This window comes from Delftia sp. GW456-R20 (genome assembly GCF_001622915.1).
GTDB lineage: Bacteria > Pseudomonadota > Gammaproteobacteria > Burkholderiales > Burkholderiaceae_C > Comamonas > Comamonas acidovorans.
The window spans coordinates 164,594-219,001 of record NZ_LWCN01000003.1; the positions used below are offsets into that span (position 1 = coordinate 164,594).

General features: G+C 67.1%; 57 protein-coding genes and 1 tRNA gene (1 of these 58 running past the window's edge). 27 read left to right on the forward strand and 31 right to left on the reverse strand.

Translation table 11 applies throughout. From position 1 onward, the window contains the following. The 3 genes in view from A4F85_RS02045 to A4F85_RS02055 are tightly spaced (each overlapping or abutting the next) and all read right to left on the reverse strand, a layout consistent with a single transcriptional unit that may run on beyond the window. Positions 1–652, reverse strand: partial view of a helix-turn-helix domain-containing protein gene (locus tag A4F85_RS02045; protein ID WP_063325494.1) — the 5' portion only. 182 nt of this gene lie to the left of the window's left edge; the window shows 652 of its 834 coding nt (coding positions 1–652); its start codon is at positions 650–652; its stop codon lies beyond the left edge, outside the window. After that, positions 649–1,365 (reverse strand): phage antirepressor KilAC domain-containing protein, encoded by a 717-nt coding sequence (locus tag A4F85_RS02050; RefSeq protein ID WP_063325495.1) that lies wholly within the window; start codon positions 1,363–1,365, stop codon positions 649–651. Before A4F85_RS02050 ends, A4F85_RS02045 begins: the two co-directional genes overlap by 4 nt. Beyond that, positions 1,362–1,790, reverse strand: coding sequence for a hypothetical protein (locus A4F85_RS02055; protein ID WP_063325496.1), 429 nt, complete (start codon positions 1,788–1,790; stop codon positions 1,362–1,364). Before A4F85_RS02055 ends, A4F85_RS02050 begins: the two co-directional genes overlap by 4 nt. Positions 1,791–1,887: 97 nt before the next feature. Here A4F85_RS02055 and A4F85_RS02060 point away from each other — a divergent pair, with 97 nt between their 5' ends. Then, positions 1,888–2,100, forward strand: a complete 213-nt coding sequence (locus A4F85_RS02060) for a hypothetical protein (protein ID WP_063325497.1) — start codon at positions 1,888–1,890, stop codon at positions 2,098–2,100. Positions 2,101–2,402: 302 nt separating this feature from the next. On the opposite strand, the gene A4F85_RS29200 is transcribed toward A4F85_RS02060, so the two are convergent. Continuing rightward, positions 2,403–2,654, reverse strand: a complete 252-nt coding sequence (locus A4F85_RS29200) for a transcriptional regulator (RefSeq protein ID WP_082848089.1) — start codon at positions 2,652–2,654, stop codon at positions 2,403–2,405. Here A4F85_RS29200 and A4F85_RS30965 point away from each other — a divergent pair. Beyond that, positions 2,580–3,473, forward strand: a complete 894-nt coding sequence (locus A4F85_RS30965) for a LexA family transcriptional regulator (RefSeq protein ID WP_231890419.1) — start codon at positions 2,580–2,582, stop codon at positions 3,471–3,473. The two genes, A4F85_RS29200 and A4F85_RS30965, sit on opposite strands and share 75 nt — an antisense overlap. A 1,093-nt stretch (positions 3,474–4,566) precedes the next feature. Here the strand turns inward: A4F85_RS30965 and A4F85_RS30205 are convergent. Beyond that, on the reverse strand, positions 4,567–5,508 hold the full coding sequence (locus A4F85_RS30205; RefSeq protein WP_156516913.1) for a hypothetical protein: 942 nt from the start codon (positions 5,506–5,508) through the stop codon (positions 4,567–4,569). 208 nt (positions 5,509–5,716) lie between these two features. On the opposite strand from A4F85_RS30205, the gene A4F85_RS30210 reads away from it, so the two are divergent. The 7 genes from A4F85_RS30210 (at position 5,717) to A4F85_RS02100 (ending at position 9,060) form a co-directional block, all read left to right on the forward strand. Continuing rightward, positions 5,717–5,914 (forward strand): hypothetical protein, encoded by a 198-nt coding sequence (locus A4F85_RS30210; RefSeq protein ID WP_156516914.1) that lies wholly within the window; start codon positions 5,717–5,719, stop codon positions 5,912–5,914. Next, positions 5,902–6,213, forward strand: a complete 312-nt coding sequence (locus tag A4F85_RS02075) for a hypothetical protein (RefSeq protein WP_063325500.1) — start codon at positions 5,902–5,904, stop codon at positions 6,211–6,213. The genes A4F85_RS30210 and A4F85_RS02075 overlap by 13 nt, the downstream gene beginning before the upstream one ends. 105 nt (positions 6,214–6,318) lie before the next feature. Then, positions 6,319–6,627: a hypothetical protein gene (locus A4F85_RS02080; RefSeq protein WP_063325501.1), complete on the forward strand. Its 309-nt coding sequence runs from the start codon at positions 6,319–6,321 to the stop codon at positions 6,625–6,627. 72 nt (positions 6,628–6,699) lie between these two features. Beyond that, positions 6,700–7,224 carry a hypothetical protein gene (locus tag A4F85_RS02085; protein ID WP_063325502.1) on the forward strand — a complete coding sequence of 175 codons (525 nt, stop codon included), beginning with the start codon at positions 6,700–6,702 and terminating at the stop codon, positions 7,222–7,224. A gap of 84 nt (positions 7,225–7,308) precedes the next feature. Then, the gene (locus tag A4F85_RS02090) at positions 7,309–7,743 is read left to right on the forward strand and encodes a hypothetical protein (protein ID WP_063325503.1); all 435 of its coding nucleotides are present in this window, start codon (positions 7,309–7,311) and stop codon (positions 7,741–7,743) included. 84 nt (positions 7,744–7,827) lie between these two features. Beyond that, positions 7,828–8,703 (forward strand): DUF2303 family protein, encoded by an 876-nt coding sequence (locus A4F85_RS02095; RefSeq protein ID WP_063325504.1) that lies wholly within the window; start codon positions 7,828–7,830, stop codon positions 8,701–8,703. A 63-nt stretch (positions 8,704–8,766) separates the two neighbouring features. Further along, on the forward strand, positions 8,767–9,060 hold the full coding sequence (locus tag A4F85_RS02100; protein WP_063325505.1) for an H-NS histone family protein: 294 nt from the start codon (positions 8,767–8,769) through the stop codon (positions 9,058–9,060). Between the two features lie 316 nt (positions 9,061–9,376). Here A4F85_RS02100 and A4F85_RS02105 read toward each other — a convergent pair whose 3' ends face one another. Both A4F85_RS02105 and A4F85_RS02110 read right to left on the reverse strand, forming a co-directional pair. Then, a complete protein-coding gene (locus tag A4F85_RS02105) occupies positions 9,377–10,129 on the reverse strand; it encodes a hypothetical protein (RefSeq protein ID WP_063325506.1) in 753 nt (250 codons plus the stop codon). 206 nt (positions 10,130–10,335) lie between these two features. Continuing rightward, positions 10,336–10,620: a hypothetical protein gene (locus A4F85_RS02110; protein WP_156516915.1), complete on the reverse strand. Its 285-nt coding sequence runs from the start codon at positions 10,618–10,620 to the stop codon at positions 10,336–10,338. A gap of 83 nt (positions 10,621–10,703) precedes the next feature. Between A4F85_RS02110 and A4F85_RS02115 the strand changes: the two genes are divergently transcribed. Continuing rightward, positions 10,704–11,660: a phosphoadenosine phosphosulfate reductase domain-containing protein gene (locus A4F85_RS02115; protein ID WP_063325508.1), complete on the forward strand. Its 957-nt coding sequence runs from the start codon at positions 10,704–10,706 to the stop codon at positions 11,658–11,660. 4 nt (positions 11,661–11,664) lie between these two features. Here the strand turns inward: A4F85_RS02115 and A4F85_RS02120 are convergent, their stop codons facing one another. Beyond that, entirely contained in the window at positions 11,665–12,672 is a 1,008-nt protein-coding gene (locus A4F85_RS02120) for an HNH endonuclease (protein WP_231890420.1), read from the reverse strand. 248 nt (positions 12,673–12,920) lie between these two features. On the opposite strand from A4F85_RS02120, the gene A4F85_RS02125 reads away from it, so the two are divergent. Next, positions 12,921–13,235 (forward strand): helix-turn-helix transcriptional regulator, encoded by a 315-nt coding sequence (locus A4F85_RS02125; RefSeq protein ID WP_082848091.1) that lies wholly within the window; start codon positions 12,921–12,923, stop codon positions 13,233–13,235. On the opposite strand, the gene A4F85_RS02130 is transcribed toward A4F85_RS02125, so the two are convergent. Continuing rightward, positions 13,232–14,515: a tyrosine-type recombinase/integrase gene (locus tag A4F85_RS02130; RefSeq protein ID WP_082848092.1), complete on the reverse strand. Its 1,284-nt coding sequence runs from the start codon at positions 14,513–14,515 to the stop codon at positions 13,232–13,234. The two genes, A4F85_RS02125 and A4F85_RS02130, sit on opposite strands and share 4 nt — an antisense overlap. Positions 14,516–14,721: 206 nt before the next feature. Between A4F85_RS02130 and A4F85_RS02135 the strand changes: the two genes are divergently transcribed. From A4F85_RS02135 to A4F85_RS02165, 7 genes are all read left to right on the forward strand, one after another. Continuing rightward, a tRNA-Gly gene (locus A4F85_RS02135) sits at positions 14,722–14,795 on the forward strand. 210 nt (positions 14,796–15,005) lie between these two features. Continuing rightward, complete coding sequence (locus tag A4F85_RS02140) at positions 15,006–15,269, forward strand: hypothetical protein (RefSeq protein ID WP_063325931.1); 264 nt, start codon at positions 15,006–15,008, stop codon at positions 15,267–15,269. A gap of 42 nt (positions 15,270–15,311) precedes the next feature. Continuing rightward, positions 15,312–15,932, forward strand: coding sequence for an RNA polymerase sigma factor (locus tag A4F85_RS02145; protein ID WP_063325511.1), 621 nt, complete (start codon positions 15,312–15,314; stop codon positions 15,930–15,932). Beyond that, positions 15,929–16,456, forward strand: a complete 528-nt coding sequence (locus A4F85_RS02150; protein WP_063325512.1) for a hypothetical protein — start codon at positions 15,929–15,931, stop codon at positions 16,454–16,456. Before A4F85_RS02145 ends, A4F85_RS02150 begins: the two co-directional genes overlap by 4 nt. 2 nt (positions 16,457–16,458) lie before the next feature. Continuing rightward, complete coding sequence (locus A4F85_RS02155; RefSeq protein ID WP_442856588.1) at positions 16,459–17,016, forward strand: periplasmic heavy metal sensor; 558 nt, start codon at positions 16,459–16,461, stop codon at positions 17,014–17,016. 57 nt (positions 17,017–17,073) lie between these two features. Next, positions 17,074–18,444, forward strand: a complete 1,371-nt coding sequence (locus A4F85_RS02160) for a DUF1800 domain-containing protein (protein WP_063325514.1) — start codon at positions 17,074–17,076, stop codon at positions 18,442–18,444. A gap of 5 nt (positions 18,445–18,449) precedes the next feature. Further along, the gene (locus tag A4F85_RS02165; RefSeq protein ID WP_063325932.1) at positions 18,450–19,673 is read left to right on the forward strand and encodes a DUF1501 domain-containing protein; all 1,224 of its coding nucleotides are present in this window, start codon (positions 18,450–18,452) and stop codon (positions 19,671–19,673) included. Positions 19,674–19,794: 121 nt separating this feature from the next. On the opposite strand, the gene A4F85_RS02170 is transcribed toward A4F85_RS02165, so the two are convergent. Beyond that, positions 19,795–20,124, reverse strand: a complete 330-nt coding sequence (locus A4F85_RS02170) for a hypothetical protein (RefSeq protein ID WP_063325515.1) — start codon at positions 20,122–20,124, stop codon at positions 19,795–19,797. 181 nt (positions 20,125–20,305) lie between these two features. Between A4F85_RS02170 and A4F85_RS02175 the strand changes: the two genes are divergently transcribed. After that, a complete protein-coding gene (locus A4F85_RS02175; protein WP_063325516.1) occupies positions 20,306–20,779 on the forward strand; it encodes a hypothetical protein in 474 nt (157 codons plus the stop codon). A 23-nt stretch (positions 20,780–20,802) separates the two neighbouring features. After that, on the forward strand, positions 20,803–21,561 hold the full coding sequence (locus A4F85_RS02180) for a hypothetical protein (protein WP_156516916.1): 759 nt from the start codon (positions 20,803–20,805) through the stop codon (positions 21,559–21,561). 91 nt (positions 21,562–21,652) lie between these two features. Here A4F85_RS02180 and A4F85_RS02185 read toward each other — a convergent pair whose 3' ends face one another. Next, positions 21,653–22,633, reverse strand: coding sequence for a hypothetical protein (locus tag A4F85_RS02185; protein WP_063325518.1), 981 nt, complete (start codon positions 22,631–22,633; stop codon positions 21,653–21,655). Between the two features lie 38 nt (positions 22,634–22,671). After that, entirely contained in the window at positions 22,672–22,998 is a 327-nt protein-coding gene (locus A4F85_RS02190; RefSeq protein ID WP_225971107.1) for a hypothetical protein, read from the reverse strand. Positions 22,999–23,098: 100 nt separating this feature from the next. Between A4F85_RS02190 and A4F85_RS02195 the strand changes: the two genes are divergently transcribed. Further along, complete coding sequence (locus A4F85_RS02195) at positions 23,099–24,280, forward strand: hypothetical protein (protein WP_082848093.1); 1,182 nt, start codon at positions 23,099–23,101, stop codon at positions 24,278–24,280. A 20-nt stretch (positions 24,281–24,300) separates the two neighbouring features. Then, positions 24,301–25,128 (forward strand): isocitrate lyase/PEP mutase family protein, encoded by an 828-nt coding sequence (locus tag A4F85_RS02200; RefSeq protein WP_063325519.1) that lies wholly within the window; start codon positions 24,301–24,303, stop codon positions 25,126–25,128. On the opposite strand, the gene A4F85_RS02205 is transcribed toward A4F85_RS02200, so the two are convergent. The 8 genes from A4F85_RS02205 to A4F85_RS02240 all read right to left on the reverse strand — a co-directional run bounded on the left by A4F85_RS02205 (position 25,113) and on the right by A4F85_RS02240 (position 40,835). Next, positions 25,113–25,427: a hypothetical protein gene (locus tag A4F85_RS02205; RefSeq protein ID WP_063325520.1), complete on the reverse strand. Its 315-nt coding sequence runs from the start codon at positions 25,425–25,427 to the stop codon at positions 25,113–25,115. The two genes, A4F85_RS02200 and A4F85_RS02205, sit on opposite strands and share 16 nt — an antisense overlap. Continuing rightward, positions 25,424–27,112 (reverse strand): SWIM zinc finger family protein, encoded by a 1,689-nt coding sequence (locus tag A4F85_RS02210; RefSeq protein WP_063325521.1) that lies wholly within the window; start codon positions 27,110–27,112, stop codon positions 25,424–25,426. The genes A4F85_RS02205 and A4F85_RS02210 overlap by 4 nt, the downstream gene beginning before the upstream one ends. After that, on the reverse strand, positions 27,109–28,299 hold the full coding sequence (locus tag A4F85_RS02215) for a VWA domain-containing protein (protein ID WP_063325522.1): 1,191 nt from the start codon (positions 28,297–28,299) through the stop codon (positions 27,109–27,111). The genes A4F85_RS02210 and A4F85_RS02215 overlap by 4 nt, the downstream gene beginning before the upstream one ends. A 47-nt stretch (positions 28,300–28,346) precedes the next feature. After that, positions 28,347–30,761, reverse strand: coding sequence for a DUF5682 family protein (locus A4F85_RS02220; RefSeq protein WP_063325934.1), 2,415 nt, complete (start codon positions 30,759–30,761; stop codon positions 28,347–28,349). Next, a complete protein-coding gene (locus tag A4F85_RS02225; protein WP_063325523.1) occupies positions 30,751–31,875 on the reverse strand; it encodes an ATP-binding protein in 1,125 nt (374 codons plus the stop codon). The genes A4F85_RS02220 and A4F85_RS02225 overlap by 11 nt, the downstream gene beginning before the upstream one ends. Next, positions 31,875–34,802 (reverse strand): DUF4132 domain-containing protein, encoded by a 2,928-nt coding sequence (locus A4F85_RS02230; protein WP_063325524.1) that lies wholly within the window; start codon positions 34,800–34,802, stop codon positions 31,875–31,877. The genes A4F85_RS02225 and A4F85_RS02230 overlap by 1 nt, the downstream gene beginning before the upstream one ends. A 23-nt stretch (positions 34,803–34,825) precedes the next feature. Further along, entirely contained in the window at positions 34,826–37,822 is a 2,997-nt protein-coding gene (locus A4F85_RS02235; protein ID WP_063325525.1) for a DUF4132 domain-containing protein, read from the reverse strand. Between the two features lie 70 nt (positions 37,823–37,892). Continuing rightward, the gene (locus A4F85_RS02240; RefSeq protein WP_063325526.1) at positions 37,893–40,835 is read right to left on the reverse strand and encodes a DUF4132 domain-containing protein; all 2,943 of its coding nucleotides are present in this window, start codon (positions 40,833–40,835) and stop codon (positions 37,893–37,895) included. Between the two features lie 392 nt (positions 40,836–41,227). On the opposite strand from A4F85_RS02240, the gene A4F85_RS02245 reads away from it, so the two are divergent. Further along, complete coding sequence (locus tag A4F85_RS02245; RefSeq protein WP_063325527.1) at positions 41,228–41,944, forward strand: alanyl-tRNA editing protein; 717 nt, start codon at positions 41,228–41,230, stop codon at positions 41,942–41,944. Between the two features lie 28 nt (positions 41,945–41,972). Here A4F85_RS02245 and A4F85_RS02250 read toward each other — a convergent pair whose 3' ends face one another. Then, positions 41,973–42,263, reverse strand: a complete 291-nt coding sequence (locus A4F85_RS02250; RefSeq protein WP_043821386.1) for a hypothetical protein — start codon at positions 42,261–42,263, stop codon at positions 41,973–41,975. 328 nt (positions 42,264–42,591) lie between these two features. Here A4F85_RS02250 and azu point away from each other — a divergent pair, with 328 nt between their 5' ends. Then, entirely contained in the window at positions 42,592–43,050 is a 459-nt protein-coding gene (gene azu / locus A4F85_RS02255; protein ID WP_012206029.1) for an azurin, read from the forward strand. 135 nt (positions 43,051–43,185) lie between these two features. On the opposite strand, the gene A4F85_RS02260 is transcribed toward azu, so the two are convergent. From A4F85_RS02260 to A4F85_RS02270, 3 genes are all read right to left on the reverse strand, one after another. Next, a complete protein-coding gene (locus A4F85_RS02260; RefSeq protein ID WP_063325935.1) occupies positions 43,186–43,695 on the reverse strand; it encodes a hypothetical protein in 510 nt (169 codons plus the stop codon). Beyond that, positions 43,682–45,019, reverse strand: coding sequence for a hemolysin family protein (locus tag A4F85_RS02265; protein WP_034394633.1), 1,338 nt, complete (start codon positions 45,017–45,019; stop codon positions 43,682–43,684). Before A4F85_RS02265 ends, A4F85_RS02260 begins: the two co-directional genes overlap by 14 nt. A 180-nt stretch (positions 45,020–45,199) precedes the next feature. Then, a complete protein-coding gene (locus A4F85_RS02270; protein WP_063325528.1) occupies positions 45,200–45,562 on the reverse strand; it encodes a hypothetical protein in 363 nt (120 codons plus the stop codon). A 133-nt stretch (positions 45,563–45,695) separates the two neighbouring features. Between A4F85_RS02270 and A4F85_RS02275 the strand changes: the two genes are divergently transcribed. The 3 genes from A4F85_RS02275 to A4F85_RS02285 all read left to right on the forward strand — a co-directional run bounded on the left by A4F85_RS02275 (position 45,696) and on the right by A4F85_RS02285 (position 48,073). Further along, a complete protein-coding gene (locus tag A4F85_RS02275) occupies positions 45,696–46,202 on the forward strand; it encodes a hypothetical protein (RefSeq protein ID WP_012206033.1) in 507 nt (168 codons plus the stop codon). A gap of 227 nt (positions 46,203–46,429) precedes the next feature. Continuing rightward, positions 46,430–47,038, forward strand: a complete 609-nt coding sequence (locus A4F85_RS02280) for a cysteine hydrolase family protein (RefSeq protein ID WP_082848094.1) — start codon at positions 46,430–46,432, stop codon at positions 47,036–47,038. A 147-nt stretch (positions 47,039–47,185) separates the two neighbouring features. Next, positions 47,186–48,073, forward strand: coding sequence for a class I SAM-dependent methyltransferase (locus tag A4F85_RS02285; RefSeq protein WP_063325530.1), 888 nt, complete (start codon positions 47,186–47,188; stop codon positions 48,071–48,073). A 67-nt stretch (positions 48,074–48,140) separates the two neighbouring features. Here A4F85_RS02285 and A4F85_RS02290 read toward each other — a convergent pair whose 3' ends face one another. From A4F85_RS02290 to A4F85_RS02320, 7 genes are all read right to left on the reverse strand, one after another. Next, on the reverse strand, positions 48,141–48,788 hold the full coding sequence (locus tag A4F85_RS02290) for a nitroreductase family protein (RefSeq protein WP_063325531.1): 648 nt from the start codon (positions 48,786–48,788) through the stop codon (positions 48,141–48,143). Next, positions 48,785–49,288 carry a ferric iron uptake transcriptional regulator gene (fur, locus tag A4F85_RS02295; RefSeq protein ID WP_012206037.1) on the reverse strand — a complete coding sequence of 168 codons (504 nt, stop codon included), beginning with the start codon at positions 49,286–49,288 and terminating at the stop codon, positions 48,785–48,787. The genes A4F85_RS02290 and fur overlap by 4 nt, the downstream gene beginning before the upstream one ends. After that, positions 49,285–49,890: a DUF2325 domain-containing protein gene (locus tag A4F85_RS02300; protein WP_063325936.1), complete on the reverse strand. Its 606-nt coding sequence runs from the start codon at positions 49,888–49,890 to the stop codon at positions 49,285–49,287. Before A4F85_RS02300 ends, fur begins: the two co-directional genes overlap by 4 nt. A 303-nt stretch (positions 49,891–50,193) precedes the next feature. Then, positions 50,194–51,225, reverse strand: a complete 1,032-nt coding sequence (locus tag A4F85_RS02305) for a c-type cytochrome (RefSeq protein WP_063325532.1) — start codon at positions 51,223–51,225, stop codon at positions 50,194–50,196. A gap of 17 nt (positions 51,226–51,242) precedes the next feature. After that, a complete protein-coding gene (locus tag A4F85_RS02310; protein WP_063325533.1) occupies positions 51,243–52,004 on the reverse strand; it encodes a c-type cytochrome in 762 nt (253 codons plus the stop codon). A gap of 168 nt (positions 52,005–52,172) precedes the next feature. Next, on the reverse strand, positions 52,173–53,717 hold the full coding sequence (locus A4F85_RS02315) for an ATP-binding protein (protein WP_063325534.1): 1,545 nt from the start codon (positions 53,715–53,717) through the stop codon (positions 52,173–52,175). Continuing rightward, positions 53,714–54,376 (reverse strand): response regulator, encoded by a 663-nt coding sequence (locus tag A4F85_RS02320; protein WP_012206042.1) that lies wholly within the window; start codon positions 54,374–54,376, stop codon positions 53,714–53,716. Before A4F85_RS02320 ends, A4F85_RS02315 begins: the two co-directional genes overlap by 4 nt. Positions 54,377–54,408 lie beyond the last annotated feature (32 nt).

The following is a 54,408-nucleotide window of genomic DNA, read 5'->3' on the forward strand; positions in this document are numbered from 1 at the left end:
CCTCGTTGACCGCCATCCGCAGAACCGTTTCCGACACCGGCGCGTTCTTGCCGTTTCGCAGCGTCAGCCAATCGGTCCAGGTCTGCTCGGTCACGCCGTCAGGGCGAATGATGGCGTTCGCAGCCGTGCGCGCGCCTTTCCCTTTTCCTTGTTTATTCTTTGTAGGTTCTTTGTAGGTTATGGCGGCAGGATTTGCCGGGGTCCCCGGCAGATCTTGCCGGGGGGTGTTGCAGATATTGCCGGGGTCCCCGGCAGAATCTGCCGGGGTTTGAGGGGGCGGCAAATCCTGCCGGGGTGCAGAATCTGCCGGGGGTTCCGGCGCGCAGGAGCGCATGATCATCTGGTCGTATTCGGTCAAGCGCGGGCGCTTGGACAGGCATTCATATACCGCCGCGCGCAGCACCTTCAGATTGATCTGGTACTCGGAGCTCCAGCCAGTGCGCTGAATGCGCTGCACCAGCCCCTGCTCTTCCATGGCGGCCACGTGGCCACGCACAGCGCGGACCGACAAACCGCACTTGTCTGCCAAGGTCTGGATGGACGGGAAGCAGTTGCCCGCGTCGTTGGCGTTGTCGCACAGGGCCAGGAACACCAGGCGTGGGCCTGACTGCAGTTCCGTGCGCCATGCGAGGGTCGTGTAGTCGGAACTCATGCTTGCGCACCCTCCTGCGCCAGGCGGGCCTGGTGCTGGCCCCACAGGCCGGCTACCCAGTTCACGCCCTTGGGGGTGAACTTCGTGGCGTTGAAGGCATGCTCGTTGACCTGGGCCACGCCCGTCTTCACGACAAAGCGGCCGGCATCGATGTGGCACTGGTGCGCAGTCCACTCGCCACCCAGGCGGTACATGATCTTTTCTTCCTGCAGCCAGGCCCGGAATGCGTGCTCGTTCGCGCCCAGCAGCTTGGCCACCTGACGGAAGCCCTTCGCGCCGTTGGCGGCCACGTAGCGGTCCACGTATTCGGCCTTGGGCGCGGCCAGGGCCAGGGCGGCCTGCTGCTGCTCGATCTGCTCGGCCTGTTCAGCGGCCAGGCGCAGCGCCTGAGACATCGTGCGCGGCACGGCTGGAGCGGCCTGGGCCTCCAACTCCTGCCACCGCTTCACCACCTTCATGCGCGCCACGGCGTCGTAGCCCAGCAGCAGGGTCAGGCAGGTGTCGCGGTCCAGTTCGTACTGCGAGTAGCGCTGGCCGTTGGCGCCCGCGTAAGTCGTTGTTTCGCAAACAGGATTCAAATTTGAAGCCTGCAGGTCGTCCAGCATCGTACGGATGTCGCGCATCACGTTGCCGTGGTCGCGGCCCGTCAGCTCGGCGATTTCGCGGCTGCTCATGGTCAGCACGGCGGCGGAAATTGCAGTGATCGCGTTCATTGCCCGGGCCCCCAGAATTTCCGGGCCGGAAATGGGCCTGTCAAATGCTCCCGCAGGTCCATAGCATCAGCGTCATGCAACGCTTTTTCCGCAACCATCAACGTGTAAGTCTTCTCGTGGACCAGCAGGTAAATGCAGTCCCGCTGGCAGGCCGACGCGTTCTGTTTGCGCATGGCCGCACGACGCCTGAAAAGCTCCGCAGTGCCACTGTCAACCCACGTCTTCATGCAGGTGTCCAGAGCGCCATTGGGGCCAGCGATACCGCGGGCAAACATCACGTCGCCACCTTCAGCCTCGTCCAACCGGGCCTGGACATGGGCCAGAACACGCTCCGCTTCCTCGGGGGCCAGCCCCTTCAGCGCCTTGAGGATTCGATCTGCCGCGTCAATTTCCGCGCGGCTCAGTACTTGGGGGGCGTCACGCATGCGGACTCACTCCTCGGCTTGTTTTTTGAAAGGGGTGCCCGCCACCTCCCGGAGCAGAATGGGAGTTCCTACACAACCATTCCCGAGAGGGGCGGACATGAAACAAGAACTGATCGGGCCCACAGCAACTCTTGCTGGAGCGATGCTCTCGAAGATCGAGTTGGAGTACAGCGACTTCACGCGGGGCATCGTTGCCAAGACGTTCGAAGACGCTTACTACGCACTGCTGGAAGGCATTCAGCGCGTGGACACTGCAGAAGAAGCCCGGCGTGCGGGGCAGGCACAACACCCCACCCAAGACGGAAGCTGACGCGTACCGGCAACCTTCCCAGACGTGCGTCCTGCTGCGCTGCAGGGTCACAAAGAACGCCGACCCTCGGCACCAACGCTTCCCCGAAAACCTATTGCTCGTCGGCTGGGCCTCGACCAAGCGGTACGGCTTACACATGGCCCAGCTCCGCGGCTGGCAGTTGCAGTGCAGCCATCGTTTTCCGCATGGCCGCGTGGAGGTTCAGGCTGGCCTTGTGCCAAGCCTCCATAAGGCGTTCCTGGCGGGAGCGGTACAGGCGCTTCTGGTGCGGCAGCGGGCCCGACCGCTTGGACTTGCGGGGGCTATGCATGGCCTGGCTCCTGGGCGGCGGACTGGGCAAGCTCAGGCCAGATGTCCTGCCAGTCGTTGGGGCGCAGGTCTCGTCGCGAGACAGCTCCTTGCGTAGCCAACTCGATAGCTACTGCCGATTTCTCTGGAACAACGCGCTTCCCTGAGGCCCAACGGGACACATCAGGCCGGTGCGCGCCGATCTGATCAGCCAGATCGCCGATCGACCCACGCCCCTTTTTGGAGATGTACTCATGGAGGTTCATGAGCAAATTATTAGCGATACGCTACATACCGTCAATAGCGCCTCGCGCTTTGCCAAAAGTAGCGTTTTGCTAAACCATCGCCCGATGGACCCGATCGAAGTGACCCGCCGCCGCCGCCTTGCCATCCTTGTCGATGAAGCAGGATCTCAGGCCGCACTTGCTGAAAAAATAGGTAAGGCTCCTGCTCAGATCAGCCAGTGGATACGCGCGTTGCCAGATTCAAAAACAGGGAAGCCGCGTTCAATGAGTAAGGAGGCTGCACGCGAAGTCGAGGCGCGCGTAGGAAGACCTTCCGGATGGATGGACCAGCCAATTTCGCAAGATGCAGCGATGGTAGAGATGGCTGCTGCATCCCACCCCTCCATACCGTTCTGGCATGCGCCCGATGCCGTTCGCGTCCCCCTTTTGGCGAACTGTGCCAGCATGGGACCAGGCGAGGTGCTGCTTGAATCTGACGTGATCGTTGGAGACTTAGCCTTGTCCCCACATTGGATCAATCAACATATTCGCCCTCAGAACCCGAGCGAGCTTCGGTTTATTCATGCCTATGGAGACAGCATGGCGCCAACGTTCACTGACGGTGATGTCCTCCTAGTTGATACTGGCCCAGGCGCGAAAGACCCGCATACACGCGAAGGCGTATATGTGCTCCAGGCAGGCGAAAAAAACTATGTCAAACGAGTAAGCCCCACGTTTGATGGAAAGCTGCAAGTCACAAGCGACAATCCAAGCTCGAAAATAGTCCAGATACTGAACGGAGATCATCAGGTCACCGTCGTTGGACGCGTGGTTTGGGCCTGGAATGGCCGGCGCCTTTGAGTTCATATTTTTATGGAGAGGTAGTTCATGACCCCTCAAGACACGGGACAGCGCAACAGAGTATGGTCTTTTGCTTTTCAAGTGCTCGCTTTCTGTATCGGTTGGGGAGCCGCGCTGGATAGTGATCACCCCTTCGGGGCTTTCATTTTGAACTGGGCCCTCTGGGCTTTGGTATTTTGGTTTGTTGGACTACTTTTATCGAAAAGTGCCAAAGGCCGACCGAGCGGAGAAGGACCCGGATCTGGTAGCGCGGGCGGCGGGGGTTGAACTCCAGCATCGAAGATGCCTCCTTCTGAACCGCACAGCCTCTACACCCCTGCCCACCCCCTGCCCGCCCTGAGCGGGATTTTTTTTGCCCGCGCGACACGCCTAGTGAGCGGGAAATCAGGACATCGCCGCGGAAGAGGCACTCTTTGAAGTTCGCTTCGCGTGACACTCCCGACTTCCTCCTCTGTACAGACACAACCACCTCCGCGCGACCTCCACACCATCTGTATGCGAAAAATTAGCGATGCGCTATTGACCAAAATAGTAGCGATGCGCTAATCTTCACCTAACAACTCAGCAACCGCACATGCGGACAGGCAGGGAAGTTGGGCACCACGGCATCGACCGGGCAAGCCCCGGTCTTTCACAAGTTGCACGCCGATGTTGCTTGCCCCACCCGAGGGGCATTCGTCCGGCGCAATGGCGCTCCTGGGCATGGGCCAGGTCAGCGTGCCGCGTCTCCGCGCGGTTGCCAGTCCGTCAAAGCACGGTTCACGGCATAGGGAAGGAACTGCGGGCGGGATGCCCTGTAGAGAGTAGGCGGGAGGCTGTGAAGGGTGCGCGCCAGCGCATCTGGAGCCGACGATGGAACACCGCCCTGGCATTCCGGTGACGAACGCAGTGAGATGACACCACGGAGCAAAAAAACGGTGCGGCATGTTAATGCCGCGCAGCTGCTACCAGATGCAGCACGCCCTCCCCGAGCGCATCGGGGCGAAACAAAAAAGGCCTCCCACGAGGCCTTTTTTGTTTCCGCCACACCACCGCAGGCTATTTCCGCGTGAGAACACCTTTGGGGCACAGCTGTAGCGGCTGGTTGTGACTATTAATAATCAGTGTAGAGATGGATGCCTGCGAATCGACTCGTGTACCAGCCTGCACCTCGCTGGAGAAATGGGGTGCTGAGGTTGCCGATTTCCGAAGAAATTTGCAAACCAGTTACTTCATAGTTACCAGCATCCAGGTCAAGATGGGTTTGTGAATTACCATTTTTTGAGTTCATAGCATTGATAGCCGCTGACAATTGAGCCTTGGAAATGCACATGCCATACCATTTCAAATTTTCACCTTTCGAGCCATTAACGGAGTGACTAAATGGCATCAACGAGAGGAAATTACTACTCTCCGCGTATGCAGTCCCAACATAGTACCCAGATATACCCTCGTCATAAAAAGCACTCTCATCCATATTGAGATTTGGCCATCGGCTATCCCAGCTCTTTATGCTGTAGTGGAATTGTCGCCCATTTTTATCCATGAGCCATAGCGCTACCCCATTGTAAAATACCGCCCCCTCATTGTAGCTATCTACAACGGTTTCCGAATGCTCCAAACACATCTTTGGATTTGAACCAAACTGACCTGCCCACGGCTTTTTGTTAATTTGGTGTCCCCAGCCCATGTAGTACCACCCCATAGGAGACGGAGTGGGCAAACTATATGAATGAAGATGCAAAGTCACTTGAGCACCCTGTTTCTGAACCGATGTCGAACCATAACCATTTGGATTGATTGAAGCTTGAAAATCACTCAGGGGATTCGGTGTATTTAAGTGTGAAAAATCACCAACATTCCAATTAGAATGTCTCTGCAGAGTGCCACCAAAACTGTATGTATAAATCCCATCCGCACCACCCGCAACGTCATTTGCCACCACCACATCTTTAAGATTATTATTCTTTGGTTCAACCCAAAAGTGTTGTGCAGCATTGACGCTCAATACTGGAACTGCCAGTGTCACGATAGATACCAATTTAGAAAGAATCATAAATACTCCCATAGTATTAAATAAATGACTCTATTCCGTTCGGAAAAGAGTATTTGTAGTCTATAGCATTCTTTCAAAGCCGTATTCGAAAATAGTCTTCAACTCCACAAGCTTCTTCGCTCGCGGCCTTCGTCTTTAGCGGGGCTGCTCTCGCGGCATTTGGCCCGCCCTGCAGTGATGTGGGGCGGGCACTTTTTGGGAGTCCACCATGACCACCAGATTCCACCGACTTCGCGGCGAACGCAATGTAGCTGCTTATGAACCGCGCTCTCTTGCCGAATGGAAAGAAGAAGAGCGCCAATTGGCCGAAGCTGCAGCCCAGCGCCGACAGCAACAAGCAGCAACCTCACCGAATCCGCCTCATGGCGGATTTGTCGTTTCAGGAGAGCCGAAATGCAGCGAGTGATCCCCACCGAACTTTTCAACCCCGACCCCGATGCGCGCTTCCTCCGCGAGGCCTCGCGCCCTGGCCCTGTGGCCGAGCCGGGCCCGGCGCCCACGCCCGGCAGCTGGCTGCTGCTGTGCCTTGTCCTGCTGGTGGCCATCGTGCTCAGCGCCTGCGCGGATGCCGGCGCGGCCCAGGACCCCGTGGCCAGCGCAGCGGAAGTGCAGCGTGCCCACAGCGCTGCACAGGCGTGCCCGCCCAGTCACGCAGTCGTGTGGACCGGCCCGCAATCCATGGAATGCCTGCGCGAGCTGCCATGAGCAAATTTTTCGGCTTTTTCCTCTGGTCGGCCTACTCGGCCTTCTGCATTGCTGCTGCGGTCGCCATGTCCGGAGCACCCCTTTTCTGACCTGGAGCACCAGCTCATGAGCCACACGGAAACCACCTGCCAGGCAGGCCCGCAGACCATCCCCAGCATCGGGCCGAACGGCCACGCGCACGCCATGGCCCATGTGGCGGTGCCGATCCTCGACATCCTGAACGGCTACAGCGAACACAGCGGCAACGCCGGTGCCCTCCACGGCGGGCTGTACGCCATGGGCTGTGCCCTCGCCACTGCCGGCGTGGAGTTGAGCACCCAGGTTGCCGACGCGAGCGGCCCGCTGGCGGCGCTGTTCGACGGCTACGAAACGATGCGCCAGGCCCTGGCCGTCACCGACGAACCTGCAGCCTGACACCCCCCTGTTTCATCCACCGGCCCGCCACGCGCGGGCTTTTTCTTGTCCCCTTCCACCGAAAGCAAAAGCATGCATAGCCACCGCAGTCCCCTGAACAGTCTTCTCGCCCTGGCCCTCCTGGGCGCCGTGCTGGAGCGCCAGCGTACCGAGCTGACCTCGCGCAGCCCGTCCAGCGGCACCTCGCCCACGACGCCCACCTCGCCCACGGGTGATGCCGCTCAGCAAGCCCCCGAACAGCTCGGCGTGGGTGCTCTGCTGGGCGAGATTTTGGGGGTCAAGCCCCCGGCTGCGGCGCCGGATGCCCAGGGCCAGCAGGCCAATGGCTGCGGCGGTTGCAGCGGCTGCCAGGAGGGGCAGGCTGTAGAAATGGTCGTTCCAATCCCTTCGCACATCGCGGATGCGGCGGGCATGAACATTCCTGGCTTCGACCCGAACAGTCCTTCGGGCCGGGTCATCACCCTGCTGGCCGCCGCACAGGCTCAGGTGCTGGGCCAGTGCGAATCCAACCCGATTGGCCTGGAAGTGAATCGCTACAAGCACGCCAGCGCCTGCATCGGCGTTGCCATCGGAATGATGGGCCAACAGGCACTGTGACCGCGCAGTTTGACCAAGCCGAGGGCCAGCAAATCTAAGCCCGCCCGCTACAGAGCACATTTTTTTGTCCCCAAGGAATAAGGCATGTCCTCCACCATTCCCACCCCCGCCAAAGGCCCCAACCCCGGCTCTGGCACTGCGCCGGCCACCTCCAGCCCCACACCGGGCCAGGTGGCGGCCAACAGTTCCGCGTCCTCCCTGGTGAACGATCCCACCGAGGTGCTGGGAGAGTTCGACGGCGGCCAGTTCATGCTGATGCTCTCCCGTGCTCTGGGCTCCGTGAGCGCCGCTGTCGTGGACAACGAGCGCAAGGGAAAGATCACCATCGAGCTGGACATCAGCAAGATCAAGAAGACCCACCAGGTCACGATCAAGCACGCCATGAAGTTCTCGCGCCCAACCCTCGACGGCGAGGCCAGCGAGAAGGTATCCCGCGAGACCGTGATGCACGTCGGCAAGTTCGGCAAGCTGACCGTGATGCCCGAGGCCCAAATGGACCTCATCCCCCGAGGCGCGTAGCCGCCTCCCCTGTCGCTTTTCCCGCTTCCTGCTCGCCGCTCCAGAAGCCGCGGGCTTTTTTTTCGCCCAAACCGAGGACTTTTCATGTTCGATCAATCCGCAATCCAGCAGCTGACCCAGGCCGAAGCCACAGCACAAAGCAACGAGTCCGTGCAGCACGCGCTGACTGCCGGCCAGCCGGTCGTGGCCCTGCACGACGAATTCAACCTCACCAGCCTGGAGTCCTATCTGCCGCTGCGCCGCCGCGCTCGCAACAGCATGAGCACCTCCTACGTCGAGGACTTCGCCCGCTACGTGCGTCAGCACCGCGAGAACGGTTGCACGATCTATGTGAATGCCGAGGGCATGGCCGCGAAGGCCGTCCTGAACCAGGGCACTCCAGCCGCGCCCGGCCATGGCGACAACACGGCCCTGTTGAAACTCAAGGCCACCGCCCTATACACCTCGCTGCGCAACCTGGTCAGCCAGAACCGGGGCCAGAAAGCCCTGGCCGAATGGCTGGAAGAGTGGCGCGACCTGGTGCAACCCTTGGACAAGGATCTGGCGGACCTCAACATCGGCCATGTCGTCGCCGGCATCCGCAGCGTCAGCATCGAGCAGATCAACAACTCCACGACCTCCGTGGAAGCGCTGTCTGCCGAGCGCTCGGAAATGGAAAGCGTGTCTGCCAAGACCAACCGCGCTGACGCCGTGCTGCCGGCATACCTCAGGCTGACCACCAAACCCTACAAGGAGCTGGCCGAGCGCACGTTCTACGTCCGCGTGTCGATCCTCACATCCCAGCGCGAACCCACCTTCTCCCTGGGCATCCTGGGGCTGGAGCTGCACGAGGAGCAGATGGCCGAGGAATTCGCCCACGTCGTGCGCGCCAGCTTCGCGCCGGTGGCCGATGGCGATGGCGTGGTCCCTGACCAGCAAATCCCCGACGTGCTGATTGGCGCCTTCTCGGTCAACAGCTGATCACCAGGTGGCCCACCCGGGCCACCCCTTCGGCTCCCGCAGCTCATCTCAAGGAATACCGACATGACAACCTACAAAGACCTGCTCGCACAAAAAGCTCAACTCGAATCCCAGATTGCCCAGGCCCAGGCCGAGCACAAAGCCGAGGGCATCGCCCAGGCCCGCGCGCTGATCGCAGAGCACGGCCTGACCGCTGCCGATGTCTTCCCCCAGGGCAAGGCTAAGGGCAGCGTGGGCGCCCCGAAGTACCGCGACCCCGCCACCGGCGCGACGTGGACCGGCCGGGGCAAGCCGCCGAACTGGATCAAGGACAAAGACCGCGCGGAATTTCTTATCCCGGAAAAAGCAGGCGCTTAAACGTCAAACTCGCTCAACCTACAGCGAATGCGATCTTGAGTAGCGCTGTCCTCAGGATTATCGACTTCGATAACCAACAGGTGATAGGGAAATTCGATCCCGACAGGTGATGAAACTGGAGGAGCAACCGCAGGTGCCTCAAATATGGGCACTCCAATTGCTTCTCCGGGTTTTGCAAGCACCACCATGCTCGCGTGCCAGACATGCATAGCCTGTAGCTCAGGTTCGCGTATCCGAAGGTCCATGATGAGATCTCCAAAAAAGCTTGGCTGAATCACCACCGGCCCCCAAGCATGTAATCCTGGGGGCCGGCGAACTACGGAATCAGTACATCAAGCGAAGGATTACTTATGTTCCTTGCCAGTTGTTCCTTGTTGACCAGAGGCTGAACCGGAACCACCGCTCTTGTCGCTGCCGCGTTGAGCGTCGCGCTCTGTGCGCCACTTGTTGAACTCGTCAGAGAACTTTTTGTAGCGATCGTTTCGCCAGTTGCGGTAATCCTCATCCAAGGCGTCAACTTGTTCCTGACGCCACTGATGATAGTCAGGGTCGAACGGTTCACTTGTCCGGCCCTGACGTACATATTGCTGGTCAGAATTGCCGTAATTGCTTCCACCCGCTCCACGATCCCAGCCTTGAGTATCTCGGCCAAAGTCACTGCGTTCATGGCCGCCCCATCCGCCTTGCTGCGAATGGCGCGAGTAGCCTTGATCTTGTCGAGAACGACCATAGCCTTGGTCGCCGTATCCGCTACCGCCGCCGTATCCGAACTCCCGACGACCGGGCGCTGGCCCGTATCCGCCGCCGTAGCCACCTTGCTGCTCGCCTTGGTACCCCTGATAGGCGGACTGCTGCCCGCCAGGGTAGCCCCTTTCGGGGTATCCACCGCCTTGCTGACTACCTGAGTAGCCGCTGCGATTTCCTTCCCACTGGCCCTCATCGCGCCACTGGTCCTGCCCGCGTCCTGCGTAGGAGCGGCGGCTTTCGTCAAACTGATCGCGTCGGCCGTTTCCGTCGCCAGAGTCCTGCTGCTGTTGACGGTTCTGACCTTGTCGGCCGTGGTCTTCATGCTGTGCCATTGCTGGTTCCTTTCATGAGCTTTGACTTCAGGCTCGGAAATTCAAGCCTGCCAACTCTCTGAGCAATCAGCATTCCTACCCAACATCCAAGAAACATAACCTCACATTTCTTTAAACGCGAAACATTTGCCCCCGCATCCCTTTCTGTTTGTGCTTTGAAACTCAGGACCACACAGCGCGCATGGGACACCTGTCCTTACACGTCAAGCAACGAAATCTGGGGAGCCAGTCCTGCTGCCAACTTCAACGAAGCGATACCGTGGATCTGCTCCCAATTCTTTTTATAGGAATCAAGGCAGCCGGCACGAAGACCAGCATCTCCGCCTGCCAGCCTGTCGAGTGCATCCCCAGAGATGGTGCCGCTGTAACGCCCATCTTCTACCCAGAAGTTAAACGATACCTGCCGGAGATCCATTTTGTATTCGGCATCAGGGTCGCACCGGTCCATCTCTGCTCCTTTTTTGTAGAGCCCTAATTTCACCATAAGCCTCCGACCACGGAGGCAATCCCGAAGCCGCCCGGCCCTGCCGCGAGCGGCTTTTTTTGGCCCAAAGGAATCCCCCCATGGCGACAAAGCACGTCATTTCTGTGAGCGGCGGCAAAGACAGTACAGCCGTGCTGCTGCTCGCCCTGGAGCGCTGCCCGCCCGGCAGTGTCGTCCCGATCTTCTGCGACACCGGTAACGAGCACCAGGCTGTCTATGACTACTTGGCCTATTTGGAGCAGGCCCTGGGCGTGACCATCCACCGGCTGCGCGCGGACTTCAGCCGCCAGCTGCTGGCCAAGCGCATGTTTATCGCCCGTGACGTGCGCACGGGGCGCGACAAGGCCGGCCGCCGCCTGCGCTGGTCGAACAAGGCCAAGCGCCGTGCCCTGGCCGTGATGCACCCGAGCGGCAACCCGTTCCTCGATCTGTGCATGTGGAAGGGCCGTTTCCCGTCTCGCATGGCCCAGTTCTGCACCGAGGAATTGAAGCGCAACTTGGCCGTAGGCTTCCAGATGGATCTGATGGACGCCGGCTATTGCGTCATCAGTTGGCAGGGCGTGCGCCGCGACGAATCCCAGCGCCGCCGCAATGCCAAGAAGGCCGAGCGCGTGGCACCGCGGCTGCGCATCTTCCGGCCCATCGTGGACTGGACAGCCGCCCAGGTGTTCGAGCTGGCCGCCTCCCGGCGCGTGCAGCCGAATCCCCTCTATCTGCAGGGCATGGGCCGCGTCGGCTGCATGCCCTGCATCAACTGCGGCAAAGACGAGCTGCGCCAGATCGCCGTACGTTGGCCCGAGCACATCGAACGCATCGCCGTATGGGAGCGAATCGTCAGCGCGTGCTCGAAACGAGGTGGATCAACCTTCATGACAGACGCCCACCTCGGGCAGGACCGGCGCCAGGTCTTCGCAGATCTGCACATCTGGTCACGCATCGAGTGGGCCAAGACCACGCGCGGAGGCCGGCAGTATGACTTGCTGGCCGGCCTCGACGAACCGACCGCATGTGCATCGGCCTACGGCCTGTGCGAGTAGCTGTTCAGTGAGGATGCTTCGTTATCCTGGCCCGATGGAGTGCCAAATATGCCTTCTGCTGGGCACGGAAGGGGCCGACATTCATTTGTGGATCCAACCCCCAGGCAATCATTGCCTTCACCACCCATGCCCCAGCAGGGATGATCTGCCCCTCATCCGTAAAGCTGATTAGGTGGCGATCGAATAGGCGATCCACATGGGGCGACAGCAGCAACCCATTGTGTCCATCCAGCCGCTCGTCGTTCGTGGATTCCTTCCAGGGCTTGATGTGGCTGGCCACCAGCAGCCGTGGGTCTGAAACCCCAGTGAGGCGGCAGCGCTTTTCAATCTGCATGAGGTTGGTGCGATAGATGCCCTGGCCACGGCGCGCTTTCACCAACTGCTCGATCTCTGTGGATGAAAGCGTGGGCGATGCGCTGAGCTCCTGCTGAACCTGGTCTTCCTCCAGTTCCACGAGCTGCTCATCGTGTAACTCCAGCGCTGCGTCATTGGCCTTGCCTGCCAGGTCCAGGATCTTCTCGCCCAGTGCCTGAGACACCGATGCAAGGTACACCCCCTGGTTGCCATCTCCGCTGGCACGGATAGGCGAGTACTTCTCCGGGAGATCACCGGCCAACATACCCATGTGGTGCTTAGGCCGAACCGGGCTTTCGAGCAGTTCCCACGCAACAGGCACCAGCCAACCATCTGCGTGCCATGCGTCGCCGGCCTTGCCGAAATCTTCGGGCTTGCCCTCGTCTCGGTATCCGGACGTGGCCACGCCAATCGCTTTGACCTGGCCATCTGCATACGAAATCACCGTGTCGCCTTTCTTCACCAGGCGCAGGTTTTCATAGGTCTGGTTGTACCCGCCGTTGGCCTTGCGCTGGGGGCTCCAGATGTACCCGCCTTCGATCTCGGAATTGAAAGTCTGTTTGTGATTGACCCACCAATACGCCATTGCCCTCTCCTTTTCGGCAGAGAGGGTAAGCCATTTGCCCCGCCGTCGCCCGCGAAAGCGGACCTTTTCCATATTTGCCCTCATGACCTTTACTCGAACTCCACCCGGCGAGCTGCTTCAACACGCCGCTCACGTCATCAACGGCCTGGGCACACCTAAGTCGCCCAAGTGATAAAGGAGATTTGAATGGCCAGCAAGAAACCCAAGCACTGGCGCGACAAGCGCGCGCCGCTCCCCGACAACGACGAACCACCCACCTGGCCCGCACCCGCGGGCCTTTTCACGCCTGGCACCAACCGCAGGCAATCGAGGAGCACGCCATGACCAAAAAAGAAAAAATCGAAGCTGCCAGCGGCGGGGACGCGCTGGCCATCGTGACGATGCGCCCCATCTCGATCAGCCTTCAGGAGGCAGCGCGGGCGGTGGATCTGTCCGAGTCGCAGATACAAAAGCTGGTGCAGACCGGCGATTTCCCCAGGCCTCGGCAGCTCAGTGCGCGCCGCGTGGGCTTCATCGTTGCAGAGGTGGAGGCCTGGGTGATGTCGCGGCCACCATCCGAGTGCCTGCCGGCGCCAGACAGCGGCTACGGCCGCGCAGGGAAACCTGGCAAGTCCGCCTCACCACCTCCTGGCTAAGCGGGCAGGCCCTCAAGCTTGCGCACGGTCTCGTACAGCCTCTGCACCCAGACCTGCTTCTGGGCGTCGAAGGTGTGGAGGTTGTAGCTGGCCACCATGACCCCGGGTTTGTGGCCGATGATGGCCTCACCCACATCCTCCGGGCAATCAATGGCGCTGAGCAGCGTGCGCGCCGTGCGCCGCAACGCATGGGGTGACCAATCCACCACAGGGCAGATCAGCCCTTCACCCGCTCGCCGCTTGGCCTTGGCGGACTCCGGCATCAACGAATAGACGTAACTGGAGAACGTGTTGCGGTGGTACGGCCGGAACTTCCCACCCCGGCCCGTGAAGAACAGCCATCCCTCCCAGGCGCCGGACACGCGGCGCTGCACGATCTCCAGCGCCTCACCGAACAGCGGAACGCGGTGGTCCACAGTGTCTGCATCCCGTTCCATCTTGAGCAGGTGGGCGGGGAACGTGATCCACCAGCCATCCTCCTCCTGCGACACGTACTCAGTGCGCAAGGCAAAAATCTCAACACCCCGCATGCCGGTGTAGAGGTAAAGCAGCAGCCCATCCAACGCGCTCTGCGACATATTGGCCCGGGCCCATGGAAGGAGCTTGCGCAGCTCCGCCTGAGACAGCACCCGGCGCCGAAACCCCACATGCTCCCCCCCGACGATTTTCCCCTTTGAACGCAGTTGGCCCTTGAGAAGGCTACGCCACCAGTTCGGCGCCGCGCCATCGATCTTCCCTGCATCGAGCCCCCAATCCCACGCCTGCCCCAGCAGTGCCCGTAGCTTCTTGGCTGCCGCAGGAAGGTCTCGCCGCTTGTCGAGCACGTCGTAGGCTTGGGCGCGGGTCACGTCACGCGGCGCTGTCCTCGCAAGCTCCGGCTCCTCATCCAGCATTCGCTCCAAAGCGCTCCAAGCCCGGGCCGCGCCCTCGGCTTGACGCAGCCCCGCCAGGTGATCGCGGAAGCCTTCCAGCAGCGCACGCACGGTTGTCGCCACTGCTGGGCCGTTCTTGGCCATGGTTGCTTGGCGACGCGCTGCAACTGGATCAACTCCAGCACTGCGGCCATCGCGCTTTTCTCCCCAAGCCGAAACGGCTTCAGCCAGCGACATCTCCGGCCAATGGCCGAGCCTGACCTGCTTCATGAGGCCAGCAGAATCCTTGTAGCGATAGGTCCAGGTCTTGCGCGATTGGGACGCGACCAATCGCAATCCATCACACCCCTGGACTAGCAGATGCGAGCCTGGCTGAAGCTGCTTTGCGGACCGTGAATCGAATAGCACTAGAATCCCCCCAGAGTCATGGCGTAGGTTTGATTGCCAAAGGCGTAGGGAGCAAAAACCTACGCCAAAACCTACGCCAAAGTCCTAAGTGTAGATAGATTTCGTTGGATGCTAAGTTGAAGTTTTGCGGCAAGAACGGCGCAAGATTTCGAAGAAAAACAAGCACTTAGCGAAGAAATCCGTGCTTTGACAATGACTTAGCCAAAGCGGGCGTCGTTCAATGGCAGGACCTGAGCTTCCCAAGCTCATGATGAGGGTTCGATTCCCTTCGCCCGCTCCAGATTTCCTGGAGCAAAGTCCATCAGTCCCGGATACACATCCGCCACTGATATCCCCACGGACCGCCTTCCGCGCGGGCCCGATCTCTCCCGCCTCCGACCTCTCCCCCGCTTTTCTCCGCGACATTTTTTCGCTCCCCCGCGACGGATCTGTGCTGCCCGCGCGTTGAACGCAATAAGGCCGCCTGATGTGGCCGATGCAGGAGTCTTTCATGTCCTCATTGCGTTTGACTGTTCGCCGCGCCGTCCGTCCGCTTGCGCTGGCGCTTGCCGCCGGCAGCCTGGCCGCGCTGGCCGGCTGCGTGGTAGCGCCTGTTGCGCCCGTGGCGCCCGGCCCCTATGCGGTGCCGCCGGGCGTCGCCTATGTGGCGCCTGCCTATCCGATGCCCAGCGTCGGCTTCGTATGGCAATACCACCCGCGCTACGGCTGGGGCTGGCACCATCCGGTCTACGGCTGGCATCGCGGCTGGCGTTGAGCCGCGCGACACTGGCTGACCCCGCCACTACACCGATGCCCTTTGGCTGAAATCGATGACCCGGATGCCGACCTGCTGGCGAGACTGGCCCGCGGTGAGCCGCAGGCCGCCCGCGAACTGGTGGAGCGCAAGCTGCCACGCATGCTGGGTCTGGCCCAGCGCCTGCTGGGCAACCGGGCCGAGGCTGAAGAGGTGGCGCAGGAAGGCCTGGTGCGCGCCTGGCAGCAGGTGGGCCACTGGCGGCCGGGCCAGGCCCGCTTTGACACCTGGCTGCATGAGGTGGTGCTCAACCTGTGCCGCGACCGGCTCCGCCGGCGCGCGGTGCGGCGCGAAGAAGCGCTGGACGAGCACGCCGAAGCCGCCGCCTTCTCCGACCCCGGCCCCACACCGGAGCAGCAGCTGGACCACGCGCAGCACAGCGCCCGGGTCGCCGCTGCCCTGGATGCACTGCCGCCGCGCCAGCGCGAGGCGCTGGTGCTGCATTACTACCAGGCGCTGCCCCAGGCCGAGGCGGCAGCACTCATGGGCGTCTCCGTGGATGCCCTGGAAAGCCTGCTGGCCCGTGCGCGGCGCAGCTTGCGCGCCCGCCTGCAGGACGCAAGCACGAGCACGAGCACGAGCGCAATCGCTGCACCCGCAGACCCTGGAGGATCACCGCCATGACGCCAGATCGCTTTGAACAATTGGCCGACGCCTGGGGCGCCGACCTGCGGCGCTGGCCGGCACAGGAGCAGGCTGCGGCACGCGCGTTGATGGAACAGCCGGCCTTTGCGCCTGCGGCCCGGGCCTTGCTCGCCCGTGCAAATGAACTCGACACGCTGCTGGGCAGCCATGCCGTCGCGCCCCCCAGCGCAGCGCTGGCAAGCGCAGTGCTGGCCGGCTTGCAAGCGCGCCCAGGCATGGCGACTGCGCCAGGCCAACCATCGCCGCATGCATGGCCGCAGCCCCGTGGTACTGCGCCCGCACGGCCGGTGCGCGCCAGCGGCCGCAAGCCGTGGCATGGCTGGTGGTCCGGCGCCAGCATCGCCGGTGCGGGCCTGGCCGGTGTGGCCGCAGGCGCCCTGGCCGTGGCCTTGCTGATAGGCACGGTCTTGCCCACGACCCGGCCGGCACAGTCCGAAGGCGGCTGGTGGCCCGGCACCGCCTTCGACACGGGCAGCGCCTTGGTGGAAGGAAGCGAGGAATGACGATGAACGAATCCCCCATCGGCGATGCCCCCCGCACGACGCACCTGCGCCGCTGGCTGTGGGCCTCTGCCCTGCTGAATCTGTTTCTGGTGGGCGGCATTGCCGGTGGCACCTGGCGCTGGTGGGCACACCAGGCCGAGGCCAGGTCGGTAGCCACGTCCACGCAGACAGGAACGCCCACCGGAGCACAGACAGGCAGCCCCCCAGCCACTGCGCGCGGACTGCGCTTTGCCGCAGACGGCCTGCCGCCCGAGCGGCGCCAGGCCTTCCGCACAGGACTGCGTGAAGTGCGGCGCGAGGCTGCTGCGCTGACCCAAGGCAGCCGCGAAGGCCGCGCCGAGGTGGTTCGACTGCTGGCTGCGCCGCAGTTCGATCGCGCTGCCGTCGAGGCTGCATTGGCACGCACCCGGGCCGCCGACACGGCGGTGCGCGAGCGCGTGGAAGCGCACGTGGTCGACTTCGCGGCACAGCTCACGCCGGCCGAGCGACAGACACTGGTGCAGGGGCTGGCAGCGCAGCAAGGCCCCTTCCATGTGCCCGCATCCCCGGCCAGGCGCTGAGGAGCACAGGACGCGCCTGCCACGCCCGCCACGCCCGCGATTTTTCGAGGTGAAGCCATGAATTCTGCCGCCATCGCCCTGAACCGCTTCGGCCTGGGTGCCCGCCCTGACGACGCACTGCCCGCCGACCCGCAGCGCTGGCTGCTGGACCAGTTCGCGCGCTACCAGCCACAGCCCCCTGCCTGGGCCGGTCACGCGGACACGGACGCGCTGCTGTCCGACTACCAGTCCCGGCAGCGCGAGCTGCGCAGCCTGCCTGAAGACCAGCGCGCCGCCGCCCGCCAGCAGTTGCGCCGTGGCGCACGCAACGGCTACCTGGACGCAGTGAACGCGCGCCTGGCCAGCGCCATCGACACACCCGCGCCGTTTGTGGAACGCCTGGTGCATTTCTGGTCGAACCACTTCGCGGTCTCGGTGGAAAAGCCCGTGGTGCTCGACCTGGCCGGCGCCTACGAAGCCGAGGCCATACGCCCGCACGTGCTGGGCCGCTTCGAGGACCTGCTGCTTGCCGCCGTGCGCCACCCGGCCATGCTGGTCTATCTGGACCAGGCCCAGTCGGTGGGACCCGCCAGCCCCGCTGCACAGCGCGCCGCCCGGCGCAACCCGGACAAGACACGCGGCCTGAACGAAAACCTGGCGCGGGAAATCATGGAGCTGCACACCCTGGGCGTGCGCAGCGGCTACACCCAGCAGGACGTGACCGAGTTCGCCCGCGCGCTCACTGGCTGGAGCCTGGGCAATGACGCAGGCAGCCCGGCCGCCAGCGCCGGCTTCCAGTACCGACCGGCATTGCACGAGCCCGGACCGCGCCGCCTGCTGGGCCGCAGCTATGCCGCAGGCGGGCAGGAGCAGGCGCTGGCCATCCTGCGCGACCTGGCGGCCTCCCCCGCTACCGCGCTTCATGTCGCGACCAAGCTGGCACGGCACTTCGTCGCCGACGATCCGCCGCCCGCGCTGGTGCAGCGCCTTGTGGCCGCCTACCAGCGCAGCGGCGGGGACCTGCCAGCCGTCTACCGCGCGCTGATCGATTCGCCAGAACCCTGGGCCGCGCCAGCCACGAAGTTCAAGACACCCTGGGAATGGGCCGTCTCTTCCATGCGCGCACTGGGCCGGCGCGAGTTGAAGGGTGCTCAGGCCGCCGGCCTGCTCAACCAGCTCGGCCAGCCGGTGTGGCGCCCCGGCTCGCCGGCCGGTTACGACGACATCGCCGCCAGTTGGGCTGCGCCCGATGCGCTGGTGCGCCGTGTCGAGCTGGCGCAGCGGCTCGCAGCCCAGGCCGGCAACAGCGTCGATGCGCGCGCGCTGGCCCCCCGATTGCTGCCCGGCGATGCACTGGGCGCGGGCACGGCCGAGGCCATTGCCCGATCCGAAAGCGGCAGCGGTGCACTCGCGCTGCTGCTGGTCTCGCCCGACTTCCTGCGCAGGTGAACACCATGACCACGATCCATACGACCGCCACGAACATCGCGACCAGCACGATGGCCAGGCGCAATCGCCGACATTTCCTGGGCCTGCTGGCCGCAGGCACCGGACTGGCACTGGCCGCGCCCCACCTGGCGCTGGCGCGTGCAGCCACCGAGCGCCGCTTCGTGTTCATCATCCAGCGCGGCGCGGCCGACGGGCTGGAGACCCTGATTCCCTATGCCGACCCCGGCTACGCCCGGCTGCGCGGCGCCATCGCCGTGGACACGGTGGCGGCCACGCGGCTGGACGGCATGTTCGCGCTGCATCCCTCATTGGCCGAGACCGGCAGGCTCTACGCCCAGGGCCAGGCGCTGTTCGTGCACGCGGTCGCATCGCCCTACAGCGACCGCTCGCATTTCGACGGCCAGAACGTGCTGGAAACCGGAGGCAGCGCGCCCTACCAGGTCAAGGACGGCTGGCTCAACCGCCTGGTCGCCCAGTTGCCGCACCGGGAAGAGGCCATTGCCTTCGCGCCCACCGTGCCCATGGCGCTGCGCGGGCCGGCGCAAGTGGCCTCCTACGCGCCTTCCTCCCTGCCCCAGGCCAGTGACGACCTGCTGCTGCGCGTGGCCAGGCTCTACGAGGGAGATGCGCAGCTGCATGCTCTCTGGACTTCCGCCATGGACACGCGCGGCGTGGCCATGGACAGTGGCAACAACCGGCCGCGCCTGGATGGCGCCAGCCTGGGCAAGCTGGCAGCCGGCTTTCTTGCCCGCCAGGACGGGCCGCGCATCGCCATGATCGAAACCGGCGGCTGGGACACGCACAGTGCACAAAACAACCGGCTGGCAGCCCAGCTCAAGAACCTCGATGCACTGATTGCGGCGCTGCATGACGGCCTCGGCGATGCCTGGTCGCAGACCGTGGTGCTGGTGGCCACCGAGTTCGGCCGCACGGCTGCGGCCAACGGCACCGGCGGCACCGACCACGGAACAGGCGCCGTCGCCATGCTGATGGGCGGCGCGGTTCAGGGCGGCCGCGTGCTGGCCGACTGGCCTGGCCTGCAGCCCGGCCAGCTATTGGAGAACCGGGACCTGAAACCGACCACCAGCGTCGATGCGCTGATTGCCTCGGCAGCCGGCGAGTGCTTCGGCATCGACCCGCAGCGGCTGGCGCGCGACCTGTTCCCTCAAGGCCATGCCCTGCCAGGCGGTGCCCCGGCGCGGTCGCTGCCGCCATTGCTGAGAACCTGAACGCGGGCCGCGCGCCAACATGAAAAAGGGCCGGCGCCTCAAGGCGGCCGGCCCTTGTGTCATGTGCGCAAGATCTGGCGAGATCTGAGCGGCGGCCGCGCAGTGGCCGCTCAGTGCCTGCTCAGTGGCCGATCTCACGGCTGACCTGGTTCTCCTGCTGGTTCAGCACATGCTGCTCGCTGCGCGTGATATGACCGCCGTTCTGGCTGGCCATGAGGCGTTCTTCCTGGCGGATCCTGTGGTCCTGCTGGTGCAGCGCAGCCGCCTGACCATGGCTGATCTCGCCCTTGCGCACTTCGTTGTGGATGCGGCGGTCCTGGTTGGCCAGGCGGCCGTTGACCTCGGCACGGCGCGGATGGGCCTGGTCCCAGGTGGCGGCGGATGCGGCGCTGCCGAGGCCGGCCAACGAAGCAATGGCAATGACGAGCATGAAGGCTTTGCGCAGGGACATGGTGTTTCTCCTTGAAAGGATGTGGACGGACGTTGCTTGCAGAAAGCCGATGTCGGCTTGCCACATCACTTCAACGCACGGCCAAGGCCAATCCGTCGCGGATCAAGCAAGTCCATCGTCCATCCGGGGCCGTGCACGCTACATTGGCAAGCACCGTATCCGTCCCACCTCACCAGGCAGCATGCAGCACACCCTCTCTTGCGAGAACACCACCGAAGACATCCAGTTGAGCGCAGTGCGTGTGCGGGGCATGAGCGTCTGCGATGGCATCGCACGCATGCACATGGATCTCGAAGCCCGGGGCTCGCCCGATGCACTGGACGTGATGCACCACTTCTTCAATTACTTCTGGCTCAACGACCTGGACCTGCCCTATCTCGCCGAGCTTCTGGATCTGCGCAATCCTCAGGTGCGCGCCGTCAGCCTGCGTGAGGACGGCTGGGCGCAGATGGAGCCGGACCAGCGCCAGGTGCGCATCTGCAGTACCTACGGCGACTCACCCTGTGCGCTGATCGCCTGGGAAGAGTTCAGCGCGGCCATGCAGCTCAAGCACCGCTTTCTTGGTCTGATGCGGCGGTATGAGGGGCAGGGCATCCCTCGCTACAGCGTGTCGGAAGGCTTCAAAGTTAGGCTGCATGCGCCCGTCCGTGCATAGCGCCAGTGACAGGAAGGGAGACCATGGACGCAGAAATTTTCCGACATGACGCAAGCGTCAAAAGGCTTCGCGAGCTGGTCACGCAAAACACCCTGCGTGACCGCGTAACCGAATTGTTCATTGCTAGCCTTGCAACGGGTGTCCGCCGTGCAATGACACCCGTCATGGCGTACTACTCAGCCTCCCAGCTTCCTGCCCATGACTGGGAGCGATTCGACTATGCCGCTCACAACCGCTACTACGCAGAGGAAACGGAGGTACCCTGCGCCGTCTGCGGCATCCTGCATACCGACAAGATCGGCCGCAACGATCAGATCAGCGATTTCGCCAACGCCGGCCGCTGCGCCACAGAGCCAAGTCACAGCCATCTGATCGATCTTGAAGATGTGACGAATATCCGCCTCGAATATCAGCCAGCACAGACACAAGTGCTCAGATTGCTGCTCACGACCATTGACTCCATTGATCCCACGACGTCAACGACCGAGCTGCTCAAGCAAATTTCGCAAGCCAAGATATTGAGAGGAAGCAACAATGCATCCCGGCTGTGGTGTCTGAGAATTCTGGCGGAGTTGGGTGTCATCACCAACGCGTCCATCCCCGGTTACACGGGCGCATTTCATTTCCACGGCTTCCTGCAACGCATCAAGATGCAAGAGGATGCGTTCTCAGGCATGTCGCATCGGGCCGATCCTGTCTGGCCTTTGTCTGCAGGTCGCGGAACGCCGCCGGTAAACTGGGCGCTCGCCGACCAGCTATTTCCGCAGTTGAACAGGCACTGACCTTGGCTGCGGCCAAAGATCCTTGCGCGACTGCGGATTCTGAAAGCAACTTTGGCCCGGGTCAGCAGAAGTTCGAATCGCCGGGTGCGTTCTACTGCGTATCCGCCCCATCATCTGCCGCATCATCCCCCTCGGGCCCTACCCACCAGGCCCAGCTTTCTTCCTCGCCGGGCACGGGCAGTTCGCGGGTCTGCACTGCGTCGATACGGCGCCCGGCGCCACCGGCTTGCCATGCGTTGAGCAAGGCATCGACGGCGGCGCGGTCCACTGCGGCGATGCCCAGGTTGCGATCGGTCTGCCAGGACGGTTCGCCCTCGGGTGGCGAAGCTTCTTCGACATGCTGGTGGGGCGTGCCGTAGCTGCAGCGCATGCAGTAGTGGCGGATGCTGGCCGTCCAGTCCTCGGCATAGCCGATGCCCGGGGCTTCGGTACCCAGCAATTCCTGCAAGTCCTGCGCATTGGCGCAGGTGATGAAGACCACGAAGGTCTGGAATGCCGAGGGCTCCAGCCGCTGCAGCTCGTTGAAGACCGGCACTTCGCGCTGGCCGTTGAACCGCTGACCGGTGGAGGCGCCGTCGTGCAGCACGATGTCGCCGAAACGATGGCCGCTTTCGGGCAGCGGCACGTTGAGCAACTGGGCGCGCACGGGGTCGATGCGGCGCATGAACACGGTCTCGCCGCCCTGCCAGGGGTGCAGGCGCACCACGGCCACGCCGTAGTCACCCTCGATGGGGCCCTGCTCGCCGGGCGCCTGGATGCCGCAGGCCTTCCACAGCCTGCGCGCCGTGGTCCAGTCGGACAGCGCCGTGGCCGCGATGGCGCCATTCCAGAGGCTGGCTTCATCGTCTTCGCCGGCCAGTGCAATGGCGCGCAGGTTGTGCTCCAGCGATGGCTGCCAATCGCGCTGGTACTTGCGCGCCAGGCCCAGCATGTAGTGGTAGTGGCGGTTGTCCGGCATGTGGGCTGCCAGCGCCTCGAAGGCCTGGGCGGCCTCGGCCAGCGCGCCGCGTTCCATGTCGGCATAGGCCTGGTCGTGCAGGGCTTCGAATTCGTCGGGTGTGGAGGAGGTCACGGTGCTGCGATGGGGCAATGCTGGACAGTGCTAGGCGGCTATCGCACGCCGGGCGACGAGCTGCCCATGTCGACTTTCAGGTCCGGGAAGGAACTGACCATCTGGACCTTGAAGTCGGGGAAGGAGGTGACGATCTTCCACTCCCCGCAACTGTCTGCAAAGGAGTCCACCACCTTGACCTTGAGGTCCGGGAAAGAGCTGGTGGCCTGGACCTTGATGTCGGGAAAGGAGTGCACGATCTGGACCTTGCCGTAGAGACGGATGCCTTTGTAGGTGCAGTTTTTCTTGTCGAAGTCTGCGGCGTGAACGAAGGCCGGCAGTGCGAGACAGGCGAGGACAAGGCTGAAACGCGGCAGAAGTGGCATATGCGACAAGGGAGTGGGTCTTGAGAAACAAGCCAGGCCATGGCTTGCGGCCGCCCGCATACTAGCAGGCCGACCCACCCCTGCGAATGACGTCCCGCACATGCCGTCCATCCGTCCTCTGCGCTCCCTGCTTTTGCTGTTTCTGGCGATCTCGGTCGAGGCGCTGGCGCAAGCGCCAGCTCCCGAACCTGTCACCGCGGCTGCGTCTGCCACTGCATCCGCCGATGCTTCCGCCGCTGCTTCCGTTTGCAGGCACCGGGCCGACACCGCCTGCCTGCAATCCTTCAACCTGCCGGGCGACGCGGGGCGCATGCGCTACTACGCATCGCAGGCGCCGGGGGCCAGCAACGGCGCCATGCCCCGGTCCGCGCTGGTGGTGATGCACGGGCATCCGCGCGATGCCAACCGCAGCTTCGAGGCCGGCCTGCGGGCCGCCGAAGGCGCGCAGCGGCTGCAGGACACCCTGGTCATCGCCCCGCTGTACCAGGTGCCCGAGGAACAGGCTGCGCATTGCCACAGCCGTGGCGTGCCCGCAGCCGGGAGCGCAGACGCGGCATGGACCTGCGCGGGCTGGCTGGCCGGCGAGCCCTCGCTGGGGCCGCATCCGATAGGTTCTTTCGCCGCGCTGGATGCGCTGGTGGCCGAGCTCGTGCAGCGCTGGCCCGGCCTGCGCAGCGTGACCCTGGCGGGGTTTTCGGCAGGGGCGCAGATGCTGCAGCACAGCGTGGCCTTTGCTGCCGATGCGCCGGGCACAGTCACCTTGCGCTACGTGATCGCCGACCCGGGTACCTGGCTGTATTTCGATCCCGTGCGGCCACAGCCGCAGATGGCCGGGCAGAGCACCGACTGGACAGCCTGCGGCACAGGCGCGGCGTTTCCGGGGGCGTGCAGCTTTGTCTTCCAGGTGCCGCCCGCCGCCAGCGCCTGCCCGGGCCATGACCGCTGGAAGTACGGCCTGCAGGACCTGCCCGGCCACCTGGGGCGCGATGCGGCTGCCGCACGGGCCCGCTATGCGGCCGCGCAGATCGACTACCTGGAAGGCGCCCTGGACAGCAGCGCGGACAAGGGGGCGTTCTATCCCATCCTCGACAAGTCCTGCGCCGCCATGCTGCAAGGCCCGTTCCGGCTGCAGCGAGGCCACGCCTTCGCGGCCTACGAGCGCGAGCTGCTGGCGCCGCAGCGGCCACGCCGCTTCGTCGTGGTGCCGGACTGCGCCCATGATGTGGCTTGCGTGCTGCCATCCCTGGCGGCCCGGCCCCTGCTGTTTCCACCAGCGCCCTGACCCTGCAACGGAGTGCCCCCATGACCCTCACCACCGAACAAAAGCGCGCCACCTTCCACGCCCTGCACCGCCAGGGCTGCTTTGTGCTGCCCAACCCCTGGGATGCGGGCAGCGCCCGCATGCTGCAGGGCCTGGGCTTCAAGGCGCTGGCCAGCACCAGCTCGGGCCATGCCTGGTCGCTGGGCCAGCCCGATGGCGCCATCTCCCGCGAGATGACGCTGGAGCATCTGCGCAGCCTGGTCGCGGCCACCGATCTGCCCGTGAATGCGGACTTTGAAAGCGGCTTCGGCCTGGGTCCGCAGGAGGTCGCCGAAAGCGTGCGCATGGCCGTGGACACCGGCGTGGCGGGCCTGTCCATCGAAGACTCGTCGGGCGATGCAGCCAACCCCTTGCGCAGCATCGAGGAAGCCGTGGCCCGGCTGCGCGCCGCCCGTGCCGCCATCGACGAGGCCGGTGGCGGCACCTTGCTGGTCGGGCGTGCGGAGAATTTCTTCGTGGGCCGGCCCGATCTGGACGACACCATTGCCCGGCTCAAGGCCTATGCCGAGGCCGGCGCGGACTGCCTGTACGCACCCGGCATCCGCAGCGCCGAGCAGATCCGTGCCGTGGTGGCGGCCGTGGCGCCCAAGCCGGTGAATCTGCTGATCGGAGGGGCCAGCGAATGGAGCCTGCAGGATGCCGAGGCCATGGGCGTGCGCCGCATCAGCGTGGGCGGCGCACTGGCGCGCGCAGCCTGGGGCGGCTTTCTGCATGCGGCGCGCTCCATTGCCGAGACGGGGCGCTTCGACGCGTTCGCCCAGGCCACGCCGGGCGCCGAACTCAATGGCTTTTTTCAGGGCAAGGACTGATCCGCACCGGCCTGCAGCCGCTGCGCGGTCGTGACCCAGACCGCGATATCGAGCAGCGCGGCCGCGCGCTCCGCCGGCGGCAGCTGCGGGTCCAGCACGCCGTCCATCTGCCTTGCCAGGGCGCCCCAGCCCAGCAGCGCGCCCTCTTCGGCCCAGGCGCGGCCGGCGGCCAGCAGCGGCATGCCTGCCCCCGCCAGGCCTGCGGCCTGCATGTCGGCCAGCCAGGCCTGGCCTTGTGCCAGCCAATGGCGCAGCGGTGCGGTGGTGCTCTCGTTGCTTGCTTTGCTTGAATTGCTCATGGAGCCTTCTCCACACTGACTTCGGCAAGCGGCGCCGGCCAGGCCGTGCTGGGATGGTGCCAGTCCGCGCTGTCCTGCCAGCGCACGGAAGCCACGGCAATCTGCAGCTGCCCTGCCGCGATCTCCACGCGACCAAAGACTTCCTGCAGCACCCGGCCGCGCGCCAGTTCCCTGCGCAATGCCTCACCCGCCCTGCCCTGCATGCCGTGCAGATCGCCCACCAGGGACAGGGAAGGCCCTGGCACCGGCGACTGCAATGCAATCGTCCAGCGCTGCAGCAGCTCGTCACGCTGCGCCAGGCCGCTGCCGGCCACCTGCAGCCGTGCCCAAAGGGGCGGCTGCTGGCGCCAGGGGTCGGCATGCAGCTCCTGCAGATGGCGCTGCAGCAGGGCCTGGGGATCGTCGTCCACCGGCAGCGGGCTGGTTGCCTGGGTCGGCAGCTGGCCGGTCGCCCGGGCCGGTGCCAGCCGCGTGGCGTCGCGCGCCGACAGGCGGCCATCGTCGCTGGCCCAGCCGTCCAGCAGCACATGGGGGCCTTGCAGCAGCTGCCTTGCGGTGAGGCCGCCCAGGGTTTCCGAGTCCAGCGCCCCGGCCGGTTCCCACTCCGGGTCGAAGCCTTCGGCGCGCGATGCGGACCAGGTCAGATACCGACCGCTGGCCGCGTCCTGCAAATGCACGGAAAACCCGCGCTGCCCGCCGCGCGCATGCCATAGCTCGGCTGCCACGGCGTGCAGGCAAAGGCCTTGCACGCGCCGGTAGCTGCGCCTGTGCACGCCCGCCAGTTCGCTCAGGGGCCGTGGCATGGGCTGTTGCGCCAGGCCGCGCAGCAGCATCCACAGCGCGGCCAGCAAGGGCGCCACGCGTTCGGCTGCACCGGCACGCCCTGCGCGCTCGTCACGCAAGGCGCGTACCAGCAGGTTGAGCACGCTGGCAGGGCGCGGCAGGTCGGCCTGGCGCAGTTCGGTGGCCAGCGCTTCACCCTGGTCGAGGAAGGCAGGGCTCATGCCTGCACGGCCCTGCAGCACCCAGCCGGTCAGCCATTGGCGCGCCTGGGCCAGCCGCTGCAGTGCGCCGGCTTCCAGCGCATGCGCCGGCAGCTCCGGCATGGGTGCGCCCGCCAGGCGCCTGGCCTGCAATGCCACCAGGGCGCGGTGGGCGCAGGCCGCTGCCTTGCAGCTGCAACTGGCCGCCGCCAGGCCACCGGCACGCGGCAGGCGCACGGTGACTTCGTCGGGGTTGGACAGTTCGCCGATCAGGGTGGCCGGGGCCTCTTCCAGCACTGCCTCGAAGCCCTGGGCCATCCAGCGCAGGGCCTTTCGTTGGGCGGCCATTCCAAAGGCCTGGGCCACGGCGCCGGCATCGCCGTCGAGCCACGGAGCAGCGGGCGCCTGGGCCATGCCATCGGCCGGGGTCTCGTGGGCCAGCCGCGCCCGCAGGCCCAGCAGCAAGGCGCACAGATGGTGGCAGGGGCCAAAGGCGGGGCAGCTGCATTGCAGCGTGGCAAAGCCCGCGCCGGCCAGGGTCTGGACATGGCCTTCGATGCCGGCGCGTGCCTGGTTGGCCGCCAGTTCCCACTGCCCTGCATCCACCGCGGCCAGGGCCTTGGCCCCGCGCTTGAGCAGGCCCTTGTTGGCCCAGTCGGCAATGGCGTCATCGTCCAGGGTGCGCAGCCATTCCTGCATCATGAGGGCCGACTTCCCTGCATGGCCCGGGCCAGCCAATCCACCAGATGGTCGGGCGTCATGGCGGCAACCTGGGCGCCGCGCGCCACCAGTTGCGCGGCCAGGTCGCGGTCATAGTCGGGGTGGGCGCGGCGGTCCAGCGCAGCCAGCACCAGCACGCGGGCACCACTGGCAACCAGCCGCTCTGTCTCGGCGATGACACGGGCCTCGTCATGGCCTTCGTACAGGTCGGTGATCAGCACGATCACGCTGCGGCGCGGCGCGGCAAGCTGCCCGGCCACATGCGCCAGTGCCGCGCCGATGTTGGTGCCCCCGCCCAGTTGCGCGCCCAGCAGCAGCTCTTCGGGCGCATGCAGCTGGCCGGTGACATCGGCCACCGCATCGGAGAACAGCAGCACATGGGTGCGCAGGGCGCGCACGCGCGCAAAGATGCTGCCCATGACGGCGCTGTGGATGACGGATTCATGCATGGACCCGCTCTGGTCCACCACCAGCCACAGGTCCCAGGTCAGGCGCTGTGCTTCGTTCTCCCTGAAGAACAGGCGCTCCAGCACCAGCACCTGCTCCTCGCTCTGGTAGTGGCGCAGGTTGTGGCGCAGGGTGCGCGGCCAGTCCAGATCGCTCATCTGCCCCTGGCCCCGGCTACTGCGGCGCCTGCGCCGCCCCAGGGCCGAGTGCACGCGCGAGGACAGCCGCGCCTGCAGATCGGCCACCACGCGCGCCACCAGCCGGCGGGCCTCGGCCAGCACCTCGGGGGGCAAGCTGGTGCGCACCGCCATCAAGGCGGCCACCAGTTCGATGCTGGGCGTGGCCTCGGCCAGGACCTGGGGATCACTGAGCAGGCCATGGAGCCCATAGCGCGACAGCGCATCGCGCTGCAGCGTTTCCACGGCGCTGCGCGGGAACAGATCGCGCACCTCGCCCAGCCAGTGCACGGCCTGGGGCTCGGGCACGCCGCTGCCGCCCTGGCGCGCGGACTGCCCGCCCCCGCCCTGCCAGGCGTCGGTGCCTGCACCGTCGGGCTGCTCGCGCAGGCGGTGCTCGCGCTGGTAGAGATAGTCCAGTGCCGCGTCGCGGCGCGCATCGGCGTCATCGAGCGGCTGCGCGGCAGCCAGGGGCTGGGCCGCCTCGGGCCCGAGGATGAGGCGCCAGCGCCGCAGGGTGGCGGCATCGATTGCCTGTTCCTGCATTGGCGGCTCGTGCATTGGCGATTCGTGCATTGGCGGATCTTCCCGGCTCATGACAGTCCCCAGGGTTGCAGCAGCCGGCCCACCTGGGCCGCCAGGGCGCGGCTGTGCGCCAGGGCCTCGTCCGATGGCAGGTGCACCGGGCCCAGCGTGGTTGCGCCGGGTGGCGTGGCCGCGCCCGACAGACCCGCCAGCCGCCCGGCCAGCTGCCGCAGTTCGGCACGGGTCAGCTGGGCAAAGGCCAGCCGCAAGGCGGGCAGGCCGGCCAGGAAGGCGTCTTCCGGCCAGTGCGCAATGCCGTCACTGAGCAGGCGCAGCAGCGGCGGATGGCTGAGCAGCCAGCCCTTGGCCACGCGCAAAAAGCCCTGCAGGTATTCGCCCATGGCTGCGCCATCGACCTGCGCCAGGCCCAGCATGGCGCGCAGTGCGGCATCGGTCTGCGCGATCTGCCAGCGGCCGGCCATGCTCAGAATGCCGGCCGTGGCGCCGCGCACGCGCGCGGGCGTGCTGTCGGCGCCTGCCTCATGCAGGGCGGCACAGGCATCGTGGAACAGGCCGGCGTCGGCCCAGGGCGCGTGGCGGCAGACCATGCCGTGCAGATCGGCCAGGGCATCCAGGGACTGTGCCTGCTGGGATGCATCGCCCTCGCCCAGCCAGGGCAGGCGCAGGCAGGCCTGGGCAAAGCAGCGCCGCAGCAGCGGCAGCAGGCGCGCCAGGCCCACGCCGCCCAGCGCATGGCGGGCCTCGTAGGCCAGGGCCAGGCAGCCCGTGGCGCGGGCCAGGGCCAGCGCGTCGTGGCTGCGCTCCATCCAGGCCTGCACGGTGTCCAGCACCTGCTGGGCAATGCCGTCCAGGCCCATGACCAGCACCTCCAGCACGCGCTGCGCGGGCTCCGTGTGGGCCGTCTGCGCCAGGCGCTCGCGTACCAGGTGCACCGCGGCTTCCTCCAGGCTGGAGCCGTGGCACATGGCCTCGGTCAGGGCCACCGTGGTCTCGACCTGCCAGCCCAGCGTCCAGACCTCGCGCACACGCGCCAGGCCCGTGCCCGCCACGAAGTCCGGCCCGGCCAGGCGCTGCGCATAGGGCACGCCCAGGTAGCACAGGCGGTGCAGCCCCTGCGACAGCCGGCGGTGACGCGCGCTGCGGTAGATGTCCAGCTCCTTACGCACGGGTGCGGCAGGCCGCACGGGCAGGCGGTGGCGCAGGCAGAAGGCCTGCACATCGACCAGCAGCGGGGCGGCCGGCGCGTTGGGTGGCAGCTGGCCGTAGTCGTCGGCGTCCAGCAGCCATTGACCAGTCTGCTGGCCGGTCTGCTGCCCGGTCTGCTGCACCATAGGCTGCGGTCGCAGGGCTTGGGCATGCTCCTTGAACACTGCGCTGTCCAGCGCTTCCAGCAGCTCGGCCCGGCCGCCGCGGCAGGCGCGCAAGGCGGCCAGGCCATGGGCCAGGCGCACGGCCTCTGCCGCATCGGGCAGGCTGGCGGGCATGCCCCGGGCACGCAGGCTGTTCACGGTGCGTGCCGCCATCTCGGGCCAGGCCTGGGCATCGGGTTGCGAAGCGCCCTGCTCCAGCGCCTGCCAAACGCCCTGGTAATAGCCGGGCATGGGCATGCCGGCCGCGTATCCGCTGGCGCGCTCCAGCCGCTGCAGCGTGTATGCAATGAGGTGTATGCCCACATCGATGGCGGGCCTGGCGTCCGCAGGCCGGGCGGGGGCCGAGAGGCCGGCAACGATGCCGGGCACATGGAAGCCGCCGCAGACCACCAGGCAGCGCCCGCCTTCGGCCAGGGCCGCGCTGACCTGGGCGGCCATGTGGGCCTCGCGCGCCACGTCCTCGGCATCCATGCCGCTGCCACCCGCGCCCTGCTCGCGCTCGCGCAGCAGCTGGCTGAAGGCCAGCACGCCGGCAAAGTACGCCTGGGGCGAGGCGTCCTCGTTGCCTGATTCGTAATGCCGGTCCCACCATTCGTCGAAGTCGCGGCAGCCGCTGGCCTGGATGAGGCCGGCCAGCACATCGGGCGCGCGCCGCGCGGGCTCGTCGGCCAGCAGGGGTTCGGGCGCACAGGCGAAGTAGTCCAGCTGCGCGGCCTGCGCCAGCCTGTCGGCATAGGGCAGGTCGATGAAGCGCACGGCGCTGCGCAGCCGCGCCGCCTCGCGCAGGGCCACCCATTCGGGCGAGAAGGCGGCAAAGGGCACGTAGCAACGGCAGCGCCAGTCTTGCTCGGCCGCGCCGGGCCCGGCCATGGCCGCATGCAGGTAGGCGGCCAGCGGGGGACGCGCCTGGGCGTGTTGCAGCGCGGGCAGCAGGGCATCGAGCTCGCCCGGGCCTTCGATCAGCACGTGGGTGGGCTTGAACTCGCGCATCAGCGCGCGCAGGTGGTGGGCGCAGCGCGGGCTGTGGTGGCGCACGGGCACCAGGCGCAGCTGCGGCAGCGGCGCCAGCCACGCGGCAGCGTCAGTGCTCACGGCCGCCTGCGACAAAGTCCTGCCACTGCGGCTGCCCTGCGCGCTGGCGTGCCACCACGCGCAGGTATTCGGCGAAACGGCGCCGGTCCTCGTCGTCGTCCTTGATCACCGTGCCCAGCAGGTGGCGCGCCAGGTGGGCGGGTCCCACCTGCTCCTGCCCGAAGTACCAGCACTGGCAGGCGGCGTTGAAGGCCACGTCGATGGCCTCGGCCGTGGACAGCACGGTGCCCGGCCGCTCCACGGCCGTGCCCTCCACGCTGCCGCTGCGCAGCTCCTGGAAGGCCGTGGCCAGCAGGGCCAGCACATCGGGCGCGACGGTGGTGCCGATGCGCTGCTGCGCCAGTGCGCGGTCCACCTCCTGCCCTATCAGCGCGGCCTGCGCGGCCACGCCTTCGAGCGGGCGCATGGTCTCGAAGTTGAAGCGGCGCTTGAGCGCGGCCGACATCTCGTTGACGCCGCGATCGCGCAGGTTGGCCGTGGCAATCACATTGAAGCCCGGCCTTGCCAGCAGCCAGGGCTGCTCGTGCTTGAGTTCGGGAATCTGCAGCAGCCGCTCGGAGAGCACGGGCACCATGCAGTCCTGCACCTCGGTGGAGCAGCGCGTGATTTCCTCGAAACGCAGCAGCCGCCCTTCCCCCATGGCGCGGTGCAGCGGGCCGGGCACCAGGGCTTCGGGGCCAGGGCCGTCACGCAGCAGCAGGGCGTAGTTCCAGCCGTAGCGGATCTGCTCCTCCACCACGCCGGCACCGCCCTGCACGGTGAGCTTGCTGTCGCCGCTGATGGCGGCGGCCAGCAGCTCGGACAGCAGGGACTTGGCCGTGCCCGGCTCGCCCACCAGCATCAGTCCGCGCTGGCCGGCCAGGGTGACGATGGCGCGCTCGACCAGGGCATCGTTGCCGTGGATCTTGCGCGCGATGGCCGGCCCGCCGCCGTCATGTTCCGCACCGCCCAGGATGAAGCGCCGCACGGAGCGCGGGCTCAGGCGCCAGCCGTCGGGGCGCGGGCCCTGGTCGGCGGCCTGCAGGGCCGCAAGTTCCTGGGCGTGGGCCATCTCGGCCGGCAGCCGCTGGGCGGCAGGCTCCGGGGTGGCCGCTGCAATGCGTTTGGTGGCCATCAGTCGCTCTCTTTGGTGCTGGCCGATTTGGCGGCGATGGCCGCGAACTGCGCCATCAGCGTGGCCTGCAGTGCGCGCGGCCACTGCTGCGGCTGCAGCCGGGGCCAGCGGCCATCCTCGCCGCGATGGCTGCTGTCATAGACCACGGCATGGGTGATGTCCACGCGGTTGTCCAGGTCCATGAACGGCAGGTAGCGCCCGTGGTGGAGTTCGATGTACAGCTGCGGGCCTGCCAGGTCCAGCTTGTGCTCGTAGATGCCGGGGCCGTCCCCCACGGGGCCGGGGCGGTAGTTCCACTTGGCCAGCAGGCCGGACAGCGCGCCCTGGCGTATCTGCAGCGGGCCGGCAGGGTGCAGGGCATGGTTCTTCCACTGCCCGGCTTCGGGCAGTTGTGCGCCTGCGTTCAGCTGGTCGATCAGCGGCTGCAGCTCGTAGTCGGCCAGGCAGGTGCGCCAGGCCTCAACCTCGCCCGCTGCGGCATCGACCGGATGCCAGAGCAGCACCTGTGCGTCGTCGGGCAGCTCCACGGCATCGTCGGTGGCGTCGAGCAGGGAAAAGTCCTCGGCAATGCGAAAGCTGGCGCCCTGCTCCAGCCGCCAGATCAGGCTGCGGCCCACGATGCGCAGCAGGGGATGCAGCAGGAACAATCTGCGCCAGCGCGGGACGGACCAGCGCTGTCCCGTCATGAAGGCGGTACCCAGGCGCGGCACCTGCTGCTTGGCGATGGCCTTGACGCCAGCGGCAACGGTCTTGAATTCGGCCTGGGCCGCATTCCACTGCAGGCGCAGCGATTCGTCCTTGAGCGCAGGCAGGGTCTTGGAGGCCTTGCCCTTGTCGCCCACCACGCGCAGGCTCAGGTCGCCCTGCAGCTGCAGGCGGTAGCGCTGCGGGCCCACCTCCAGCACCAGGCCTTCGCCGCCCAGGCCGAAATCGGGCGTCAGCTCGTCATACAGCTCGATCAGGCTCAGGCCGCGGCGCTGGGCGGCCGCCTTGAGCGCGTCATGCGTGGCTTCAATCACCAGGTCCTTGAGCTTGCGCGAGCTGGACAGGGTCTGGACCTGGGACAGCGCATACAGCGTGTCCAGCGCACCGAGCTGCTCCACGGCGATGATGGCGCGCAGCTTCTTGCTCCAGCCCCAGGCCTTCACGGCGGCCACCAGGGTCTGCACCAAGCGGTCGTCGACATGGCCGTTGGCCAGGCGCAGCGCCCATCGCGCCTTGGGCTCGCCCTCCAGGGCCACCCAGGCATTGACCAGGTGCAGGGACAGCTGGGCGCGGCTTTCGGCCGGCACATGGGCCAGCAACTGCTCCACCAGCGGCGGCAGCTCTTCCTCGGCCGTGGCCACCAGGTGCAGCACGGTGCGGGCCGCATGCCCGGACAGCGGCGCGAACAGCGCCAGGGTCTCGGGCTGGTCGTAGGCCTTGATGCTGCTGGAAAAGCGCTTGAAGCGCGCCACGCGGGCCTCCAGCGCATCGAGTAGGACACGGCCCTCCTCACCCTGCACCACGGTCAGAGCGCCCGGCACTGGGACGCCCAGGGCCAGCAGCCGGCCCTCGACCATGCTTTCGGAGCCCAGGTCCAGGCCCGTGCGCAGCAGCGCCTGCAGCAGCGGTGCGACCCCGGGATCGGGATGGGCCAGCAGGATGTCGCGGCAGGCCAGCTGCATCGCTTTCTCGCGCCGCTGCAGCCAGGCGTTGGACTCGAAGGCAGCGCCTACGGCCTGCGCATCCAGCCCTTGCATGAAGCGCGCCACCGCTTCGCGCAGCGCCCGCGAGCTGCTGGCCGCCAGCAGTTCGCCCAGCAGGGGCAGCCGGGCATGCAGCATGGACGGGTCCAGCTGCGCCAGCAGCGGGGCCAGGCGCACGGTGGGAATCTCGCGCAGGTAGTCGGGCTGCTCGGCCAGCATCTGGTTGAGCAGGCCGATGAAGGGCTCAATGCGCGACACCTGCAATATGCAGCGCAGCAGATGGGGCAAAAGCTCCGGGTAGCGTGCCTTCCAGATCTGGCGGGCGACCACCGCATCGAAGTGGTACTTGGGCTGCCATCCTTCGATCCAGGCGACGAAGGGCGCGGCATCCTCCCGCACCAGGCGGTCGAATATGGGGATGAAGTAATCAGCCGGCTCGCGGTCCGCCCTGCCCAGCAGCAGGTTGACCAGTTCCAGCCGCCGCTGGGCATCGGCGCCCAGGTCCCAGCGCAGCGCGATCAGGCCCGGGTCTTCGTTGATGGGCTTGTCGTCGAACCAGTCGGGATGGCGGCGGTAGAAGTCGTACCAGGGCGCGCAGCGCTGCGGGTGCGGAACGTCGCTGTGCCGCGTCATGTAGACATCGCGGATGTCGGCATAGAGCGCGCCGCCGCGCTCTGCCAGCTCCATCAGGTCCTGGTCGTCCAGGCTGCCCAGCAGCAGCTTCCAGTCGGTTCTGTCATACCTGGCGCCGGACTGGACGTTCAGCTCTGCGGCCCAGTCCAGCAGCTGCATCACCCGTTCGCGGCTGATGCCCGGGTACCAGAGCCAGCCGAACATGTCCAGGATGCGGATTTCACGGTAGTCGTTGTCGCCGTCCGGCGCAGGTGGACGGGCCAGGCTGGCGCGCGCCATCTGCTCGAACTCGGCCGCAAGCTCGGGGCTGTGGCGTGGAATGTCGCCGTCCAGGCTGCCGTCAATCCTGCGCCCGAAGGGGATGGTCTGCCGCGCGAAGGCCAGCCACAGGTCATGGTCATGGGTCCAGGGCAGATCGAAGTTGCCCAGGGCGCGGATGGGGTTGGAATAGTCGTCGAAGGCCTTGCGCGTGAAGGCGCCCACTTCGTCATGCCGGCCCGCGCGCATGCGGCTGGCCAGCACCTGGACCAGTTCGGCGGGTGGCAGCGAGGCGCTCAGTTCCTCCAACGTGGCCTGGTCGGTGTGTTCTAGGGTCGAAGAGGTCATGGATTCAGGGGTTCTGGAGGGAGTCAAACCTGGGCTGCAGCTGCTGCGGCTGCCGCGCCCGCAGCGCGCGAGGCCAGGGCCTGGAGCATGGCGCACAGCGATGCCTGCAGCGGCAGCGGCCATTCGGCCGGGGGCAGCAGGCGGTCGGCGGCCATGTCGCGCAGGGCAAAGCCTTCGATGTCGATCTCATGGCCGGGCTCGTAGTACGGCATGGCCGCGCTGTGCAGCAGTTCCACGCGCCAGCGCTGCACGGCAAAGTCCCGCAGGTGCAGGTAGATGCCGGGGCCATCGCACACGGGGCCGGCATGAAAGCGCCATGGCCCTGCCAGGCCGTCCAGCGCCTGCTGCGTCAGCCGTATCGGTGCCAGGGGCTGCAGCAGCTCCTGCTGCCACTGGCTGGCCAGCGGCAGGTCGGCGGGCGCATCGACCTGCTCGATCAAGGCCTTGAGGCTGTAGTCGGCCAGGCATTCACGCCACTGCGCACGCTCCTGTTCGGTGGCCTGCGCGGGGTGCCACAGGGCGATGCGGCCCTCGGCCGGCAGTTGCACCGCATCGCTCTGGGCATCGACCAGGGACAGGTCTTCGGCAATGCGCAGGCTGAACGGCTGGCCCGCCGCGGGCTCCACCCGCCAGACCAGGCCCTGTGCCACCACGCGCAGCAGCGGGTGTTCCAGGAAGAGGCGGCGCCAGGTGTCCAGCGGCCAGTGCCGTCCCAGCATCAGGCAGGACTGCAGGCGCGGCGCCTGCTGCTGCAGCACGGCCTTGATGCCCTTGGACAGCGTCTTGAGCCGCGCGTCGGCCGCATCCCACTCCGTGCGCAGGCCCTCGTCGGCCAGGGCCGGCAGGCTGCGCACCAGCTTGCCGGCCGGCGTGCGCAGGCGCAGCGACAGGTCGCCCTGCAGCAGCACGTCATAGGTCTGCGCGCCCACCTGCAATTGCACGCCCCGGCCCAGGTCGAAGTCCGGGGTCAGCTCATCACTGAGGTCGGCCAGCGCCATGCCGCGCCGCGCGGCGGCCTCGGCCAGCACGGCCTGCGCGGCAGCCAGCACGCTGGGCTTGAGCGTCTTGCCGGTGGCCAGGGCCTGCACGCAGGACAGGGCATAGACCGTGTCGAGCCGGCCCAGCTGCTGCAGCGCGACCACAGCGCGCTCCTTGCGCGTCTTGTGCCAGGCCAGGGCGGCCGAGGACAGCACATCGACGATGCGGTCGTCCGCCGCGCCGGGCAGCAGCTTGAGCACCCAGCGCGATTCGGGCGCGCCATCGGCAGCCACCCAGTGCTGGACCAGGGCCAGGGCCAGCCGCGCACGGTTCTCGGCGCCGGCCTGGGCCAGCAGTTGGTGGGCCAGCGCAGGCAGCTCCTGCGGGCTGGTGGCCGCCAGGTGCAGCAGCGCACGCGCGGCCTGGGCCGACAGGGGCGCGAGCAGGTCCAGCAGCGCCGGCTGGTCCAGCGCGGCAATGGCGGGCGACAGGCGCTGCAGGCTGGCGGCCTGGGCTTCAAGCTCTGCCAGGGAGCCGGCACCATCGCTGCCTGCCGGCGCGGCCTCGCCGGCAGGTGGCCTGGCTGCGTCCGCAACCGGGGCTGCGGCACCCAGATCCTTCAGGCGCGCCTGCACCGGGCCTTGCTCGGCCACCTCCAGCAATCCCCCGGACAGCAGTGCCGACAGCAGGCTGCCAGACGCCGGATCAGGATGGGCCACCAGCACATCGCGGTAGGCCAGCACCAGGTTCTTGTTGGGCTTGGCCAGCCAGCCGGCGGCCTGGGGCGCATCCACGGGCAAGGCAGACAGGGCCTGTGCCAGCGCCGCACGCAAGCCCTTGGAGGCACTGCTGGAGGCGGCCTTGCCCAGTTGCGGCAGCAGCCGCTGCAGCGTGTCCACCCGCAGCGCGGGCAGCAGGTGCGTGAGCGGGCCGGCGGCCAGCCGGGCCAGGTCGCCAGGGCGATCGGCCAGCAGGGTCTCGGCCACCGGGGCGTAGCCGGCGCGGTCGGATTCGTGCTTGCAGCCGTCTGCGCAGGCCGGCAATAGCAGCGGCAGCAGGGCCGGCCACCGGGCGTCCCACAGCCGCTGCGCCACGACGGGATTGATCGCCAGGTGGCCCAGTTGCTTGAACCAGGCGACCAGGGGCGCGGCATCGGTCTGCAGCATGCGCTCCACCAGGACACGGTCATGCGGCCAGTCATCGTCCGAAGCAAAGCACAAGGCCTTGAACAGGTCCTGGGCCAGCAGGTCGCGGCGCGCGGCATCGGCCGTCTCCCAGCGCGATGCAATCAGCACGGGCTCGGGCAGGCGCAGCTGGTCAAGCACGGCGGGGAATTGCGCAAAAAAATCCCGCCACAGCGCCCAGCGCTGCCCTGCAGGCCGCGTGCGCTGCAGCGGCAGCTGGCGTTGGACGATGTCGCGGCTGAGCTGGCCGCCGCCGTCCTCGATGGCCATGGCCAGCAGTTCGGGCTCGGGCAGCTGGTGCAGCAGGTGCTGCCAGTGGCAGTAGTACTGCGCGCCGGGCGCAATGCCGGCCTTTGCGCTCAGTTCCCGCGCCCAGCGCAGCAGGCCGGTGATCTCGGCACTGGACATGCCTTCATGGCCCAGCACGCCAAACACCTGCCTGAGCACGAGGTCGTAGCCATCGCGCAGCCTCCAGGGCTGGTGGGTGCGGCTGCCCCAGTCATCCAGCCAGGCGCGGGCCAGTGCCGTCAGCTCCGCGGTCAGCTCGGCACTGCGCCGGGGCACGCCCGAGTTGCCCCCATAGAACTGTCCCAGCGGAAGGCTGATGCGCGCCAGCGCCAGCCACAGCGCGTGGTCGCGCTGCCAGGGCGCATGCTCGCCGGGCAACTGGTGCAGCCGTTCCTGGCACAGACTGCTGCTGTCGCGCAGGAAGTCCGCCACCTCGGCATCGCGCCCCTGGGCCAGGCGCTTTGCCAGTTCGGCGGCAAAGGCCGGCATGCCCTCGCGCCCGGCCGGCGCGGCCGTGTGCAGTTCGTACAAAGCCTGCAGGGGAAGCGCTGCTGTCTCGTTGTTGCTCATGGTCTGTGGAGTCTTGGGTGATGGGCGGTCGGGCGGCCAACGTTTCAAGGGAGCAAAGGTTCACAAAGGCTCAAACAGCCGCCTTGGCCGCCAGGGCCAGCCACTGGCCTTGCAGCGTGGCCAGCAGCGGCTTGGGCAGCCGCGCCGGGTCGGCGCTGGCCCCGTACTCCTTGCTCAGGTCGTGCACGCGCAGGCCTTCCACGGCCACGGGCAGGCCCAGGTCCAGGTAGGGCGGGAAATAGCCGTGCGACAGCTCCAGGCTCAGCTCCAGCGCGGGCAGGCGCCACACATGCTCGTTGATGCTGGGGCCATCGCCCACGGGGCCGGGCCGGTAGCCGAATTTCTTGAGCAGGCCGCCAAGCTGCTCCTGCGCCAGCGTGATCGGCGCGGGCGGCAGCAGCATGCCGTTCTTGAACTGGCCTGGCGCGGGCTGCTCGGCGCAGGCCCCCAGCTGGTCGACCAGGGGCTCCAGCTCATAGTCGGCCATGTAGGCCTGCCAGGCTTCGCGCTCGCCGGGCTGGGCCGTGGCCGGGTGCCAGAGGCTGATGCTGCAGCCAGCCGGCAGGGCCACGGTTTCATCCTCCACATCGACCAGCGAGAAGTCCTCGGCCAGGCGGAAGCTGGTGCGCGCCAGGCCCGGCGCATCCTCTGCGCGCCAGATCAGGCTGCGCCCCACGATGCGCAGCAGCGGGTGGGCCACGAACAGCCGCTGCCAGCGATCCAGCGGCCAGCGCTTGCCGCTGACCAGGGCCGCCAGCATGCGCGGCGACTGCTGCTTGACCACGGTCTTGAGGCTGGTGGTCAGGGTCTTGAGCTGCGCGGTGGCGGCCTCCCATTCGGGCTTGAGCGCCTCGTCCTTGACCGCAGGAATGGTCTTGCTGGCCTTGTTTTTGTCGTTGATGACGCGCAGGCTCAGATCGCCCTGCAGCTCCACGCGGTAGCTCTGCGGCCCGACCGTGACCGTCAGGCCCTGGCCCAGGCCGAAGTCCGGCGTCAGCTCGTCGAAGAGTTCGGGCACGCTCATCTTGCGGCGCGCGGCGGCGGCACGCAGGGCGATGCGCGCCGTGCGCTGCACCTGGTCCTTGAGCGAGCGCGATTCGGAGATCTCCTGCACGCGCAGCAGAGCGTAGAGGCTGTCCACCTCGCCCAGATGCTCCACGGCGGCGGCCGCGCGCTGCAGGCGCGGGCGGTTCCAGGCCTGGACGGCGGCCACCAGCGCATCGACCACGCGGTCATCGGCATGGCCGGGCAGCAGCCTGAGCGCCCAGCGCTGCTTGGGCTCGCCCTCGGAAGCAATCCATTGCTGCACCAGGGCCAGCGCCAGGCGGGCACGGTTGTCGGCCGGAATGCGCGCCAGCAGCTCGCCGGCCAGCGGCGGCAGGCCGCCTTCGGCAATGGCGGACACATGCAGCAGCACGCGGGCCGCGTGTTCGGACAGCGGCGCGCACAGCGCCAGCAGCTCGGGCGTATCGAAGGGCTTGATGGCCGCGCTCAGGCGCTTGATGGAAGCGATCTGGGCTTCCAGATCCACGCCGCCAGCGGCAGACGCTGGCGATGCGGCATCTGCCTGGCTTTCTTCCGATGTCGAGGCGCCCTGCCCTGTCAGGCCCAACTGCTGCAGCCGCTGCTGCACGCTGCTGGCCGAGGCCGCATCCAGCTTGCCGCCGGCCAGCAACTGCGCCAGCAAGGGACCGACAGCGGGGTCGGGGTGGGCCAGCAGCACGTCGCGGCAGGTCAGCAGCAGGTTCTTGGGCGGTTTGTTCAGCCAGCCGGCATCCACCAAGCTGGCCAGCGGAATATGGGCGGCCAGGCCGGCCATGGCGGCGCGCAGGCCCTTGGCGCTGCTGCCGGTGATGATGGCGGTCAGCGCAGGCAGCGCGGCCTTCAGGCTGGCGGTGTCGAGCACGGGCAGCACATTGACCAGATCCTTGACAGGCACCTCGGCCAGATCGGCCGGGCGGCGGGTCACCAGTTCGCGGATCACGCTGCGGTAGCGGCGCAGCTCGTCCTCGCGGTCGCAGCGCTGGGCCATGGCGGGCAGCAGCAGGGGCAGCAAGGCGGCATCGTCGTGCTTCATGACATGCATGGCCAGCGCCAGGCTGATCTGGTAGCGGCCGTTCTCGCGCAGCTGCTTGGCAAAGGGCGCGGGATCCTCGGCCACCAGGCGGTCCAGCAATTGCAATGCACTCGTCCGCTCGGCACGCTGGGAGTAGGTCAATTGGCCGAGCAGCAGCGCGGCCAGTTCCTCTCGCCGGGGCGCGCCGGCACTGGCCCAGCGCTGCCCGATCAGGTCGGGATCATCTATGTAGGATTTGTCGAAGAGCTGGGGATGCTCGGCAAAGAAAGGCAGCCAGTCCTTCCAGCCCTGGCCCTTGGGCTGCCTGGGCTGGCGCTCGTTGCGGTAGTGGTCCAGCACATCGTCGAACAGCTTGCCGCCCACGGCGGCGTAGCGCAGCAGGTCGGCATCGTTCAGCTGGGCGACCAGGGGCTTCCAGGCCGCGTGGTACTCATGGTTGCGGCGGAACCCGGCCTCCTCGCGCAGCGCCAGCGCCCAGTCCAGCGTGGACGTCACCTCGTCATAGGGCATGCCGGGATAGCTGAGCCAGGGCAGCAGGCTGCCGAGCACCAAGCCTATGCCCTTGTACACAGGCAGGTCGGCGCTGCGGGCGTGGGCCAGCCATTGCTCGGCCAGCACGCGCACTTCGGCAGCCACATGTGCATTGGTCAGCTCCTCGCTGCGGCCCGACAGCACATGGCCGCGCGGCACGGTGAGCCGCGCAAAGGCCAGCCAGCGATCGCCGTCACGCGACCAGGGTGCGTCGCTGCCGCTCAGATGCCCCAGGATGTTGAGACAACGCTCCTCGCAGCCGCGCAGGAAGGTGCGTACCTCGTCGGCCCGCCCGTCATGCAGGCGGGCGTCGAGTTCGGCGGCAAAGGCCTCGTCGCTGAGGCTTTCATGCAGCTGGTCATAGAGATCGCTCAGGGAAGCCGCGTGAAGATCGGTAGTGCTCATAAAGATGAGGAGATGAACAATGTGGGCAGCCGCAAACCAGGGCCTGCCGGGATGGAGACGGGGGTGGAGCCTGCACCGGACGGAAGCATAAGTTCTTGATCCATCCGGACAGTCCCTCGGAAAACTCACAGATTCATGCCCTGCGTATGTCGTCAGCTTTGGAAAAATCTGTAGCGCCATCCGCAACGGCCACGCCATTGTTCCCCGGCACGCACGCGGTGCGGGCGCCGATCTTGTCAGGTCGCGGGCACCGCCACTTGACAGGCTGTCAAGCAGGCGACTGCCACCGCTGCGGGCCATGGACTGTACTGGGGACTTTTCGCCCAGGCGTACTGCCCGGCCCTGCCATGCCGCCGATACCATGGACCGCGACATGACCCCAGAGACACCCCATGCCCCTGTCCCAGACGCACAAGCTCTTTGACGACGACGCCTACCTGGACCGCTGCGAAGCCACCGTGACGGCCGTCAGCCCCGAAGGCATCGAGCTCGATGCCACGGTCTGCTATGCCCGCAGCGGCGGCCAGGCCGGCGACACCGGCACGCTGACCCTGGCCGACGGACGCAGCCTGGCGCTGATCGACACCGTCTATGCCGATGACCGGCAGCGCATCCTGCATGTGCTGCAGACCGATGCCCCGCCCCAGGTGGGTGAACGTGTCCAGGTGGTGATTGACTGGGCCAGGCGCCACCGGCTGATGCGCCTGCACACCTGCCTGCACCTGCTGGGCGTGCTGGTGCCTGTGCCCGTGACGGGCTGCAGCATCTCGCCGGACTCGGCACGCCTGGATTTCGACCTGCCCGAGTCCACGCTGGACAAGGCCGATCTGACGGAGCGCCTGAACGCCCTGATCGCCGCCAGCCATGCCGTGAACGTGGACCGCATCACGCCCGAGCAACTGGCTGCACAGCCCGACCTGGTGCGCACCGCAGGCGCCGCGCCCCCAGGCGGCACCTCCACGATCCGCATCATCGACATCCCTGGCCTGGACCGCCAGCCCTGCGGCGGCACGCATGTGCGCAGCACGGCCGAGATAGGCACGGTGGCCGTCACCAAGATCGAGAAGAAAAGCCGCACCAACCGGCGCGTGGTGGTGCAGTTCGCCTGACACCCCCCAGACCTGTTGATGCCAGGCCTCAGGACATCCAGGACCTGGGCGCCACAGGCCCGCTCGCCTCAGGGGGCCCATCGCCTCCCTGCGCCAGCCCCTCGCCCTGGCTACCGGACTTTCGCACCAGTTGCAGGATCTGGTCGAGCTGGTCATGCTCGACGGCGATCGAGTGCAATCTGAACAGCACATAGGGAATGAGGACGCTGGCGCAGGCCATGGCCGCCAGCGCCGCCTGTTGATGGGAGCTGTCGACGAAGAACGCCGTCAGCAGAAAGATGGCGCCGATGATCGAGCCTATGAAAACAAGCAATCTCATACATTCCCTCTATTTTCGGCAATCGTACCCAAATGTGACTGACGTGAGTAGAGGCATGCGAGCTGTGGGGTTGCCCGTCGCCAAAAGACCACGGGCGGCAAAACCGTTTTCCTGCGGCAGCCCGAATGCATGCCCTGCATGCGCGACGCCATACCGCATGCTCCAAGCGCAAGTCTTCGAACTCTTTTGACTTGATTCAAATCAACCTGCCGCCCCCGATCCTGTCTATGCTTGGGGCAGCCATACAAGGCATCCATGGCGACAGACCGTCTGCCGGTCCATGGCCCTCGGATGCCAGCCACCTCACCCGCTTTTCAAGGAGAAAACAATGGCAAAGCAATGGAAGCCCGTCCTCTTGGCCCTCGCAATGACTGCCGTCGCCGCGCCTGTGCTGGCCGCCGACTGCGCCGTCGAGATCGAAGGCAATGACGCCATGCAGTTCAACAAGCCCACCATCAGCGTGCCCGCCAGCTGCAAGCAGTTCACGGTCAAGCTCAAGCACGTGGGCAAGCTGCCCAAGACGGCCATGGGCCACAACTGGGTGCTGAGCAAGACGGCCGACCTGCAGCCCGTGGCCAATGACGGCATCGCCGCTGGCGCGGCCAAGGACTTCGTGAAGGAAAAGGATGCCCGCGTGATCGCCCACACCAAGGTGATCGGCGGCGGCGAGAGCGATTCCGTCACCTTCTCCACCGCCGCCCTGAAGGCCGGCGAGGCCTACAGCTACTTTTGCTCCTTCCCCGGCCACTCCGCGCTGATGAAGGGCACGCTGACGCTGGCCAAGTAAGCCGGCGATCTGCCTTGGCGCGGGGCCTTGTGCCCCGCGTTCTACCCGGCGGCACTTCGGTGCCGCTTTTCATTTGCGGGGCCAGGCAAGCCGCACTTGCCTGGCCTGCCGATCCCCTCCGCTCTGCGTGGCCTCTCAGTGCCTGCTGGTGGTCCTGCCGTGCGGGCGGCCCTGCATTTCCACGCAACCCTTTTGCATCAGGCGCAGCAGCAGCTGGGTCCAGCTGGCGTCGGCCCATTTGGCGCTTTCCAGCACCAGGGAGCGCGCGGCCTGCAGGCCGTCGCCGGGCTGCAGCTCCACGCGGAAACTGCCGCGTTCGCGCTGGGCCGTGACGGCCACCACGCTGCCCAGCAGCGCGATGTCATGCGAAGGCCTGGGGCCCTGCGGGCCGTCCAGGTCCACGCGCAGCACGCAGCCGGGGCGCAGTTCGTAGGTCCATCGATGGTCGGCATGGCCGGCCGCGCCCATGGCGTTCATTTCGGCAAGCCGCTGCTCCTGGGTCATGTCGTAGGGGCTGATGATGGGCGCCTGCTGCTGCGGATAGCCCTGCACGCCGTCCAGGCAGGCGGCCATGAAGACCACGGCGCCTGCGCATGCCAGCAGTTTCCATGCGCCGCGCGGGCCCCGGCGTTCAGCGCGCGGCATGGGCCGCACCGCCGTCTTCGCCACCCGGTACCTGCAGCGACACGTCCACGCGCATGGCCAGCACCTTGTCGATGGCCTTGCCGTCCATGTCCACCACCTCGAAGCGCCAGCCTTCCCATTGCACGGTGTCGGTGACACGCGGCAGCCGGCCCGTAAGCAGCATGACCATGCCGGCCAGCGTGTGGTAGCGGCCGCGCTCTTCCTCGGGCACGGTGGCCAGCTCCAGCCGGTCCTTGAGTTCGGGCACGGGGATGTGGCCGTCCAGCAGCCAGCTGCCGTCCTCGCGCTGCAGCGCCCAGGAGTTGCGCGGATCGCGGGGCTGGAATTCGCCCGTGATGGCCTCCACCAGGTCCTGCAGGGTGACGATGCCCTGGACTTCGCCGTACTCGTCGATCACAAAGGCCATGTGCACGTCGGACAGGCGAAAGCTCTCCAGCAGTTCCATGCCGGTGATGGTCTCGGGCACATAGAGCGCGGTCTGCATGGGCTGGTCGGTCAGGCCCTGCTCCTTGCCCTGCAGCGCGCGCGACAGCCACTGGCGCGCGTTGAGCACGCCGATGATGGAGTCCATGCCGCCGCGCACCACGGGAAAGCGCGCGTGGTCGGACTGCTCGATCACGCGCAGGTTGTCCTCGAACGGCGCATCCGCATCCAGGCAGACCACGTCGCTGCGCGGCACCATGAGCGAGCCGATCTGGCGGTCATCAAGGCGGAACACGTTGCGCACCATGGTGTGCTCGTGCGATTCGATGACGCCGGCCGTCGTGCCTTCGGCCAGCATGGCGTGGATCTCTTCCTCGGTGACGGCGCTGCCGCTGTTTTCCTTGACGCCCAGCAGGCGCAGCAGCGCATGGGTGGACACGGACAGCAGCACCACGAAGGGCTTGGTCAGATGGGCCAGCCAGTTGACTGGGCGTGCGATCAGGCGCGCAAAGGTCTCTGGGTAGGTCTGGCCGATGCGCTTGGGCACCAGCTCGCCGACGACGATGGAGAAATAGGTGATCAGCACCACCACCAGCGCCGTGGCCGTGTAGCCGCCATAGGGCGCGGGCACGCCCATGCGCTGCAGCCACTCGGCCAGGGGGGCGGCCAGCGCGGCCTCGCCGACGATGCCGTTGAGCACGCCGATGGAGGTGATGCCGATCTGGATGGTGGACAGAAAGCGCGTGGGGTCGGCCCCCAGCTGCGCGGCGGCGGCGGCGCCGGCATCGCCCTCGTCAATGAGTTTTTGCAGGCGCGCCTTGCGCGCCGTCACCAGCGCGATCTCGGACATGGCGAAGACGCCATTGAGCAGGATCAGCGCAAAAAGTATGGCAATTTCCATGATGCGTGTTGTGGGAACCGGGAGCCGCAGTTGCGGCAGAAAGGGCCCATGCGGCGATGGGTCCGGGAAGAAGGAAAGCCAGGGGCCAGCCCGGCAGCCGGGCATTCAGGACAGGGTCCCGAAGCGGCAGAGGCACCGCAGGCGCAGGGCACTGCAGGTCAGAAAAACGGCAATGGGGGATCAGGCTGCCCGGGGAGGCCGATCGGGCGGGGCCAGGCTGCGCCAAGGGCCTTCGCGCAGGCTGGCGGTGATGTGGCGCCCGGCCTGCAGGCGGGGTGCCGGCATGCCGTCCACGGCGTGCACGACATCGGGGAGGTCCTGCTGATCGTCCATCAGCGCGTGGTCGAAGTCATCGAGCAGGGAGACCGTGTCCACCCGCGGCGCCGCCGCGCGCTCCGGGCCGGCGCAGGCGGCGCGCGGGTGGACACCGGGCGGCTCGCATGGCTCGTGCGGCAAGGCGCGCAATGGCGCAAGCCCCAGCGTGGACAAGGCCACGCTGACGACGAAGTGCAGGGAGAAAACCGCGATGAACCATCTGGACATGGTCCTCGGATTCTATCCATGCCCGTGAACCGCAGACAGGCAGGCCGCCTGTCCACCGCTGTTCGCCGCTTCCTACAAGCGGCGCGCCGCAGCCGTGGAAACATGCGCCACGGCCCACTTCCCGCCCTCTGCCATGAAAGCCATCCATACCCTTTTCACCGTGTTGCACGCCCTCATCGCGCTGCTGTTTTCGCTGGCCGCCGTGGCCCTGCTCTGGATCGCGGGCCTGAAGGGCTGGAACGCCATGGCGCATGGCGTGGATGGCGAATCGGGCCTGCGCATCGTCGAGGCGCTGGGCATCCTGGCCTCCGGCGTGGTTGCGCTGCAGATCGCCCAGACCATCACCGAAGAGGAAGTCATCCGCGAGGCCCACATCAGCGGCCCCACGCGCGTGCGCCGCTTTCTCTCGCGCTTTCTGGTGGTGCTGGTCGTCGCGCTGGCCGTCGAAGCACTGGTCGCCGCCTTCAAGACGCAGGAAGAACCCGCCCACCTGCTCTACCCCGCCGCCCTGGTCAGCGCCGTGGGTGTCCTGCTGCTGGGCTGGGGCGCCTTCATCCACCTCAACCGCTCCGCCGAGGAGCTGGAGCCCGAGGCCATGGAAGAAGCCAAGGGCGAGGACCACAAGGTCAACAAGTCGTGAGGGCCAGGCCCGCGCACGCAAGGGTTGACAGGCCGCATCGCCGGCCTCAGGATGCGCGGATGGTTTTTGCCACGCACCGCCTCACGACCACCACCACGACCGCCAACGGCGGACCGTGGACGGATACCTGAGCGCCGCAAGGCAGCCACCATCCCCCATGGCCCCGCCCACGATGGACGGGGCCTTTGCGTTTCTCCGTGCATCCAGGGCATCACCGGAGAGACTTCATGCAGATTCCCCCTTCCGCCGCGTCCGCCCCTTCCGCCCCATCCGCCGCTTCCTCCCCCTCCTCGACGGCCGCACCGGACGGCCCACGGCGTGCCCTGCTCGTCATCGACATGCAGCAAGGTCTTTTCAACGGCAGCGATGCGCCGTTCGACAAGGACCGCGTACTGGCGAACACCCGACAACTGATCGCCCGCGCCCGTGAAGCCGGCGCGCCCATCTTCGCTGCGCGCCACACCGGCCCTGCAGGCTCGCCGATCGCCCCGGGCAGCCCGCTCACGCAGCTGCTGCCGCAGCTGGGCATCGATGCGCAGCGGGACCGCGTCTTCGACAAGACACGGCCCAGCTGCTTCGAGGGCACCGGCCTGGCCACCTGGCTTGCCGAAGCCGGCATTGCCGAACTGGTCATCGCCGGCATGAAGACCGAGTTCTGCGTGGACACCACCTGCCGTGCCGCAGCCGGCCTGGGCTTTCGCCCGGTGCTGGTGGCGGATGCCCATACCACCACCGATTCGCCGCTGCTGCAGGCCGAGCTCATCATCGGCCACCACAACCGCACGCTGGGCGGCGCCTTTGCGCAACTGGTGCAGACTGCGGACTGCCGGTTCTGAACGGACTTCGCGCATGATGGCCCTGGAAACGTCGCGGGTCGTGCCGTGGCAGCCTTGCATCAAGCCAATATGAATGATTCCCGTTAACTGGTTCATGACGTGCGCAGGCCTGGCATGCTGGCCTGCAGCGCACCACAGGAGCGAGCAATGCCCGAACCTCTTGCACCGTCGGCCGGCCCGGCTTTCACCGATGCGCCGCCCTCCATGCCCCGGCAGGAAAAACTGTCCGACGTCAGCGAGACGCTGCGCATTCCGCTGACCGCCCGCGCCCTGGGCGACCGGCTGTTTCCCGGCATGGCCGTCAGCGATGCCCATGCCTTGGACACCCTGACCCAACTGGGCGACGACGGCAGCCGCTGGCTTCAGGACAGGCAGAGCATCTACGGCGTGCTGGCGCGCACGCACTGCTTTCGCGCGCTGGCGCAGGACTTTCTCCGGCGCCAGCCGCAGGGCCATGTGGTGAACCTGGGCTGCGGCCTCAGCGACTATTTCCAATGGCTGGACAACGGGCAGATGCGCATGACGGATGCGGACCTGGGGCCGGTCGTTGCACTGCGCGGGCAGTTGCTGCCCAGGCAATCGGAGCGCCAGGAGATCCGCGAATTCGACCTGGCCGACGCCGACTGGTGGCAGCGGCTGGGACTGCCGGCCGACAGGTCAGGGCCTGCCGTCTTCATGATGGCCGAAGGCGTTTCCATGTACCTGCAAAAAGAGCAGATACAGGCGCTGTGGACCACGTTTGCGCAATGCAGCCCGCCGGGTTCGGAACTGGTGTTCGACGCCATGTGCTGGCTGGCCGCCGGGCGCGCAAGCCAGCACCCCTCTGTCCGGCTCACCCAGGCCCAGTTCCATTGGGGCCTGCGCCGCGAGGCCGATCTGGCGCAAGCCCATCCGCGCCTGCAGCTGGTGGCCGCGCACCAGGTGATGGAAGGCTACGGCCCGCCCTACTCGCTGGTGGGGCCGGCATTCCGCTGGACCTTTGGCGTGCACTTCTATGCCATCTACCAGCTGAAGTCGGTCGAGACGGCGGCTTAGGCCGATTGCGCAGCCGCAACGAAAGATGCCCGGTCAAGCCGGGCATCCTTGTTTCAGGGAACCAGGATCAGCCTTCGTCGGCCGCGCTGGAGGACAGGGCCAGGACCCGGCCTTGCATCAGGTCTTGCCCGGGCTGCCATTCGCGCACAAAGCGGTTGCGCGGCGGCCGCAGGGCTTCGCGGCCGGCCGAGACGGGCGTGCCCACATACAGCAGGCCGACGAGCCGGTCATGGGGCTCGAATCCCAGGGCCTCGCGCACGCGCGCATCGTGGCTGTTGGCACCGCTGGCCCAGAAGCCGCCAAAGCCCAGGATGTGCAGGGCGTTGAGCATGTTCATGGCGGCAGCGCCCCCGGCCAGCAGCTGCTCGCTTTCAGGCACCTTGTGTTCGGGCTGCAGGTGCACGCCCAGCGCGATGATCAGCGGGGCCGACAGGGCCTTGGCGCGGAATCGCTCGGCGTCGGCCTGCGGGTCGCGCGCCTTGGCGGCCTGCACGAACACCTCGCCCAGCGCATGGCGCGCATCGCCCTGCACCAGCACGAAGCGCCAGGGGCGCAGCTGGCCGTGGTCGGGGGCGCGCAAGGCCGCGTCGATGACGGTGTCGATCACGCCAGGGCCGGGCGCCGGCTCCTGCAGCGGCCAGCGCGACTGGCGCGACATCAGCAGGTCCAGCGCGGCGCGCTGCTCGGGGGTCAGGGATCTGTCGTTGGTGCTCATTCGTTGTCCTGCAGCGCAGGCTGCCTTGCCTGCACGGGCTGTGCCGGTGATTCGGGTGGCAGCTGCGAGCACGCGCCGCAATGGCCGTACAGGGCCAGGCGGTGGTCGGCCAGGCGGTAGCCGTGGGCCTGGGCCACCTGGTGCTGCAGCGCCTCGATGTGGTCGTTGCTGAATTCATCCACGCGTCCGCACTGCAGGCAGATCAGGTGGTCATGGTGCGGCCCCTCATTGAGCTCGAACACCGCCTTGCCGCTTTCAAAGGTCTGGCGCAGCAGCAGGCCTGCGGCCTCCAGCTGCGACAGCACGCGGTAGACGGTGGCCAGGCCCACCTCGGCACGCCGCTCGGCCAGCAGGCGGAACACATCCTCGGCATGCAGGTGGCGCGATGCGCTCTGCCTGAAGATTTCCAGCACCTGCATGCGCGGCAGCGTGGCCTTCAGGCCGACACTGCGCAGTTCGGGTTCGCCACCCGGGCTCAGGGGCATCTTGCTGCGTGTCATGCGGTGGTGTCTCCGTGTGTCAGTGTCATGGCGGGGTTGTCGCCGCCTTCGGCACCCCGGTGTATGCGGACGATGCGCAGCGCATCGGGCTGCTCCACCAGCACGCAGGTCTTGCCCGTGCGCTGGCAATGGTCCTGTACGCGCCAGTACTCGCCGTGGCTCAGGCAGCCGGTCTGGCAGATCACCAGATCGGCCTCGCGCAGGCTGGCCTCGAAGGCCTCGGCGTCCTGCTCGGGCTCCCGCGCAGGCATGGCGGGCTGTGCCACGGGCGCGGCCGTCTGGCGCTGCCAGCGTGCGCGCTCGCGCAACAGGTCCTGCACGCGCACCAGCAGCGACTCCACGCGCCGTGCCAATGTGACGCGGCGCGAGAGGCCGGGGATGGCCTTTTCCAGCGCCTCGCGCTCCTCGCGCGCCCACAGCAGCTGGGTTTCCTTGGCCATCAAGGCCGCGCGCTGGCGGATCACCAGCCTTTGCAGCCTCTCTATTTCCTGGGCTTGAAGGCACAGCAGCTCGCTGCTGCGCAACTGGGCGTGGCCGTAGCCACGCAGCAGCACCTGGTGCTCATGCGCCAGTTGCTGAATGTCGTCCAAGGTCTGGGTCATGGTTTCCTCGGCAAACCTGAGCATTGCGCGGTGGTCGCGCGAAGGCCTTTGCGCATGGCCCTGTGCGGCACGGGCCTGGCTTGCCGGCAAGGCGGTGTGCTGCGATGCAAGCCGGATGCGCTGGCAAATCAGTGAGAATGATTCTTATTAAATCATGAAATGCTGGCCGTCAAACCGATGACCGTACGCCGTCTGGTGCAAAGGCCGCACCGGCTCAGATGCGCTTGCAGGGCGGCCGTCAGCGCCCTGCCATGCACGGCAACGCAGGCCTGCGCCCGGCCTGCCGTTGCCTGTCCGACCTGCTCAAAGACCCTTGAGCAGCCGGCCGTTGACCTCGGTGCCGTACAGCGAGAACGGGGTGTCGTGGAACTGCTTGCGCGTGTCGGCCACGTTGCCGGTGAAGCGCGGGTCCTGGGGGCGCTCCATGCTGTTGATGTAGGTGGCCACGTCCCAGGCTTCCTGGTCGTCCAGCGTGGGGTTGCCGTAGGGCATGTTGCCCTTGATGAAGCTGGCGGCCTTGTCCACCTCATGCGTGCCCGCGCCCCAGTTGTAGGACTGCTTGCCCCACAGCGGCGGGAACACGGTCACGCCGCCCGCTTCCTGGCCCTGGCCCTGCGCGCCGTGGCACAGCGCGCACTTGGCCTCGTAGACCTTGGCGCCGCGCTCGAAGCTGGGCTCCTGCGCGGCCTTGCCCACCTTGGTGAAGCCCGCGCCCGGCAGCTTCTCGCCCGTGGGCGCCTTCTGTGCCATCCAGTAGGCATAGGCCTCCAGCGCCACGAGGATGTCGTGGCCGTCGTCGGGGGCCTTGCCGTTCATGCTGTACATGAAGCAGCCGCGCACGCGCTCGGCGAAGGTGTCCACGTGGTTGGTCTTCTTGCGGTAGGCCGGGTACAGCGGGTAGGCACCCCACATGGGTGCGGCGCCCTTGAGCCGGCCTGCGTCCAGGTGGCAGTTCACGCAGTTGAGGGTGTTGCCCGAAAAGCCCACGGCGTTGGCCGGCGTGCGCAGGAAGATGGCCTCGCCGCGGCGAATCCACTCACCCATGGGCGTGTCGGGGATGTCGCGGGCGCCGGGGGGTGTGAAGGCGCCGCCGTCGGCAGCCACTTTCACGGCCTGGGAGGTGACCTGGGCATTCGCATTTGCATCGGCCCTGGCTGCGGTGGCAGCCGCAGCGGGGACCGCGCCCACGCGGGCCGGCGCAGGTGGCATGTCTGGCTGGCTGATGTACATGCCATAGGCGAGCGCGCCCGCCAGGCCGGCGAACAGGCAGGCGACGACGACGTACTCGGCGGTATTGGAGTTTTGAGAGGCGCGGGTGGGTTGTGTGTCGGACATGTTCGGCTCCCGGTCCATCAGGGTTTGGCTGGCGCGGAGGCCGTGGCTGCGGTGCTGGTGCTGGAGCTGGCGCCATGCAGGCGGGCGTAGTAGGCCGCCACGGCCTGGATGTCCGCGGGCGTGAGCTTTTGCGCGACCTTGCCCATGAGGCCCAGCGGTCCGGCCTCGCGCTGGCCCTTGTTCCAGGCGGCGACCTGGCTTTGCATGTAGTCGGCCGTCAGGTGGCCGATGGCCGGGAAATCGGCGCCCACGCCCACGCCGCCCGGGCCGTGGCATTGGGCACAGGCGGGAATGCCGTCCGCCCAGCGTCCGCGCTCGACCAGCCAGGCGCCGTCATCGTCCTTGCCCTTGGGCAGGGGGCCGCGCACGGGCTGGATGGGCAGCGGCAGGCTGGCGTAATAGGCGGCCACATCGGCGCGGTCCTGGGCCGACAGGGCCTTGGCCATGGGCGCCATCACGGGGGCCTGGCGGCTGCCGTCGGCCAGGTGCTGGAGCTGGCGCGCCAGATAGCCGGCGTGCTGGCCGGCCAGGGCCGGAAAGCCCGCCATGCCCTCGCCCTTGGCGCCGTGGCAGGTGGCGCATGCCGCCGCACCCTGGGGCGTGCCCGACTGGGCGATTTTCTGGCCGGCTGCTGCACTGCCTTGCACCGCAGCTGTGGGCGCTGCTGCGGGCGCTGGTGCCTTGGGCGCGGCGTCTTGCGCCCAGGCGCTGCCCATCAGCATGCAGATGCCGATGGCGATGCACGACCGGGACAGGGTCTGTTTGTTCATGCGGATCATCGTGGGAAGAGGCATTTGCCCTGCCATGCGTCCGCGCCACGCACCCAGGAGCGCACGGCTGCAGCGGACAGGATCGAATAGGGATACCGGCCGCCGCCCCGCAAGGCGCAATGCCCGCAGGGCTGGCCAGCCAGGCCCGCACGATACGGAACCGAGATTAAGCCGGCGTTAATGGGCCGGCGCTAATGGGCCGGCGGCCGGGGCCTGCGGGCCCGGACCGTCCGCCAGCGGCAGGTAGAGGCGCGCGACCAGGCCGCTGGCCTGGCCTTCCTCGGGCCGCCACAGGCTGCGCGGCTGCAGCAGCAGGCAGCCGCCTGCGCATTCGGCGATGCGCTGCACGATGGGCAGTCCCAGGCCGCTGCCATGCTCCTGGGGACGCTTGCGCCAGAAGCGGCGCGTGGCCTCTTCGCATTCCTCGGCGCTGAGCCCCGGGCCGTGGTCGGCCACGGTGAACTCCACATAGCCTGTGCCCGGCTGCTGCGTCTTGCCCGGCATAGTGCCAATGGGGCGCACGGCCAGTTCCACGGGATGCTGCGGCGCATGGCGCAGGGCGTTTTCCAGCAGATTGCGCAGGGCCGAGACCAGCAGGGGCTCGGAGATGGCCAGAGGCCAGTCCTGCACGGGCTGGCCGTTGTCCAGCCATGTGCGCAGCGCGGGCGCTGGGGTCTGGGCGCTCACGGCATTCACAGCCAGTTGCCAGGCCTTGTCCAGCGCCTGCAGCGCATCGGCAGGCGCATCGCCGCAGGCCAGCACGGAGGCAGCGCCAGGTTCATGCTGCTCCAGCCGCGCCAGCAGCAGCAATTGCTCCAGCGTGTGCTGCAGGTGCTCCACGCCCTCGCCCGCCTGGGCCAGCGAATCGCGGGCCATGGAGCCGGGCGGCGCCGCCAGAAGGCCGGCAGGCATGCCGGGCGCCGCCAGCGCCATCTGCGCCACCTGCACATGGGTCTTGATGGCGGTGAGCGGCGTGCGCAGCTCATGGGCGGCGTCGTCGCTCCAGCGGCGCTCGCGGTCAATGGCGGCGCGCACGCGGTGCAGCAGCTGGTTGAGCGTGCCCACCAGCGGCGCCAGCTCGCGCGTCTGCAGGCCTTGGGCCACGGGCGAGTCGTCGCCGGGCGGGCGGCGCGCCAGTTCGCGCCGCAGGGCCTCCAGCGGCCTGAGGCCCTGGGTCACGGCCCACCACATCAGCCCCATGCTGGCCAGCAGCGCCAGCACGAAGGGCAGGACGATGGTGTAGGCAAAGCCGTGGATCAGGCCCTCGCGCACATCGATGCGGTCGGCCGTGGCGATGCGCACGCCGTGGTCCTCCAGCACATAGGTGCGCCAGGGCTTGCCGCCCTTGATGATGGTCGAGAAGCCCAGCGGCATGCTCTGCGGGAACACGGGACTGCCCTCGGTCTTGGCCAGCACCTGCGGCAGGGCCGATTCGGGCCGCACGGGCTGGACCTCGCCGCGCACCAGGCTGACCTCGCAGGCCACGCCGTCGCGCGCGATCACGTTGAGCATGGGGCTCCAGTCCTGCGGCAGCTCCCGGGCAGGCCGGAACTGGTGGACGATGCCTGCCACCATGCGCGCCGAGGCGATCAGCCGGTCATCCAGCACGGTGCGCAGCTCGTTGCGCATGTCCGAGAACATCCAGGCCGCCACCCCGCCCCACAGCGTGCACAGCGCCAGGCACAGACATGCCAGCAGGCGCACGCGCAGGCTGCGCATCATGGGTGCAGGCCCAGGCGATAGCCCTCGCCGCGCACCGTCTCCACCAGTTCATGGCCCAGCTTGCGGCGCAGGTGGTGCACATGCACGTTGACGGCATTGCTCTCCACGTCCTGGCTGTAGCCGTAGAGGCTGTCGCGCAGTTGCTCGGTGCTCAGGATGCGGCCCGGCGACTGCAGCAGCGCGCGCAGCAGCGACCACTCGCGGCGCGACAGCTCCACCGTGCGGCCCTGGCGCTGGATGTGGCCGGCAGCGGGGTTGATGCGCACCTCGCCCAGCTCGATCCAGTCCACGCTGCGGCCGGCCGCGCGGCGCAGCAGCGCATGCAGGCGCGCCGCCAGTTCGTGCAGGTCAAAGGGCTTGACCAGGTAATCGTCGGCGCCGGTCTGCAGGCCTTCGATGCGCTGTGACACGGCATCGCGCGCCGTCAGCACCAGCACGGGCACCTGCAGGCCCTGGCCGCGCCAGCGCGCCAGCAGCGAGAGGCCATCCTCGTCCGGCAGGCCCAGGTCCAGCACACAGGCATCGAAATGCGAGGAACGGATGGCCGCATCCGCCTGCCCGGCCGAGGCCACGGTATCCACGCCAAAGCCCTGCAGCTGCAGGCCGGCTCGCACGCCGCTGGCCACCAGCGCGTTGTCTTCCACCAAGAGAACATGCATGTTGTTGTCCGCAGGGCCTGGCGCCAGGCCCC

Coding starts and splice junctions, on each gene's coding strand:
- A4F85_RS02290 (WP_063325531.1), bottom strand. CDS start 48,788: ATGAGCACCAACGACAGATCCCTGACCCCCGAGCAGCGCGCCGCGCTG.
- A4F85_RS02205 (WP_063325520.1), bottom strand. CDS start 25,427: ATGAGCAATTCAAGCAAAGCAAGCAACGAGAGCACCACCGCACCGCTG.
- A4F85_RS02155 (WP_442856588.1), top strand. CDS start 16,459: ATGAACGAATCCCCCATCGGCGATGCCCCCCGCACGACGCACCTGCGC.
- A4F85_RS02265 (WP_034394633.1), bottom strand. CDS start 45,019: ATGGAAATTGCCATACTTTTTGCGCTGATCCTGCTCAATGGCGTCTTC.
- A4F85_RS02320 (WP_012206042.1), bottom strand. CDS start 54,376: ATGCATGTTCTCTTGGTGGAAGACAACGCGCTGGTGGCCAGCGGCGTG.
- A4F85_RS02245 (WP_063325527.1), top strand. CDS start 41,228: ATGCCCCTGTCCCAGACGCACAAGCTCTTTGACGACGACGCCTACCTG.
- A4F85_RS02315 (WP_063325534.1), bottom strand. CDS start 53,717: ATGATGCGCAGCCTGCGCGTGCGCCTGCTGGCATGTCTGTGCCTGGCG.
- A4F85_RS29200 (WP_082848089.1), bottom strand. CDS start 2,654: ATGAACCTCCATGAGTACATCTCCAAAAAGGGGCGTGGGTCGATCGGC.
- A4F85_RS02270 (WP_063325528.1), bottom strand. CDS start 45,562: ATGTCCAGATGGTTCATCGCGGTTTTCTCCCTGCACTTCGTCGTCAGC.
- A4F85_RS02125 (WP_082848091.1), top strand. CDS start 12,921: ATGACCAAAAAAGAAAAAATCGAAGCTGCCAGCGGCGGGGACGCGCTG.
- A4F85_RS02175 (WP_063325516.1), top strand. CDS start 20,306: ATGCAGCACACCCTCTCTTGCGAGAACACCACCGAAGACATCCAGTTG.
- A4F85_RS02310 (WP_063325533.1), bottom strand. CDS start 52,004: ATGATCCGCATGAACAAACAGACCCTGTCCCGGTCGTGCATCGCCATC.
- A4F85_RS02285 (WP_063325530.1), top strand. CDS start 47,186: ATGCCCGAACCTCTTGCACCGTCGGCCGGCCCGGCTTTCACCGATGCG.
- A4F85_RS02095 (WP_063325504.1), top strand. CDS start 7,828: ATGTTCGATCAATCCGCAATCCAGCAGCTGACCCAGGCCGAAGCCACA.
- A4F85_RS02080 (WP_063325501.1), top strand. CDS start 6,319: ATGAGCCACACGGAAACCACCTGCCAGGCAGGCCCGCAGACCATCCCC.
- A4F85_RS02075 (WP_063325500.1), top strand. CDS start 5,902: ATGCAGCGAGTGATCCCCACCGAACTTTTCAACCCCGACCCCGATGCG.
- A4F85_RS30205 (WP_156516913.1), bottom strand. CDS start 5,508: ATGATTCTTTCTAAATTGGTATCTATCGTGACACTGGCAGTTCCAGTA.
- A4F85_RS02250 (WP_043821386.1), bottom strand. CDS start 42,263: ATGAGATTGCTTGTTTTCATAGGCTCGATCATCGGCGCCATCTTTCTG.
- A4F85_RS02050 (WP_063325495.1), bottom strand. CDS start 1,365: ATGAACGCGATCACTGCAATTTCCGCCGCCGTGCTGACCATGAGCAGC.
- A4F85_RS02305 (WP_063325532.1), bottom strand. CDS start 51,225: ATGTCCGACACACAACCCACCCGCGCCTCTCAAAACTCCAATACCGCC.
- A4F85_RS02160 (WP_063325514.1), top strand. CDS start 17,074: ATGAATTCTGCCGCCATCGCCCTGAACCGCTTCGGCCTGGGTGCCCGC.
- A4F85_RS02115 (WP_063325508.1), top strand. CDS start 10,704: ATGGCGACAAAGCACGTCATTTCTGTGAGCGGCGGCAAAGACAGTACA.
- A4F85_RS02150 (WP_063325512.1), top strand. CDS start 15,929: ATGACGCCAGATCGCTTTGAACAATTGGCCGACGCCTGGGGCGCCGAC.
- A4F85_RS02195 (WP_082848093.1), top strand. CDS start 23,099: ATGCCGTCCATCCGTCCTCTGCGCTCCCTGCTTTTGCTGTTTCTGGCG.
- A4F85_RS02235 (WP_063325525.1), bottom strand. CDS start 37,822: ATGAGCAACAACGAGACAGCAGCGCTTCCCCTGCAGGCTTTGTACGAA.
- A4F85_RS02200 (WP_063325519.1), top strand. CDS start 24,301: ATGACCCTCACCACCGAACAAAAGCGCGCCACCTTCCACGCCCTGCAC.
- A4F85_RS02140 (WP_063325931.1), top strand. CDS start 15,006: ATGTCCTCATTGCGTTTGACTGTTCGCCGCGCCGTCCGTCCGCTTGCG.
- A4F85_RS02260 (WP_063325935.1), bottom strand. CDS start 43,695: ATGCCGCGCGCTGAACGCCGGGGCCCGCGCGGCGCATGGAAACTGCTG.
- A4F85_RS02210 (WP_063325521.1), bottom strand. CDS start 27,112: ATGATGCAGGAATGGCTGCGCACCCTGGACGATGACGCCATTGCCGAC.
- A4F85_RS02180 (WP_156516916.1), top strand. CDS start 20,803: ATGGACGCAGAAATTTTCCGACATGACGCAAGCGTCAAAAGGCTTCGC.
- A4F85_RS02280 (WP_082848094.1), top strand. CDS start 46,430: ATGCAGATTCCCCCTTCCGCCGCGTCCGCCCCTTCCGCCCCATCCGCC.
- A4F85_RS02225 (WP_063325523.1), bottom strand. CDS start 31,875: ATGGCCACCAAACGCATTGCAGCGGCCACCCCGGAGCCTGCCGCCCAG.
- A4F85_RS02085 (WP_063325502.1), top strand. CDS start 6,700: ATGCATAGCCACCGCAGTCCCCTGAACAGTCTTCTCGCCCTGGCCCTC.
- A4F85_RS02300 (WP_063325936.1), bottom strand. CDS start 49,890: ATGACCCAGACCTTGGACGACATTCAGCAACTGGCGCATGAGCACCAG.
- A4F85_RS30210 (WP_156516914.1), top strand. CDS start 5,717: ATGACCACCAGATTCCACCGACTTCGCGGCGAACGCAATGTAGCTGCT.
- A4F85_RS02215 (WP_063325522.1), bottom strand. CDS start 28,299: ATGCAGGAACAGGCAATCGATGCCGCCACCCTGCGGCGCTGGCGCCTC.
- azu (WP_012206029.1), top strand. CDS start 42,592: ATGGCAAAGCAATGGAAGCCCGTCCTCTTGGCCCTCGCAATGACTGCC.
- fur (WP_012206037.1), bottom strand. CDS start 49,288: ATGACACGCAGCAAGATGCCCCTGAGCCCGGGTGGCGAACCCGAACTG.
- A4F85_RS02170 (WP_063325515.1), bottom strand. CDS start 20,124: ATGTCCCTGCGCAAAGCCTTCATGCTCGTCATTGCCATTGCTTCGTTG.
- A4F85_RS02230 (WP_063325524.1), bottom strand. CDS start 34,802: ATGACCTCTTCGACCCTAGAACACACCGACCAGGCCACGTTGGAGGAA.
- A4F85_RS02105 (WP_063325506.1), bottom strand. CDS start 10,129: ATGAAGACCACGGCCGACAAGGTCAGAACCGTCAACAGCAGCAGGACT.
- A4F85_RS02165 (WP_063325932.1), top strand. CDS start 18,450: ATGACCACGATCCATACGACCGCCACGAACATCGCGACCAGCACGATG.
- A4F85_RS02190 (WP_225971107.1), bottom strand. CDS start 22,998: ATGCCACTTCTGCCGCGTTTCAGCCTTGTCCTCGCCTGTCTCGCACTG.
- A4F85_RS02240 (WP_063325526.1), bottom strand. CDS start 40,835: ATGAGCACTACCGATCTTCACGCGGCTTCCCTGAGCGATCTCTATGAC.
- A4F85_RS02100 (WP_063325505.1), top strand. CDS start 8,767: ATGACAACCTACAAAGACCTGCTCGCACAAAAAGCTCAACTCGAATCC.
- A4F85_RS02120 (WP_231890420.1), bottom strand. CDS start 12,672: ATGGAAAAGGTCCGCTTTCGCGGGCGACGGCGGGGCAAATGGCTTACC.
- A4F85_RS02060 (WP_063325497.1), top strand. CDS start 1,888: ATGAAACAAGAACTGATCGGGCCCACAGCAACTCTTGCTGGAGCGATG.
- A4F85_RS02090 (WP_063325503.1), top strand. CDS start 7,309: ATGTCCTCCACCATTCCCACCCCCGCCAAAGGCCCCAACCCCGGCTCT.
- A4F85_RS02055 (WP_063325496.1), bottom strand. CDS start 1,790: ATGCGTGACGCCCCCCAAGTACTGAGCCGCGCGGAAATTGACGCGGCA.
- A4F85_RS02275 (WP_012206033.1), top strand. CDS start 45,696: ATGAAAGCCATCCATACCCTTTTCACCGTGTTGCACGCCCTCATCGCG.